47 protein-coding genes and 2 tRNA genes (1 of these 49 running past the window's edge) are annotated in these 57,671 nt (G+C 33.2%); 31 read left to right on the forward strand and 18 right to left on the reverse strand.

Features of this window, described 5'->3' with window-relative positions:
• The first annotated feature begins 77 nt into the window (after nucleotides 1–77).
• On the forward strand, nucleotides 78–2,513 hold the full coding sequence (locus ACRHNM_RS10170; protein WP_431136227.1) for a helix-turn-helix domain-containing protein: 2,436 nt from the start codon (nucleotides 78–80) through the stop codon (nucleotides 2,511–2,513).
• Between the two features lie 50 nt (nucleotides 2,514–2,563).
• Here the strand turns inward: ACRHNM_RS10170 and ACRHNM_RS10175 are convergent, their stop codons facing one another.
• Nucleotides 2,564–3,706, reverse strand: coding sequence for an acyl-CoA dehydrogenase (locus ACRHNM_RS10175; RefSeq protein ID WP_431136229.1), 1,143 nt, complete (start codon nucleotides 3,704–3,706; stop codon nucleotides 2,564–2,566).
• A 92-nt stretch (nucleotides 3,707–3,798) separates the two neighbouring features.
• Here ACRHNM_RS10175 and ACRHNM_RS10180 point away from each other — a divergent pair, with 92 nt between their 5' ends.
• The 11 genes from ACRHNM_RS10180 (at nucleotide 3,799) to ACRHNM_RS10230 (ending at nucleotide 13,351) form a co-directional block, all read left to right on the forward strand.
• Nucleotides 3,799–4,863 (forward strand): anhydro-N-acetylmuramic acid kinase, encoded by a 1,065-nt coding sequence (locus tag ACRHNM_RS10180; RefSeq protein ID WP_431136231.1) that lies wholly within the window; start codon nucleotides 3,799–3,801, stop codon nucleotides 4,861–4,863.
• An 85-nt stretch (nucleotides 4,864–4,948) separates the two neighbouring features.
• Nucleotides 4,949–5,596 carry a hypothetical protein gene (locus ACRHNM_RS10185; protein WP_431136233.1) on the forward strand — a complete coding sequence of 216 codons (648 nt, stop codon included), beginning with the start codon at nucleotides 4,949–4,951 and terminating at the stop codon, nucleotides 5,594–5,596.
• Between the two features lies 1 nt (nucleotide 5,597).
• Nucleotides 5,598–7,103, forward strand: coding sequence for a hypothetical protein (locus ACRHNM_RS10190; protein ID WP_431136235.1), 1,506 nt, complete (start codon nucleotides 5,598–5,600; stop codon nucleotides 7,101–7,103).
• Between the two features lie 91 nt (nucleotides 7,104–7,194).
• A complete protein-coding gene (locus ACRHNM_RS10195; RefSeq protein ID WP_431136237.1) occupies nucleotides 7,195–8,421 on the forward strand; it encodes a Glu/Leu/Phe/Val dehydrogenase dimerization domain-containing protein in 1,227 nt (408 codons plus the stop codon).
• A gap of 5 nt (nucleotides 8,422–8,426) precedes the next feature.
• On the forward strand, nucleotides 8,427–9,821 hold the full coding sequence (nhaD, locus tag ACRHNM_RS10200; RefSeq protein ID WP_431136239.1) for a sodium:proton antiporter NhaD: 1,395 nt from the start codon (nucleotides 8,427–8,429) through the stop codon (nucleotides 9,819–9,821).
• A 66-nt stretch (nucleotides 9,822–9,887) separates the two neighbouring features.
• Complete coding sequence (locus tag ACRHNM_RS10205) at nucleotides 9,888–10,586, forward strand: MotA/TolQ/ExbB proton channel family protein (RefSeq protein WP_431136242.1); 699 nt, start codon at nucleotides 9,888–9,890, stop codon at nucleotides 10,584–10,586.
• Nucleotides 10,586–10,981 (forward strand): ExbD/TolR family protein, encoded by a 396-nt coding sequence (locus ACRHNM_RS10210; RefSeq protein ID WP_431136244.1) that lies wholly within the window; start codon nucleotides 10,586–10,588, stop codon nucleotides 10,979–10,981. The genes ACRHNM_RS10205 and ACRHNM_RS10210 overlap by 1 nt, the downstream gene beginning before the upstream one ends.
• Before the next feature lie 32 nt (nucleotides 10,982–11,013).
• Entirely contained in the window at nucleotides 11,014–11,868 is an 855-nt protein-coding gene (locus ACRHNM_RS10215; protein ID WP_431136246.1) for an energy transducer TonB, read from the forward strand.
• Entirely contained in the window at nucleotides 11,868–13,088 is a 1,221-nt protein-coding gene (locus tag ACRHNM_RS10220) for a bifunctional folylpolyglutamate synthase/dihydrofolate synthase (protein WP_431136248.1), read from the forward strand. The genes ACRHNM_RS10215 and ACRHNM_RS10220 overlap by 1 nt, the downstream gene beginning before the upstream one ends.
• 62 nt (nucleotides 13,089–13,150) lie before the next feature.
• Nucleotides 13,151–13,225: transfer RNA gene (locus tag ACRHNM_RS10225), tRNA-Val, on the forward strand.
• Between the two features lie 51 nt (nucleotides 13,226–13,276).
• A tRNA-Val gene (locus tag ACRHNM_RS10230) sits at nucleotides 13,277–13,351 on the forward strand.
• A gap of 94 nt (nucleotides 13,352–13,445) precedes the next feature.
• On the opposite strand, the gene ACRHNM_RS10235 is transcribed toward ACRHNM_RS10230, so the two are convergent.
• Both ACRHNM_RS10235 and gldJ read right to left on the reverse strand, forming a co-directional pair.
• A complete protein-coding gene (locus tag ACRHNM_RS10235; RefSeq protein ID WP_431136250.1) occupies nucleotides 13,446–14,711 on the reverse strand; it encodes a UDP-N-acetylmuramoyl-tripeptide--D-alanyl-D-alanine ligase in 1,266 nt (421 codons plus the stop codon).
• A gap of 70 nt (nucleotides 14,712–14,781) precedes the next feature.
• Nucleotides 14,782–16,467, reverse strand: coding sequence for a gliding motility lipoprotein GldJ (gene gldJ, locus ACRHNM_RS10240; protein WP_431136569.1), 1,686 nt, complete (start codon nucleotides 16,465–16,467; stop codon nucleotides 14,782–14,784).
• A 252-nt stretch (nucleotides 16,468–16,719) separates the two neighbouring features.
• Between gldJ and porU the strand changes: the two genes are divergently transcribed.
• The 11 genes from porU to ACRHNM_RS10295 all read left to right on the forward strand — a co-directional run bounded on the left by porU (nucleotide 16,720) and on the right by ACRHNM_RS10295 (nucleotide 31,119).
• Nucleotides 16,720–20,568: a type IX secretion system sortase PorU gene (gene porU / locus ACRHNM_RS10245; RefSeq protein WP_431136252.1), complete on the forward strand. Its 3,849-nt coding sequence runs from the start codon at nucleotides 16,720–16,722 to the stop codon at nucleotides 20,566–20,568.
• 65 nt (nucleotides 20,569–20,633) lie between these two features.
• On the forward strand, nucleotides 20,634–21,887 hold the full coding sequence (gene porV, locus ACRHNM_RS10250) for a type IX secretion system outer membrane channel protein PorV (protein ID WP_431136254.1): 1,254 nt from the start codon (nucleotides 20,634–20,636) through the stop codon (nucleotides 21,885–21,887).
• 75 nt (nucleotides 21,888–21,962) lie between these two features.
• Nucleotides 21,963–22,445 (forward strand): cytidine deaminase, encoded by a 483-nt coding sequence (gene cdd, locus ACRHNM_RS10255; RefSeq protein WP_431136256.1) that lies wholly within the window; start codon nucleotides 21,963–21,965, stop codon nucleotides 22,443–22,445.
• A 158-nt stretch (nucleotides 22,446–22,603) separates the two neighbouring features.
• Complete coding sequence (gene pdhA / locus ACRHNM_RS10260; protein ID WP_431136258.1) at nucleotides 22,604–23,602, forward strand: pyruvate dehydrogenase (acetyl-transferring) E1 component subunit alpha; 999 nt, start codon at nucleotides 22,604–22,606, stop codon at nucleotides 23,600–23,602.
• A gap of 3 nt (nucleotides 23,603–23,605) precedes the next feature.
• Nucleotides 23,606–25,261: a pyruvate dehydrogenase complex dihydrolipoamide acetyltransferase gene (locus ACRHNM_RS10265; protein ID WP_431136260.1), complete on the forward strand. Its 1,656-nt coding sequence runs from the start codon at nucleotides 23,606–23,608 to the stop codon at nucleotides 25,259–25,261.
• A gap of 159 nt (nucleotides 25,262–25,420) precedes the next feature.
• On the forward strand, nucleotides 25,421–26,398 hold the full coding sequence (locus ACRHNM_RS10270) for a M28 family peptidase (RefSeq protein WP_431136262.1): 978 nt from the start codon (nucleotides 25,421–25,423) through the stop codon (nucleotides 26,396–26,398).
• Nucleotides 26,385–27,074: an SDR family NAD(P)-dependent oxidoreductase gene (locus tag ACRHNM_RS10275; RefSeq protein ID WP_431136264.1), complete on the forward strand. Its 690-nt coding sequence runs from the start codon at nucleotides 26,385–26,387 to the stop codon at nucleotides 27,072–27,074. The genes ACRHNM_RS10270 and ACRHNM_RS10275 overlap by 14 nt, the downstream gene beginning before the upstream one ends.
• 1 nt (nucleotide 27,075) lies before the next feature.
• Nucleotides 27,076–27,720 (forward strand): HAD family hydrolase, encoded by a 645-nt coding sequence (locus ACRHNM_RS10280; protein ID WP_431136266.1) that lies wholly within the window; start codon nucleotides 27,076–27,078, stop codon nucleotides 27,718–27,720.
• Between the two features lie 46 nt (nucleotides 27,721–27,766).
• A complete protein-coding gene (locus ACRHNM_RS10285) occupies nucleotides 27,767–28,366 on the forward strand; it encodes a SprT-like domain-containing protein (RefSeq protein WP_431136571.1) in 600 nt (199 codons plus the stop codon).
• 96 nt (nucleotides 28,367–28,462) lie between these two features.
• Nucleotides 28,463–29,542, forward strand: a complete 1,080-nt coding sequence (locus ACRHNM_RS10290) for a mannose-1-phosphate guanylyltransferase (RefSeq protein ID WP_431136268.1) — start codon at nucleotides 28,463–28,465, stop codon at nucleotides 29,540–29,542.
• An 89-nt stretch (nucleotides 29,543–29,631) separates the two neighbouring features.
• Nucleotides 29,632–31,119, forward strand: coding sequence for a DUF389 domain-containing protein (locus ACRHNM_RS10295; RefSeq protein WP_431136270.1), 1,488 nt, complete (start codon nucleotides 29,632–29,634; stop codon nucleotides 31,117–31,119).
• Between the two features lie 3 nt (nucleotides 31,120–31,122).
• On the opposite strand, the gene ACRHNM_RS10300 is transcribed toward ACRHNM_RS10295, so the two are convergent.
• Both ACRHNM_RS10300 and ACRHNM_RS10305 read right to left on the reverse strand, forming a co-directional pair.
• Nucleotides 31,123–31,890: an ABC transporter ATP-binding protein gene (locus ACRHNM_RS10300; protein ID WP_431136272.1), complete on the reverse strand. Its 768-nt coding sequence runs from the start codon at nucleotides 31,888–31,890 to the stop codon at nucleotides 31,123–31,125.
• Entirely contained in the window at nucleotides 31,890–32,627 is a 738-nt protein-coding gene (locus tag ACRHNM_RS10305; RefSeq protein WP_431136274.1) for an MlaE family ABC transporter permease, read from the reverse strand. The genes ACRHNM_RS10300 and ACRHNM_RS10305 overlap by 1 nt, the downstream gene beginning before the upstream one ends.
• Nucleotides 32,628–32,735: 108 nt before the next feature.
• Here ACRHNM_RS10305 and pafA point away from each other — a divergent pair, with 108 nt between their 5' ends.
• A complete protein-coding gene (pafA, locus tag ACRHNM_RS10310; protein WP_431136276.1) occupies nucleotides 32,736–34,376 on the forward strand; it encodes an alkaline phosphatase PafA in 1,641 nt (546 codons plus the stop codon).
• Nucleotides 34,377–34,378: 2 nt separating this feature from the next.
• Nucleotides 34,379–35,185: a DNA/RNA non-specific endonuclease gene (locus tag ACRHNM_RS10315; protein ID WP_431136278.1), complete on the forward strand. Its 807-nt coding sequence runs from the start codon at nucleotides 34,379–34,381 to the stop codon at nucleotides 35,183–35,185.
• A gap of 71 nt (nucleotides 35,186–35,256) precedes the next feature.
• Here the strand turns inward: ACRHNM_RS10315 and ACRHNM_RS10320 are convergent, their stop codons facing one another.
• From ACRHNM_RS10320 to gcvP, 4 genes are all read right to left on the reverse strand, one after another.
• Nucleotides 35,257–36,105 carry a glycosyltransferase family 2 protein gene (locus ACRHNM_RS10320; protein WP_431136280.1) on the reverse strand — a complete coding sequence of 283 codons (849 nt, stop codon included), beginning with the start codon at nucleotides 36,103–36,105 and terminating at the stop codon, nucleotides 35,257–35,259.
• A gap of 60 nt (nucleotides 36,106–36,165) precedes the next feature.
• Nucleotides 36,166–36,702 (reverse strand): methyltransferase, encoded by a 537-nt coding sequence (locus ACRHNM_RS10325; protein WP_431136282.1) that lies wholly within the window; start codon nucleotides 36,700–36,702, stop codon nucleotides 36,166–36,168.
• 72 nt (nucleotides 36,703–36,774) lie between these two features.
• Nucleotides 36,775–37,833, reverse strand: a complete 1,059-nt coding sequence (locus tag ACRHNM_RS10330; RefSeq protein ID WP_431136284.1) for a 3-oxoacyl-ACP synthase III family protein — start codon at nucleotides 37,831–37,833, stop codon at nucleotides 36,775–36,777.
• Between the two features lie 174 nt (nucleotides 37,834–38,007).
• Nucleotides 38,008–40,857, reverse strand: coding sequence for an aminomethyl-transferring glycine dehydrogenase (gene gcvP, locus ACRHNM_RS10335; protein ID WP_431136286.1), 2,850 nt, complete (start codon nucleotides 40,855–40,857; stop codon nucleotides 38,008–38,010).
• 124 nt (nucleotides 40,858–40,981) lie between these two features.
• Between gcvP and ACRHNM_RS10340 the strand changes: the two genes are divergently transcribed.
• Nucleotides 40,982–41,815, forward strand: coding sequence for a hypothetical protein (locus ACRHNM_RS10340; RefSeq protein ID WP_431136288.1), 834 nt, complete (start codon nucleotides 40,982–40,984; stop codon nucleotides 41,813–41,815).
• On the opposite strand, the gene ACRHNM_RS10345 is transcribed toward ACRHNM_RS10340, so the two are convergent.
• From ACRHNM_RS10345 to ACRHNM_RS10380, 8 genes are all read right to left on the reverse strand, one after another.
• Nucleotides 41,795–42,049, reverse strand: a complete 255-nt coding sequence (locus ACRHNM_RS10345) for a hypothetical protein (RefSeq protein WP_431136290.1) — start codon at nucleotides 42,047–42,049, stop codon at nucleotides 41,795–41,797. The genes ACRHNM_RS10340 and ACRHNM_RS10345 overlap by 21 nt on opposite strands.
• 2 nt (nucleotides 42,050–42,051) lie before the next feature.
• A complete protein-coding gene (locus ACRHNM_RS10350; RefSeq protein WP_431136292.1) occupies nucleotides 42,052–42,603 on the reverse strand; it encodes a sigma-70 family RNA polymerase sigma factor in 552 nt (183 codons plus the stop codon).
• Between the two features lie 80 nt (nucleotides 42,604–42,683).
• Complete coding sequence (locus ACRHNM_RS10355; protein WP_431136294.1) at nucleotides 42,684–43,559, reverse strand: SAM-dependent methyltransferase; 876 nt, start codon at nucleotides 43,557–43,559, stop codon at nucleotides 42,684–42,686.
• A 25-nt stretch (nucleotides 43,560–43,584) separates the two neighbouring features.
• Nucleotides 43,585–44,010: a hypothetical protein gene (locus ACRHNM_RS10360; RefSeq protein WP_431136296.1), complete on the reverse strand. Its 426-nt coding sequence runs from the start codon at nucleotides 44,008–44,010 to the stop codon at nucleotides 43,585–43,587.
• A gap of 54 nt (nucleotides 44,011–44,064) precedes the next feature.
• Nucleotides 44,065–44,568, reverse strand: coding sequence for a GbsR/MarR family transcriptional regulator (locus ACRHNM_RS10365; protein WP_431136298.1), 504 nt, complete (start codon nucleotides 44,566–44,568; stop codon nucleotides 44,065–44,067).
• Nucleotides 44,569–44,662: 94 nt separating this feature from the next.
• Complete coding sequence (locus ACRHNM_RS10370) at nucleotides 44,663–46,696, reverse strand: M3 family metallopeptidase (protein ID WP_431136300.1); 2,034 nt, start codon at nucleotides 46,694–46,696, stop codon at nucleotides 44,663–44,665.
• Nucleotides 46,697–46,912: 216 nt separating this feature from the next.
• Nucleotides 46,913–47,395, reverse strand: a complete 483-nt coding sequence (purE, locus tag ACRHNM_RS10375) for a 5-(carboxyamino)imidazole ribonucleotide mutase (RefSeq protein ID WP_431136302.1) — start codon at nucleotides 47,393–47,395, stop codon at nucleotides 46,913–46,915.
• A 77-nt stretch (nucleotides 47,396–47,472) separates the two neighbouring features.
• The gene (locus ACRHNM_RS10380; RefSeq protein WP_431136304.1) at nucleotides 47,473–48,627 is read right to left on the reverse strand and encodes a 5-(carboxyamino)imidazole ribonucleotide synthase; all 1,155 of its coding nucleotides are present in this window, start codon (nucleotides 48,625–48,627) and stop codon (nucleotides 47,473–47,475) included.
• A gap of 143 nt (nucleotides 48,628–48,770) precedes the next feature.
• Between ACRHNM_RS10380 and ACRHNM_RS10385 the strand changes: the two genes are divergently transcribed.
• The 5 genes from ACRHNM_RS10385 to ACRHNM_RS10405 all read left to right on the forward strand — a co-directional run bounded on the left by ACRHNM_RS10385 (nucleotide 48,771) and on the right by ACRHNM_RS10405 (nucleotide 53,211).
• Nucleotides 48,771–49,880, forward strand: a complete 1,110-nt coding sequence (locus tag ACRHNM_RS10385; RefSeq protein WP_431136305.1) for an adenylate kinase — start codon at nucleotides 48,771–48,773, stop codon at nucleotides 49,878–49,880.
• 87 nt (nucleotides 49,881–49,967) lie between these two features.
• A complete protein-coding gene (obgE, locus tag ACRHNM_RS10390; protein WP_431136307.1) occupies nucleotides 49,968–50,966 on the forward strand; it encodes a GTPase ObgE in 999 nt (332 codons plus the stop codon).
• A 180-nt stretch (nucleotides 50,967–51,146) separates the two neighbouring features.
• The gene (locus ACRHNM_RS10395; protein WP_431136309.1) at nucleotides 51,147–51,857 is read left to right on the forward strand and encodes an ion transporter; all 711 of its coding nucleotides are present in this window, start codon (nucleotides 51,147–51,149) and stop codon (nucleotides 51,855–51,857) included.
• A 25-nt stretch (nucleotides 51,858–51,882) separates the two neighbouring features.
• Nucleotides 51,883–52,410, forward strand: coding sequence for a DUF4136 domain-containing protein (locus ACRHNM_RS10400; RefSeq protein ID WP_431136311.1), 528 nt, complete (start codon nucleotides 51,883–51,885; stop codon nucleotides 52,408–52,410).
• A 78-nt stretch (nucleotides 52,411–52,488) separates the two neighbouring features.
• Nucleotides 52,489–53,211, forward strand: coding sequence for an SDR family oxidoreductase (locus ACRHNM_RS10405; RefSeq protein WP_431136313.1), 723 nt, complete (start codon nucleotides 52,489–52,491; stop codon nucleotides 53,209–53,211).
• 18 nt (nucleotides 53,212–53,229) lie between these two features.
• On the opposite strand, the gene ACRHNM_RS10410 is transcribed toward ACRHNM_RS10405, so the two are convergent.
• Nucleotides 53,230–57,671, reverse strand: partial view of an MG2 domain-containing protein gene (locus tag ACRHNM_RS10410; protein WP_431136314.1) — the 3' portion only. Its footprint extends 1,795 nt past the window's final position; 4,442 of the gene's 6,237 nt are visible here — the last part of the coding sequence; the start codon falls outside the window, past its right edge — the gene reads right to left on this strand; the stop codon is at nucleotides 53,230–53,232.

Genomic DNA, 57,671 nt, shown 5'->3' on the forward strand with positions numbered 1-57,671 from the left:
ATAGATTATAAAAATATTTATAGAAAATATTCTAATATTAATAGTGTTTTATATATTTATGAATATTTAGATATTTAATGATAAAAAATAGTGAATTAAATTTAGTTTGGAGCTTTGTCAATAAAACTAACAGAAATATATTCTTAACAGGTAAAGCAGGAACAGGTAAGACTACCTTTTTACATAAACTGAAAAAGCAATCGTTTAAAAGACTGATAATTGTTGCACCAACAGGAGTGGCAGCAATTAATGCCAAAGGTGTGACTATTCATTCTTTTTTTCAAATGCCTTTTGGACCTATTTTGCCAAATGCTAAATTCGATTTATCTAATAATTTTAATAGAAACTTTAGTAAAACAAAAATTAATATTATTAAATCTTTAGATCTTTTGATTATTGACGAAATTAGTATGGTTCGAGCAGATTTACTAGATGCTTTAGATAAAACCTTAAGAAAGTATAAGCATAGAAATGAAGTTTTTGGTGGAGTACAATTGCTTATGATTGGTGATTTACATCAACTTTCACCAGTAGTGAAGGAATATGAATGGCGTTTATTAAGTCCTTTTTATAAGAATGTTTTTTTCTTTAGTAGCAAAGCTTATCAACAATGTGATGCTGTTACAATAGAATTAAAACATATTTACAGACAAGATAATCCTATTTTCATAAATATACTTAATGAAGTTAGGAATAATAAATTAAGCCAAGCTTCTGCTGATGTATTAAACAAACGTTTTAAACCTCTTTTTAGTCCTAAAGAAAATGATGGTTATATTTCATTGACTACTCATAACAATAAAGCTAATCAAACAAATAATAAAGAACTCGAAATACTCAAAGGAAAGGCGCTAACATATAAAGCAGTTGTAAAAGGTAATTTTCCAGAACATTCATTTCCAAATGAGAAAGTATTAAGGCTAAAAGTTGGTGCTCAAGTGATGTTTGTAAAAAACGATAGCTCACCAGAAAAGCTTTACTTTAATGGCAAGATTGGTAAAGTTATTTCATTGGAAGAATGTGAAGTTGTTGTTAGGTGTCCAGATGACGATTATAATATTATCACTAAACCCGAAATATGGGAGAATATAAAATACACAGTTGATTCTGAAACTAAGGCCATTACTGAAGATAAAATTGGAAGCTACTCACAAATACCATTGCGTTTAGCTTGGTCAATTACAATTCACAAAAGCCAAGGATTAACTTTTGAAAAAGCTATAATAGATGTTGAAGGAGCTTTTGCACATGGACAAACGTATGTTGCTCTTAGTCGTTGCAAATCATTAGAAGGTTTAATCTTAAGTAGTAAAATCACTCCTAATCATATTATAAGCGATAATGATATTACTGCTTTTAATAAAAAAGCCGAAGTAAATCAACCTAATGATAAAATTTTACAACAGTCTAAAAGAAAGTTTCAATTAGATTTAATTTCAGAAGTTTTTAATTTCTATGACTTTCTAAATCCTATACATAAAATATTAGATGTTTTTTATAAAAACAGAAATAGCATTAAAGGTAATATAGAAAAGCCTTTAAACACTATAAAGAATACTATAACTAATATACTAAAAGTAAGTACATCTTTCAATTCTCAATTATTATCAATTGGTAGTCTTGAAGACATTCCTGAGGCAAATGCAACACTACAAGACAGATTTGTAAAGGCCATTTCTTATTTCAATGATTTAGCAAAATCTATAATAGAACCTTCGTTAGAAAAATTTAGTTTTACCACAGATAATAAAGCTATCGATAAAGATATAAATAAAAAGTATGATCAAATAGCGGAATTGCTAAAGACTAAATTATTGTATTTCGAGGGATTAAAAAAAGGTTTTAGCACACAACATTTTTTAGAGTTAAGAGCTAAATCTATCTTTCTGGTAAAAGAAACTCCCAAAAAACAACGTAAAATTGTAATTGATGGAACTGAAAACATTGAACTTTTCGAATCACTTAGAGAGCTCAGAAATGAAATAGCAAAAAGAGAAGATTTAGCTCATTTTCAAATATTCACCCAAAAATCATTATATGCCATGTGTGAAATGTTACCAACATCAACATTAGAACTGAAACATATATATGGTATGGGAAAAACGCGTATTACTAAATATGGTTCAGAAATAGTAGAATTGATAAGCAACTATTGTGAAGAACATAATATTGAACCTTCGCATTCAATATCATCTTTTGAAGAATTAAAACCAAAGAGACAAAAGGGAGATACCAGGAAGTTATCTTTAAAACAATTTAAAGCTGGAAAATCAATTGATCAAATAGCTCAAGATCGAGAGTTAAACACCAATACTATATTTGGACATTTGGCTAGTTTTATTACATCAGGTGAAGTTAAAATTACCGATTTAATATCTCAATCAAATTATTCAGAATTAAAGTCAATCATTCCTACTAAAACTTTCGAAAGCCTTTCAGATTTAAAGCATCAACTAGATGATAAATATTCATATGGTGAAATTCGTCTGGTGCTTGATGAATTTTCAAAATAAAAAGGCTTCAAAATAAATTCTGAAGCCTTAATAATATCTTTTAAGATAGATTATCCTTTTATAACACCTCTAGAAATTACAATTTTTTGAATCTCTGAAGTACCTTCATAAATTTGAGTAATTTTTGCATCGCGCATTAAACGTTCTACATGGTATTCTTTAACAAAACCATTGCCTCCATGTATCTGAACAGCTTCAACTGTTTGTTCCATAGCAACTTTACTCGCATATAATTTTGCCATAGCGCTAGACATATCATAGTTGTTACCTTGATCTTTATCCCAAGCAGCTTTCATGACTAACATACGAGCAGCTTCAACTTCAGTATACATATCTGCTAATTTAAAAGCGATGGCTTGGTGATTGCAAATTTCTGTACCAAACGCTTTACGTTCTTTAGAGTATTTCAGCGCTAATTCATAAGCTCCAGAAGCAATTCCTAAAGCTTGAGCAGCAATACCAATTCTTCCACCAGATAGGGTTTTCATAGCAAATTTAAAACCAAATCCATCTTCACCAATTCTATTTTCTTTAGGGACTTTTACATCGTTAAATTGTAAGGTATGAGTATCACTACCTCTAATTCCTAATTTATCTTCTTTTGGTCCAATATCAAATCCTTCCATTCCTTTTTCAACAATAAAAGCATTAATACCTCTGTGACCCTTATCTCGATCTGTTTGAGCAATAACTAAATAGACATCACTACGACCTCCATTTGTAATCCAGTTTTTTGTACCATTAATTACGTAGTGGTCACCTTTATCAATGGCTGTAGTAGTTTGGGAAGTTGCATCACTACCAGCTTCAGGCTCACTTAAGCAAAATGCACCTAGATATTCACCAGTAGCTAATTTTGTTAAGTATTTTTGTTTTTGCTCTTCAGTTCCATACGACTCTAAACCATAGCATACTAATGAATTATTTACAGAAACCATAACAGAGGCTGAAGCATCAATTTTAGACAATTCTTCCATTATTAGAACATATGAAATAGCATCCATTCCACTTCCACCATATTTAGGGTCAACCATAATTCCCATAAACCCAAGTTCACCCATTTTTCGGACAAGTTCTTGAGGGAAAGTCTGTGTATTATCTCGTTCTATAACGCCTGGAAGTAATTCGTTTTGTGCAAAATCGCGAGCTGCGTCGCGAATCATAGTATGTTCTTCGGTTAAACTAAAATCCATAGTAAAGTATAATTATTGATTTGATAAAAAATGATGTCAAAGATAACTTTTTATTAGCAGATTTTCAATGAAGATTACTATTTTTACTAGATATGATAAAATCTAATTATAGCGTCATTGGTGTAATGTCTGGAACCTCCTTAGACGGAATTGATCTTGCACACATTGATTTTGAATTTGATAACCTCTGGACCTTCAAAATTAATAATGCAGAAACGATTCCATACACCAATTTTTGGTACACAAAACTTTCAAATCTTATCAATCAAGATTTGAATAGTTTAAAAGTTATCGATAAGGATTATACAATTTATCTGTCTAAGGTTATTAATAATTTTATTAAAAAATTTCAACTCACTCATATTCATGCTATTTGTTCTCATGGTCATACGGCATTGCATCAGCCAGACAAAGGATTGACCTATCAAATTGGGAACCTAAAACAAATAGCAGATTTAACACAACAAAACGTCGTATGTGATTTTAGAGTTCAGGATGTCGAACTTGGCGGACAAGGAGCTCCTTTAGTGCCAATTGGTGATCAGGTATTGTTTTCAGAATATAATTTTTGCATAAACTTAGGAGGATTTGCTAATATTTCATTTGAAAGTCATAACAATCGTATCGCTTTTGATATTTGTCCTGTAAATATTGTACTAAACTATTACAGTAAAAAAATAGGTTTAGATTTCGATGCTAACGGAAACATCGCTTCAGAAGGTCAGGTAAATCTATCCTTATTACACGATTTAAATACTTTAGATTTTTATAAACTAGAACCTCCAAAATCTTTAGGTTTAGAATGGGTTAATTCAAACGTAATACCATTAATAGACCGTTATCAATTACAGGTTAAAGACATTTTAAGAACAGTTGTTGAACACATCGCAATTCAAATTAATTCTATTTTAAAGCAGAAACCAAAGACCTCAGTTTTAGTGACAGGAGGCGGTGTTTATAATACGTTCTTAATGAATCGTTTGAAAGAAGTAAGTCAAAATGAAATTAAAATTCCTTCCAAAGAAATAATAGAATATAAAGAGGCTCTTATTTTCGGACTTTTAGGTGTTCTTAAATTACGAAATGATATAAATTGTTTGGCAAGTGTTACTGGTGCAAGACGCAATCATTCTTCAGGTAAAATATATTTGTTTTAACATGTTCGCAGAAACTAATTAGTTACATTTGCGCACTTCGGCTCAAATTTTCAATAGCCAGGTATGAACCATAAAAACACATGTAATGAAACATTTAGTATTAGTATTAGCAATTTTGATGTCAGGCTTAGGGTATTCACAAATTGATGACAATTGGGAAGACGTATCTGAAAAATTACCAGGTTACGTTATCACAAATAAAGGTGAAAAAATTGAAGGTTATTTAAAACGATTTCTTAAAATTAAAAGTCAGCGTAAAGTGAAATTCTTTAAAACTTTAGACGATAAGCCAGTGGTGTATGAGCCAGAAGATTTAAAAGCATACAAAATTGAAAACGATTATTACGAAACTCATCCTTATGAAGGCTTAAGCGGAAAAACTAAAGTGTTTTTATTGAGAACTGTTGAAGGAAAAATAAGTCTTTTTGATTACTATATTAGAGTTGAAGATGATAAAGGCGCAGAAATGACACTCTCAAAAAAAGGAAATACTGAAGTTTCTTTAGATTTTGATGGGACAAAAATTCAAACTGAAATTTTAGCAGTTAAAGATGGTGATGATTATCTAAAGTTTGCATCTTCTAAAGTTATATTCAGCTTTAAAAATATTATGAGTAAATACGTTTCTGACTATCCTGAGTTAGCAAAGAAAATTAAGGATAAGGAAAATGGATATAAAATCTTGTCTATTCTGAACATTGTAAATGAATATAATCAACACTTTACTCACTAATATGAAGTTCTTATTTTTTAGTGTCTGTACGTTTATTTTTGCATTTACACTACAAGCTCAAGAAGAAATAGCTGGTTTTGAATGGTCTGAACACTCGAATAGTACTGTTTCAGGCTCGCTAAATCCTGTTTTAGCATTTCCATCACAATCTGGATTTACAACGTATAGTATTGAAGAAATAGGTTCTCAATTCTATGCTCCTAAAATTATTTTCATTACTAAATTTGATGCTACAGGTAAGTCTGTGTCTGCAATAGATTTTAAATTACCAATCCGTTCTCAAAAAGATGCAACACTGTTAGACGTTATTGAAGGAGATAACAAATTGTATTTCTTTTCATATGTAGCAGTTAAAAAAGATGGTAAAAATATCTTGTATGCTCAAATTTATGATAATGATACAAATCAGGTTTCTAATACGATTGAGTTGTACACACTTCCTATTGAGAAAGTAAATAATTCTGGTTTTTTTGAAATTGCGATGTCTTTTGATAAAAACAGTTTCGCAGTTTTGGTAAATAAACCATTTGAGAAGAAAACAACAGAAGCTGTTGAGATTCTTACCTTTAATAAAAATTTAGAGCAGCTTTCAAAGGTAGCTCATACATTACCGTTTGATAGTGAACGTGCTTACAACGAAACTTTATACATAGAAAATGATAGAACGGTTACTCTTGTTAAGAAAACAGATACATCAAAAAAACATCCAATCACCACTATTTTAACCTTTAAAGATGATAATATAAAGGAACAACAGGCTTCATCCGAAGGATTTTATATTTCAGATTCTAAAGTTATAACATTCAATGATTCTCAATACCTTATAGGTTTTGCGACAGACAATGCGAAGCCTGCAATTTCTGTTGGTGGAGCAAAAGATAATGGGTTTTTTATCTATAACATTTCCGAGGAAAAACTTGTCAAAAATCAAGAATGGGCAAAAGAGACTATAAAATGTGTTTTAGGTAAAGGTTATATTGATTTAAAGGTGAAAGATATTTTAATCGACAACAAGAATATTTACCTTATTGGAGATTGTTATTCGAAAGATAGCAAAGCTATTGAAGGTAAGAATTTTGAGTATAATTATACCCATCGATTTGGACCTGGAATTGTAATTAAACTAGATATTAATGGAAATGTTGCTTACGAGACGCCCTTAAATTATGGCCAAGAATATCTGAATAGAATGGAAATATTAGGCTCGTTTTATCCGTTTTTAAATAATGGTAAATTATGTGTTTTAGCCAATGAAAAAGAATCCATCTTAAAGGATAAAAAAATAGTTATGGGATATGATAATATCAATGCAAAAGCAATTGTTTTAAAAACGTTTGATGCTGAAGGTAATATCAAAACAATACCATTTTGGAATAGTAATACAGGAGGAGCAAAAGAATATACCACTTATGCGCCAACCCAAACTTTACAGATTTCTAACAATACTTTTTATATTTATGCCTTAGGAAAAGAAATGCATAAATTCGGAAAAATGACCTTGAAATAAAATTTGACATTTTTTGCAATAATATAATGGCTTTACGTTTTAAAGCGATTTTTTGTTTTTTATATTTGCTGAAATTTAACGAACTAACTTGATGAAAGACTTACTTCAAAAGTACGAAGACAAAGACCCTGAAATTATTTTTAATTGGAAAGATCCCGAAACAGAAGCCGAAGGCTGGACAGTAATTAATTCTCTAAGAGGAGGAGCTGCAGGTGGAGGTACAAGGATGCGTAAAGGTTTAGACATGAATGAAGTACTGTCTTTGGCTAAGACCATGGAAGTAAAGTTTACAGTGTCTGGTCCTGCAATTGGTGGTGCAAAATCTGGTATTAATTTTGACCCTCAAGACCCAAGAAAAAAAGGCGTTTTAGAACGATGGTATAATGCGGTTTCACCTTTGCTGAAAAGTTATTATGGTACTGGAGGAGATTTAAATGTGGACGAAATTCATGAAGTTATTCCCATTACAGAAGAAAGTGGTGTTTGGCATCCTCAAGAAGGTGTTTTTGAAGGTCATTTTAAACCAACACAAGCTGACAAGATAAATAGAATCGGACAGTTAAGACACGGAGTTATTAAAGTTATAGAAAATCCTAAATATTCACCTAGCGTTTCTAGAAAATATACAGTTGCCGATATGATTACTGGTTTTGGAGTCGCCGAAGCAGCAAAGCACTTTTATAGTGTTCATGGCGATTCAATTGTGGGTAAACGAGCTGTAGTACAGGGTTTTGGAAATGTTGGAGCAGCAGCAGCTTTTTATTTAGCACAAATGGGAGCTAAGGTTGTCGGAATTATTGATAGAGTTGGAGGTTTAATTAATGAAGAAGGGTTTTCTTTTGAAGAGATCACAGAGCTTTATCTCAATAAAAACGGAAACATTTTAGTGAGCGATAATTTAATTCCTTTTGAAGAGATCAATCATAAAATATGGTCTTTACAAACTGAAATTTTTGCACCTTGTGCAGCTTCAAGATTAATTACCCAAGAACAAATTGATAGTATGATAAAAACTGGTTTAGAAGTGATTTCCTGTGGTGCAAATGTACCATTTGCAGATAAAGAAATCTTCTTTGGACCAATTATGGAACATACAGACCATAAAGTAAGTCTTATACCAGATTTCATCTCAAATTGTGGTATGGCTAGAGTGTTTGCCTACTTTATGGAGCGCAAAGTACAAATGACAGATGAAGCCATTTTTAATGATACGTCTGAAACTATTAACAAAGCAATTAAGAAGGTTTACCAAAAAAACCAGACAAAAACAGGTGTTAGTGCTACGGCATTTGAAATTGCATTAACACAACTTATTTAAAAACTATGGAAACAATCATAATTTTAGTTTTTGCACTAGGCTACTTAGCCATAACAATTGAACATAGTATTAAAATTGATAAGTTAATTCCAGCTTTAGTTATGATGGCTATTAGTTGGGCGCTTATCTCTTTAGGAATTGATTCGTTCTCGCAATGGTTTGATTCTGCAAATCATGGTTTAGTCGATGGATTTGCTTCTTTAGGTCACGAAAGTAAGATGCACATTATGGAAGAAACCTTATTGCATCATTTAGGTAAAACTGCTGAAATTTTAGTCTTTTTATTAGGAGCGATGACTATTGTGGAAATCATTGATTATTTTGATGGATTTTCAACGATAAAAGGTTTTATTAAAACAAATAGTAAACGTAAGGTACTTTGGATATTTGCTACACTAGCATTTATTTTATCTGCAATTATAGACAACCTAACAGCTACTATTGTATTAATCTCCATCCTTCAGAAAATTGTGAAGGAAAGAGAGGTTCGTATCTGGTATGCAGGATTAATAATTATAGCAGCCAATGCTGGTGGCGCATGGTCTCCAATTGGAGATGTGACGACAACCATGTTATGGATTGGTAAAAAGGTAACTACTGGTCATCTATTTGTCTATTTATTCATTCCTTCTTTATTATGTATGTTGGTGCCAACCTTTATTGCATCTTTTTTACCTGCATTTAAAGGGAATTTAGAAAAAGTTGAAGAAGATTTAGATAAGCCTAAAAGCAAGTTTAGCTCAACAATGCTTTATCTTGGTCTAGGAGGAATTATTTCTGTGCCAATTTTTAAAACAATTACACATTTACCGCCTTATGTAGGTATGATGTTAGCCTTAGGTGTTGTGGCAATTTTTGCAGAGATTTATAGTAATTCAAAATTTGCCATTTCAGGAATTAGTTCAGAAGAGCATAGCGATCATGCAAGCCATAGTCCTGTGCATCATTCTTTATCAAAAATTGAATTGCCAAGTATTTTGTTTTTCCTCGGAATTTTAATGGCAGTGGCTGCCTTAGAATCTTTAGGTATTCTATTTGGTTTCGCTGCAACATTACAAGAAACAATGCCTATGCTAGGCACTGAACTTCACCATGAAGGTGTTTCTGATTTAGTGGTACTTCTTTTAGGAGTTGGTTCAGCAGTAATAGATAATGTTCCTTTAGTTGCTGCTAGTTTAGGAATGTTTACTGAACCAATAGATAACGAATTATGGCATTTTATAGCCTACTCTGCAGGAACAGGAGGAAGTATGCTTATCATAGGTTCTGCTGCAGGTGTTGTTGCTATGGGAATGGAAAAAATAGATTTTTTCTGGTACATAAAAAAGATATCTTGGCTTGCTCTAGTAGGATTTATAGTAGGAGCAATTGCATTTATGTTTACCAGAACATTATTTTAGTTCATATACTTTTGACCCAAAATATGCGTTATTACACTAATAAAATTAATTTCAATACTATATTATATGATATTACTAAGTAATATTCAAGATGGAACTGCTGAATTAGTTACTAATTCAGAATCTGTCGAAAAAACACTCTCTATCATTGAGTTGATCAGTAGTGGAGGAGTTGCAGGTCAAGTTATAATTGCCTTATTGTTCATTTTGTTAATTGCTGTTATTTATATTTATTTTGAACGATTATTTGCTATAAAAGCAGCTTCTAATGTCGATTCTAATTTTATGAATCAAATAAAAGATCATGTCAGTAATGGCAAGATTGATTCAGCACAAATGCTTTGTGCACAGGTAAACACTCCAGTGTCTAGACTTATAAATAAAGGAATTACACGTATTGGTAAACCTCTTGAAGATATAAATACAGCTATTGAAAATGCAGGCCGATTAGAATTATATGGTTTAGAAAAAAATGTAAGTGTTCTAGCAACGATATCGAGTATCGCTCCAATGATTGGATTTCTCGGAACGGTTATTGGAATGATATTATCCATTTTTGAAATTGCTAATTCTGGAGGACAAATTGATATCAAGCAACTGTCTGATGGATTGTATACTGCCATGACCACCACTGTTGCCGGATTGATTGTAGGTATTGTGGCCTATACTGCTTATAACCATTTAGTGGTTAGAACCGATAAAGTGGTATATCAAATGGAATCAAATTCGTTAGAATTCTTAGATCATTTAAACGAACCAATTTAATGAACATAAGAGGTAGAAATAAAGTCAAACCAGAATTCAACATGTCATCAATGACAGATATTGTATTCTTGTTATTGATATTCTTTATGCTTGCTTCTACTTTGGTAACAACCAACGCTATTGATATTTTGTTACCTCAAGCTAGTGGCAAAACAGAAAATAAACAATCAGTTGCTGTAAGTATAACTAAAGATCTCAATTATTATATCGATCAAAAATTAGTTGGTGGAAGTATGCTTGAAACGGAGTTAATAGCTATGCTCGCAAATCAAGAACAACCTACTATTGTCCTACGTGCTGAAAAATCAGTTCCTGTAGAAAACGTCGTAACAGTTATGGATATCGCAAACCGAAATAAGTTTAAAGTTATTCTGGCTGTAAAACCAAATAACTAATTTTCTGGAATAACGTTTGCAGATGCCACACTATGAAATACCTAAAAACAAAACACGAACGTAATTCAGCAAAAATCACAACACTTATAGTTGTCATTCTTGTATTACTATTGTTTGTGGTTGGTCCACCTTATATGGATCCACCTGAAGAATATGGTGTTGCGGTTAATTTTGGGAATTCACCAGTTGGTTCTGGTAATATTCAGCCTACTGAACCTACCAAATCTAAACCTGTAGAAAACGCTGTAAAGGAAGAAACACAAGCAGATAAAGCACAACCAGAAGAAACAGTGAAAGCCAATAGTCAGTCTGAAGATCTGTTAACTAATGAATCTGCAGAAGCTATTGCCATAAAAAAAGCTAAAGAAGCTGAAGCCAAAGCCAAAGCTGAGACTGAACGTCTGGAACAACTCAAAAAAGAAGAAGAAGAGCGAAAAGCCAAGGAGGAACAAGACAAAAAAGATAAACTTGATGCACTTATAGGTGGTGTAAAAAATTCGGAAGGACCAATAAAAGATGGGGAAGGTCCTGGTGATGGTCCAGGAGACAAAGGTGATTTAGATGGAAGTCCATATGCGCCTTACAAAGGAACTCCAGGTTCTGGAAATGGAGGAGTTGGTTATGGATTAAATGGAAGAGGAACACCAGATTACACAATTTACGATGGCTGTGAAAATGAATATGGTTTAATTGTCGTTGACATTGTTGTAAATCAAAGTGGAAAAGTGATAGAAGCCACTCCAGGTGTAAAAGGAAGTAATAACGCAACAACGTGTTTAAAAGCGCAAGCTAAAAAAATAGCCATGTCTTATAAATGGCCTGCAGATTCTAAAGCTCCTGCTCGACAATTTGGTAAAGTAAGTGTCAACTTTTCACCTACTGATTAATGAACTATCAAGAGACTGTTAATTGGATGTTCCAGCAGTTGCCTATGTATCAAAATCAAGGTAAATCTGCATATAAGGTGGACTTATCAAATACGCTTCTTTTAGCAGAACACTTAAATCATCCTGAACGACATTTTAAAAGTATTCATGTTGCTGGAACCAATGGGAAGGGCTCTACAAGTCATATGCTGGCTTCCGTTCTTCAGGAAGCAGGATATAAAGTTGGATTATATACGTCTCCACATTTAAAAGACTTTAGAGAGCGTATTAAAATTAATGGAAAGGAAATCAGTAAGCAGTTTGTCATAGGATTTATCAAGCGAAACGTATCTTTTTTTGAAGAAAACCAGTTGTCCTTTTTTGAAATGACTGTTGGAATGGCTTTTGACTACTTTAAAAAGCAAGAGGTTGATATTGCAATAATCGAAGTCGGATTAGGTGGTCGCTTAGATTCTACAAATATTATAATTCCTGAAATTTCAGTCATTACAAATATAGGTTTTGATCACACACAATTTTTAGGGCCTACCTATCAAAGTATAGCTTCCGAAAAAGCAGGTATCATTAAAACAAAAGTACCAGTAGTCATCGGTGAGACAAATGAAGAAACACAAAGTGTATTTATTAAAACAGCTAAAAATAATACATCTGATATATATTTTGCAGATCAATTGATAACGCAACATTTTGAAAGCGACTTAAAAGGAAATTATCAAAAGCACAATATAAAAACGGTTGTACAAATAGTCAACGTACTCAATGCTCAAAAAGGATTTGTAGTTTCTAATGAGCAATTACGTGAAGGTTTAAAAAATGTGGTTAAGAATACAGGTTTAAAAGGTCGTTGGCAACTGCTACAAGAACAACCAAAAGTTATTTGTGATACTGCTCATAATAAAGAAGGATTGTCATATGCAATGCAGCAATTAGAAGATGAAGAATATAATAAGCTTCATATGGTATTTGGTGTCGTAAATGATAAAGACTTAGATTCAATTTTACACATCTTACCTAAGCACGCAGTTTATTATTTCTGTAAACCTAAAATTCCCAGAGGTATGAATGTAAATCAGCTTAAAGATAAATTCTTGAGGAATGGATTTCGAGGTGATGGTTATGATACAGTAAATGAAGCATTTAATTCTGCTTTGCATAAGGCCAAATCAAACGATTTGGTATATGTTGGTGGAAGTACATTCGTTGTTGCTGAAATAATTTAATTTTTTTTATAAAAAGCTTTTGCTAATTAAAAATCTAGACTATATTTGCAGTCCAATAATTAGGGCGCGTAGCTCAGTTGGTTCAGAGCACTTGGTTTACACCCAAGGGGTCAGGGGTTCGAATCCCTTCGCGCCCACAACTATTTAAAAGTTCGCATCTAATGCGAACTTTTTGCTTTTAATAGATTGGGTCATTAACTCAGTTGGTTCAGAGTGTTACCTTGACAGGGTAGAAGTCACTGGTTCGAATCCAGTATGACCCACACCAAATAAAACCCTACACAGTTATTGTGTAGGTTTTTTTGTTTGTAAAGGAAGTTTGTTCCGTGACAATACCGTTAATCAATCTTAAAAGAACTATAATACATCTAAAACTCTTTCTAAAGCCATTCCTCTTGACCCTTTAATCAATAAGTACTTGTTTCTCAATGGTGAATTGGTTAATTCAAGTTTTAAGTCTTCAAAAGACAGAAAACTTGATACATTAGGCGCATTACTTTTTGATTTATAAAAGTTTTCTCCTACCAAATAAATATGTTCAATCTCAAACTTTTGAGAATAATCAGTAATTGCCTGATGTTCAAATGCAGCAGCTTCTCCTAATTCAAACATATCTCCAAGAATAGCCACTTTATGAGCTTCTTTTAAACTTCCAAAGTTATCTAAAGCAGCTATCATACTTGTTGGATTTGCATTGTAAGCGTCCAATATGATTTGATTTGAGTTTTTCTCAATAATCTGAGAGCGATTATTAGCAGGAATATAGTTTTCAATGGCCTTAGAAATAAAATCGTCATCAACTTTAAAATGAATTCCTACTGCAATAGCTGCAGCGATGTTGTTATAATTATACGCTCCAGTTAAATGGGTATGAACCATGGTGTTATTAAACTCTAAGTTGATAAAAGGCTGAGCACTTATCATAGATATATTTGAACCAAACAGAATGGTGTTTTTATACGTTCCGATTTGTTCAATTTGCTTTAAATCATTTTCATTAACAAAAACTGTTTTGTTATGAGATTTTAGATGGTTGTATAATTCTGATTTGCCTTTTATAACACCTTCAACACCACCAAAACCTTCTAAATGAGCTTTGCCAAAGTTGGTAATCAACCCGTAATCTGGAAGCGCAATATTAGATAAGAATTCTATTTCTTTTTGGTGATTTGCTCCCATTTCAACAATACCAATTTGAGTATCATTAGTAAACTCTAATAAGGTTAATGGAACTCCAATATGATTATTAAGATTTCCTTTAGTAGCACTTGTAATATAAGTTGTAGATAAGACTGCATTGATCAGTTCTTTAGTGGTTGTTTTGCCATTACTTCCTGTGAGAGCAATAACTGGAATGTTTAAAACTTTTCGGTGATGTGTTGCTAAAGCTTGTAAAGCTTCCAAGACGTTATCTACTAAAATACAATCATCATGCTCATCATACTTTTCTTCATCGATAACAACAAATCGGGCGCCTTTTTTTAAAGCTTCCAAAGCAAAAGAGTTTCCATTAAAATTATCTCCCTTTAGAGCAAAAAACAGGCATCTAGAATTGATTTTTCGGGTATCTGTAGATATGGAATTACACTTTAAATACGCCTCGTATAATGTTTCTATTTTCATGAAATAAATTTAAATAAAAAAAGTCCTAACGTTTAATGTTAGGACCTTTTAATTTTATTAAAAATAAATTCTAATTTCTTTTTTTTCCACCTTGAGATTTTGAACCAACTCTAGACATAGCACATCTAAATCCTATATAATCTGTTGCCATATCTTGAGGGAAATATCTGCGTTGAGCGGGATCAATCCAGTATGCTCTATCTCTCCAAGAACCTCCTTTGTAAACTCTTACATCGTCATTGATAAGCGAAGTTCTTTGGTTTGAGGTATCATACTCTTTAATAACTTGACCTGTAGAATCTCTTTGTATGTTATGTTTAGGTGAATTATACATTTTTCTCGTCATAGCAGCTTCAGCATCGTCACCTTCTTCTTCATCAAAAGCGGTTGCATAACTTCTAGAAGATCTTGTGTCACCATCTCTAAAGTTTCTGTTATCACTTCTATCGAAGTTTGTTCTTAAATAAGTCTCGTCTTCGTCAACTGGTACTTGAAGAATTTCTCCTGGTAAATTTCTTGCAACCACTTGTCCGTTACTTAACGTGTCATACACAATTTCATCTGGAGTTACAACTTTAACAGTTCCATCTTCATTGATTGCATTTTTAGTGTATACGTTTCCTCTATAGTAGTTGAAGTCGCTAAATTCATCATCAACAATTGGACGATAAACATCTGCTACCCACTCAGCAACATTTCCAGCCATGTCATATAAACCATAATCATTAGGCTCATAACTCATAACTTGTGCTGTAATATCAGCACCATCGTCAGACCAACCAGCAATTCCACCATAATCACCTTTACCTTGTTTAAAGTTTGCTAACTGATCACCTCTTGTTTTACGCTTTCCTGAACGAGTGTATTGTCCATCCCATGGGTATTTTTTACGACCTCTATACACATTAAAGCTTCTTAATTCACTCATGCCTAAAGCAGCATACTCCCATTCTGCTTCAGTTGGAAGCCTGTAATCTGGAGAAATAATACCAGATTCTCTTCTTGCATAATTATTAATGGTATCACCTGCCGCAGTTACTTGAACTCTTTTTCTTGATTTTGCAGGATTTATAATACTATCGTTTCCTCCATAAGTTAAAGTAGGAGCATTGATATAAGTGTCTGTACTAAAATTACTTTCAGCAGAAGATGTTAAATGAGAATCTCTTTCCAAGTAACCTGCATTTTGTAAGTCCATTTCAGCGACTCTGTCTGTTCTCCAGTTTGCAAATTCTACAGCTTGAATCCAGCTTACACCAACAACAGGATATTCTCCATAACCTGGATGACGTAAATAATTTTCTGTCATCATTTCTGCATAACCTAAGCGGTTTCTCCATACTAATGTATCAGGTAATGCTCCTTGATAAATTAATCTGTAATTTTCTTCTTCTGGTGGATATGTTCTTTTAATCCAATCAAGATATTCAGTGTACATCTTGTTAGTAACTTCTGTTTCATCCATATAGAATGACTGAACATGTTGCTGGTTTGGAGTATTATTCCAATCATGCATAACATCATCCTGTACTTTCCCCATAGTAAATGTTCCGCCTTCGACAAAGACTAAACCAGGACTTGTTTCTTGTTCTTGAAATTTGTCATTGTATTGAAAACCACCGTTTTTATCGTTGATTTTCCATCCTGTGGCTCTTGAACTATTCTTATCTGAAGAATTTCTGCTACAACCAACAATTGTTAAAGATATCATTAGGGCTAATAGTATCCTTAGGTTTAAGACGTTTTTCATATCCATACTTTTAAGTAAGCTAATTAAATTTTTAGACACGCAATATAGTAATTAAAGGTAAATTAACAACATTTTTTAGCAAATAGATTGAAAAAAAGTTGCATTTCATCCTGTTTTTTATGCAATATAACGGACTTTTACTCAGTTAATCGATGTATTTTGACTTTAATAACGGTTGCTTAAATCAAATATTGTTGTAATTTTGAATAAAAAATTGAAACGCTATAATAACATAAGCTTATAGACGTTATTTGTACTATGAAAAAACTGTTACTCATATCTTTTATTGTATGCACTATTTTTGGTTTTGCTCAACAAAAACAGTTTACAATCCAATGGGATGGTACAACAACTTTAGAAACTTCTTCTTTCCAGGTTGAGTTGCCTGCTTTTAATAAAAAAAACTACAGCTATAGTGATTCAGAAGGGTTGTTTTATATTTCTCAATGGGAAATAAGTTCATTGTTAAATGAAAAGTCACTTACGCTTTCTAATGTTTCTTATGCAACTATATCAGTTAATGAATTAAAAGGATTGTCTAAAGAGTTAATACCTAACTCGCCAAACGCTAAATTGTCTAATTCTGTTGATAGAGATAAAATTAATGCCTTTCTTAAAATTAGTCCTATTATCAATGATGATGGGATTTTAAAAAAAATCACATCGTTTACTATTAATTACTCATCTGGTTCTTCTAATAGAAATGCATTTAACTCTCAGGAGATTGTTAATTCTGTTTTAAATTCTGGTAGTTGGAGACGTTTTTATGTTGAAAATTCAGGAGTATTTAAAATAACCAAAAGATTTTTAGAAGATATTGGAGTTAATACAGATGTCGATCCTAGAACCATCAAAATTTATGGTAATGGAGGTGCAATGTTGCCCATGCCTAACGATGAATTTTACCCAATTGATCTCACAGAAAATGCCATCAAGTTTATTGGTGAAAATGATGGTGTATTCAATGATGGTGATTATATCTTGTTTTATGCAGAAGGTCCTAAAGGTAATGTAGAAGAAAATCGTATTAACACCAATATTAATCCTTACACCAATATCTCTAATTATTATGTCAATTTTGGCGGTTCTTTTGGTAAGCGTATCGAAACCGCAGTGCAACCTGATGAAAATCCGGATTTCACTATAGATACATTTCAGGACTATCAATTTTATGAGGTCGACGAATTTAATATTGCTAAACTCGGAAGACGTTGGTTTGGAGATCGTTTTGATGTAGAGAATGAAAAGACTGTCACATTCAATTTTCCAAATTTAGTCACAACTGAGCCAGCTAAATTAAAAGTTTATGTTGCAGCTGTATCTGATGTTCAGACATTTATGGATATTAAAGTTAACTCAGTCGATGTGGCAACCATTTCTGCTAGTGGGCTTACTGATGGGATTTTAGCCACAGGAGCTTCTTATGCTGGTGACATTCAATTAGCTACTTCTGAAGTAAGTGTGAATTTAGAATATAATAACAATGGAAATCCGTCATCTCTGGGTTATTTAGATTACGTTTCTATAGAAGCCATTAGAGATTTAATTTATAATGGAGGGCAATTGCGATTTAAAAATGACATTGTCGAAACAACAAATGGTATTGCTGAGTATGTTATTTCTAACGCTTCCAACGTTAATGAAGTTTGGGATATAACAGATAAGTATAATGTGACGAGTATTCCTAATTCTAATCAAGATTCAAGTTTTAATTTTAAAGCAGTTTCTGGAAATCTTAGACATTACATAGCTCTTAATAATCAAAACTTTTTTGAACCTTCAAGAGATGGAGATTCCTATGTCAGCAATCAAAATTTAAAAGGCACTATTTTTCTAAATAGTCAAGGGGTATTTCAAGATGTAGATTACATTATAGTTACACCTAGCAATATGCTTTCTCAAGCCGAGAGATTGGCAGATATTAATAGACAGCAGTATGATTTAAGTGTTAAAGTTGTTACATTAGATCAAATCTATAAAGAATTTAGTTCTGGAAATCAGGATATTGGAGGTATTAGAAACTTTGTAAGGTATGTTTATCATAATGCCAGTGCTCCAGATAAGAGATTGAAGTATTTGTGCCTTTTTGGAGATGCATCGTTTGATTATAAAAACAGAATATCCAATAATACCAATATAGTGCCTACCTGGTTCTCATATAATAGTTTTAGTTTGACTACGTCTTTTGTGTCTGATGATTTTTATGCCATGATGGATGATAATGAAGGTAACATGGAGGTTTCAAACAAAGCTGATATTGCAGTAGGAAGAATTTTAGCTAATACACCACAACAAGCCACAGAATTGGTTGATAAAATTCAAGAGTATTATTCAGAACTTTCATTTGGCAGCTGGAGAAATAATATATTAATGATTTCTGATGATGTAGATGTAGGAAGTTTTGAGGGAGAATTACAGCAAACTACAGATAATATTGCTAACATCGTTACTCAGGAAAAACCGTTTTTAAATGCCGTTAAGATTCATTCCGATGCATTTCTACAGGAATCCTCTTCTGCAGGTGAACGCTATCCTCAAGTAAATAAAGAAATAAGAGATGCTATAGATGTTGGTGCATTAGTGGTTAATTATTTTGGTCATGGAGGTGAAGATGGTTTAGCTTCCGAGCGTATTTTTGATAAAAATGATTCTCAGGAAGTCGCAAATGCTTGTAAATATAACTTATTTATTACTGTAACCTGTGAGTATACTAAGTTTGACGATCCATTAAGACAAACAGCTGGTGAATTTACATATTGGAATGCTAAAGGTGGAGCCATAGGCTTAATTACAACGACGAGACAAATTTTCGTCAGTCTTGGTCAGGCTTTTAATGTAATTATTGAGCCTTATCTATTTGCATTTGGCTCTAATGAATATCCATCTGTAGCTGAAGCATTACGACTGTCTAAAAATGATCCAGGTATTAGTGGTAATATTCAAAAGCCTTTAGTTTGGTTTATTGGAGACCCAGCAATGAAACTGGCTTTTGCTAAACCAGATGTAAGATTGACCAAAATTAATGATATTCCAATTGGTGGAAATACAGATGTATTACAGGCTTTAGGTAAAGTTAAGTTGTCTGGAGAGGTTGTTAATGAATCAGGTAATGTCTTGTCTGATTATAATGGTATATTAACAGCAACTGTATTTGATAAGGAAATAGACAGACAGACATTGAATAACGATAATCAAACTAATAATGGACAACCTGTAATTATGGACTTCAAAACTTTGGGAGAAATCATTTTTAAAGGTCAGGCAACAGTTGCCAATGGACAGTTTGAATTTGAATTTGTCGTTCCGAGAGATATAGGGATTCCTGTTGGTCCAGGAAAAGTTAGTTTCTATACGATGAGAAAACTTCCTTTAGAAAACAGAGCAGGTTCTAGCTTTGATATCCAAGTAGGAGGTATAAACGAAAATGCTGCAGAAGATAATACAGGACCTGTTATAAATCTTTTTATGAATGATGAAAACTTTGTTTCAGGAGGTATCACTAATGAACAACCTTCTCTTTTAGCAAAATTACAAGATGAAAACGGAATTAATACAGCCAGTGGAATAGGTCATGATATTGTTGCAATCATTGATGGTGATGAAACGAATCCTTTTGTATTAAATGACTATTACCAAGCTAATATTGACGATTATCAAAACGGAAAGGTAAGTTATCCTTTTAGAGACTTAGAGCCTGGGTTACATACCTTGAGCCTTAAAGCCTGGGATGTTTACAATAATTCTTCAACTGCAGAAATACAATTTGTAGTTTACGATAAAGACCAGGAATTAGTGATAGATAACGTTTTAAACTATCCAAATCCATTTATTGATTATACCGAATTTTGGTTCAATCACAATAGTCCTGATGTTTTAGACGTTTCAGTACAGATATTTACGGTTTCAGGTAAACTGGTCAGAACTCTCAACGGTCAGACTAATGCAGGAAGTAAGGTGACAAGTTCATTATCAAAAGATATAGTTTGGGATGGTAGAGATGACTTTGGCGATAAAATTGGTAAAGGTGTCTATATTTACAAACTAAAAGTGAGATCTAATCGTTTAAATAAACAAGTTGAAAAAATTGAAAAACTTGTAATACTATAATAAAGATTTATATTTGCCTAATTGTTAGGCTACTTAAAATTGCTTAAAAAGACAATAAATTACAGATGAAAAAATACATTTTAGCCCTTATTACAGTTTCATTATTTAATATAACTAATGCTCAAGAAACTGTCGTCATTCCAAATAGTGTTGATTCCAGAGTAATAACAACAGGAGTACCATTCTTGTTAATTGCTTCAGATGCACGTGCTGCAGGTATGGGAGATATTGGTGTGGCAACCTCAGCCGATGCAAACTCTCAACAATGGAATCCAGCAAAATATTCATTCTCTTTAGCTAAATCTGGTATCGGAATTAATTACACACCTTATCTAAGCAAATTAGTTAATGATATTTTTCTTGGTAACGTAACTTATTTTAATAGATTAAACGAACGTAGTGCATTTGCAGTGAGTTTTAAATATTTTAGTCTTGGAGAAATAGAAATCGTTCAGGATGAATTTTCAGAAGCTTTAATCGAACAACCTAATGAACTTACCTTAGATGCATCCTATTCATTACGTTTGGCAGATCAATTTTCCATGGCTGTAGCCTTACGTTATTTACGATCAGATTTAAGAATTCAAGCTGTTGATGCTAATGCTGCTGCTGCAAGTTCCATTGGTGTTGATATTGCTGGTTATTACCAAAGTGAAGAGGAAGCTTACGATAGTTTTAATGGTCGTTGGAGAGCAGGTTTTGCTATTCAAAATTTAGGACCTAAAATTAAATATGATGATGGCGGAAGAGAAAACTTCTTACCTACAACCCTAAGATTAGGTGGTGGTTTTGACTTTATCTTTGATGACTATAATAAGTTAGCTGTTACTGCTGAAGTTACGAAACTACTAGTACCAACACCTCCAATATTAGGTAGAGAATTTGAATACGTTGACAATAATGCTAATGGTCAATATGATGCTGAAGAAGATGACTTAGTTGGTTTTCCTAACAGTCCGGTTAATGATAATGTAATTATTGAAGGTCAGGATAACAATGTAGGTTTTGGAAAAGGAATTTTTCAATCGTTTGGTGATGCACCAGGAGGTTTTAGTGAAGAGTTAAGAGAGTTTACATGGTCTTTAGGAGCAGAATATACTTATCAGGATTCCTTTGCGTTTAGAGCAGGATATTTTAATGAAGCCGAAGATAAAGGTGCGCGTAAGTTTTTTGCTTTAGGTGCCGGATTTAAATACACCACAATAAATATTGATTTATCATACTTATTCTCAGCTTCAAAAATTCAAAGTCCGTTAGAAAATACATTGCGTTTTTCTTTAGTGTTTAACTTTGGAGATAATGAATATGATGAATACTAGAATGCAGTATTAATCTCAAATAAAAAAACTATTGTTTCATTAAAGCAATAGTTTTTTTGTCTAATACAAGATCACATGAAGGATATAAAAATAGAATCTACCCTAACCGTTTACGATGACTTTAGTGAGTTGCCTTCAGACATTGCGTCTCTAATGGAAAAAGCAATCGAAGCACGTAAAAATGCTTATGCACCTTATTCAAAATTTAGTGTAGGTGCAGCGATTTTATTAGATAATAATGAAATTGTTACGGGTAACAACCAGGAAAATGCATCGTATCCTTCAGGTTTGTGTGCAGAACGAACCGCTATTTATTATGCAGGTGCACAATATCCTGATGCAAAAATCTTGAAAATGGCATTAACTGCTGGCTCTAGAATTAATCAAACCATTACACCCATTCCTCCTTGTGGAGCCTGTAGGCAAGCTATTGCTGAATACGAGGTAAAACAAGAATCACCTATTGAAATCTATTTTATGGGTGAAACAGGGAAAGTTGTTAAATCTAATTCTTTAGCAAATTTATTACCACTAGGATTCGATAGAAGTTTTCTATAACGATTTCGTAAAAAAATAACGTTTTTCGGTTTTTTCATTACTATCTAAAGTGTTATTTTTGTTATTCGCTTGTCCTAATGTTTTTACATTAGGATGTCATATGAGAAACTTGAGATTATTAATCTGAAGTATTAGTTTTATATCAATACTAAAAATAAATGCAAAAAGTAACAAAAGAAGTGTACCTAAAATGGTATGAAGATATGTTGTTCTGGAGAAAGTTTGAAGACAAACTAGCTGCAGTTTATATTCAGCAAAAAGTAAGAGGTTTTCTGCACTTATACAATGGTCAGGAAGCGGTTTTAGCAGGAGCACTTCATGCAATGGATCTCACCAAAGATAAAATGATCACTGCATACAGAAATCACGTTCAACCAATTGGAATGGGAGTCGATCCTAAACGTGTTATGGCAGAGTTATATGGTAAAGCTACAGGAACATCACAAGGTCTTGGTGGTTCAATGCATATCTTTTCAAAAGAACACCGTTTTTATGGTGGTCATGGTATTGTAGGTGGACAAATTCCTTTAGGTGCAGGAATTGCTTTTGGAGATAAATATCACAATGTTGATGCTGTTACCTTATGTTGCTTTGGTGATGGAGCTGCTCGTCAAGGTTCACTTCATGAAACATTTAACTTAGCGATGCTTTGGAAATTACCCGTAGTTTTCGTCTGTGAAAATAACGGATATGCTATGGGAACATCAGTAGAACGTACTGCAAATCATACAGAAATCTGGAAGTTAGGTTTAGGTTACGAAATGCCATGTGGACCAGTTGATGGTATGAATCCTGTAAAAGTAGCTGAAGCTTTTGATGAAGCTATTTCAAGGGCCAGACGTGGTGATGGACCCACATTTTTAGAATTAAAAACATATAGATATAGAGGGCATTCAATGTCTGATGCGCAGCATTACAGAACTAAAGATGAAGTGGCAGAATATAAAAAAATAGATCCTATCACTCAGGTTAAAGATATTATCTTAGAAAAGAAATATGCAACTGAGAACGATATTAAAACTATTGATAAACGCGTAAAGAAACTTGTAAGTGAATGTGAGAAGTTCGCAGAAGAATCACCTTACCCAGAAAAAAGTGTGATGTATGACGCTGTTTATGAACAAGAAGATTACCCATTTATACAACACAAAATATAAGCTATGGCAGAAGTAATTAACATGCCTCGTTTGAGTGACACCATGGAAGAAGGAACTGTCGCTACTTGGTTGAAAAAAGTAGGAGATGAGGTTGAAGAAGGTGATATTTTAGCTGAAATTGAAACAGATAAAGCAACAATGGAGTTTGAGTCTTTCAATGAAGGAATCCTGCTTCATATTGGCATCCAAGAAGGTGAAACAGCTAAAGTTGATACTTTATTAGCCATTATTGGAGAAGAGGGTGAAGATATTTCTGAGTATTTAAACAATGCCAATGATAAAGTATCTGTCACGTCAAGCGAAGACGATACATCTGATTCTGATAAATCAGAAGACAATGCCTCTCCCGATAATAATGAAGCATCTGATGATTCTTCTGAAAATCAAGAATTACCAGAAGGAGTAACAGTTGTAACCATGCCTCGCTTAAGTGACACCATGGAGGAAGGAACTGTAGCAACCTGGTTGAAAAAAGTAGGAGATGAGGTTGAAGAAGGTGATATATTAGCTGAAATAGAAACAGATAAAGCCACGATGGAATTTGAATCATTCCAATCTGGAACCTTATTACATATTGGTTTACGGGAAGGTGAATCCGCAAAAGTAGATTCATTATTAGCAATTATAGGTCCTAAAGGAACAGACGTTGCTAATATTGCTAAAAACTTCAAAGTTAAAGGCTCAGCTTCACCAAAAAAAGAAGAAACACCAAAACAAGATAAAAAAGCGACAGACATTCCTAAGCAAGTTGAAACTCAACAAAAAGAAAATAAAAAACCACCTAAGGCTCAGGCTTCAACCTCAACGGGAAGAGTATTTGTGTCTCCTTTGGCAAAGAAAATGGCTGAAGAAAAAGGAATCAATTTATCTCAGGTTGATGGTTCTGGTGAAAACGGAAGAATCGTAAAACGCGATATAGAGAACTTTTCACCTGCTTCTCAATCGGCTTCTGTTGGCAAATTTGTTCCTACAGGTCAGGAAGATTTCGATGAGGTTCCAAATTCTAATATGCGTAAGGCTATTGCCAAAAACTTAGCTAAATCTAAATTTACTGCACCACATTATTATTTAAATGTGGAGTTTGATATGGAGAATGCCATAGCATTTAGAACGCAATATAATTCATTACCTGATACTAAAATTTCCTATAACGATATGATAGTTAAAGCTTGTGCTTTAGCATTAAAACAGCATCCACAAGTTAATTCTCAATGGTTTGATGACAGAATGCAATTGAATAATCATGTGCATATTGGAGTTGCTGTAGCAGTACCTGACGGATTGTTAGTTCCTGTGGTTCGTTTTGCTAATGAGCAAAGCTTGCCTCAAATAGGAGCAGCTGTTAAAGAGTTTGCTGGAAAAGCAAGAAATAAAAAATTGGCTTTAGAAGAAATGGAAGGCAGTACCTTTACAATTTCTAATTTAGGAATGTTTGGTATAGAAAGCTTTACATCAATTATCAATCAACCAAATTCAGCAATCTTATCAGTTGGAACCATTGTTGAAAAGCCAGTTGTTAAAAACGGGCAAATTATTCCTGGAAATACAATGAAATTAACATTGGCTTGTGATCACAGAACCGTAGATGGTGCTACTGGAGCTCAATTCCTTCAAACGTTAAAAGGGTATATTGAAAACCCAGTAACGATGTTAGTCTAATTCTTTCAGATTCGTTATTCTGAATTTGTTTAATTCTAAATATCTGCTTGGAATCAAAACATTCACAAATTTTGATTTCACAATTTCATCATAATATCATCCTGATTTGAGTTTTTCAAGTCAGGTTTTTTTATCTTTAAATCCTAATTTAATTCTACAATGAAGCATATTTTATCCTTATCTTTTTTACTGCTGATTCTAAGCTGTAAAACCAGTACAAAGTCAGAATCGATTACCATAACAAATACCGAAGTTAAAGAAACGGTGAGCTATTTAGCATCAGATGGTTTACAGGGTCGTCACGCTGGAAGTGAAGGCGTTGAAAAAGCAGCGAGTTATATTGAGTCTAAATTTAAGGCTTATGGAATAAAACCGTACTATGACACTTATAGAGATACGTTTAAAATTGATAGTTTAGATGCTTTTAATGTTATTGGTTTTATTGAAGGAACTGATGAAAATTTAAAAAATGAAATCATTGTTTTAGGAGCACATTATGATCATATAGGCTCTGGAGGAGATGCTAAACGTAAAAGCAGAAAAGGTAATATTACAGAAACAGATTCTATTGCAAATGGAGCCAATGATAATGCTTCTGGTACAAGTGCTGTTATAGCTATGGCAAGATATTTTGCCGCAAAGAAAACTAATAAACGCAGTATTATGTTTGCTTTGTTTTCTGCTGAAGAATTAGGACTATTAGGATCTAAGCATTTAGCTAAACGCTTAAAATCTGAAAACATTAACCTTTACACCATGGTTAATTTTGAAATGATAGGTGTGCCATTTAAAGATCGCAATTATCAAGCATTTATAACTGGTTATGATTTGTCTAATATGGCTAACAAAATAAATGAATATGTAGGCAGTAATTTTATTGGCTTGTCTGAGGTTGCTAAACAATACAACTTATTCAAACAGTCTGATAATTTTGCGTTTTATAAAGCATTTAATTTGCCAAGCCAAACCATCTCCTCATGTGATTTGTCAAATTACGATTATTACCATCACGCAGAAGACGAAACTCATGAATTGAATTATGACTTTATGGCAACCCTTATTAATAATTCAATTTTAGCCATTGAAAAAATGAGTAACACACCAACTAAAGAAATTGTTATGTATGAGTCAGAGTAAAAACATAATCATCACAGGAACAAGTAGAGGTATTGGTCTTGAACTCACGCGTTTGTTTGCAAATCAAGGACACAATGTATTGGCATTATCCAGAAATGCGACACCAGTAAGGAATCTTAATTTAGATAATATATCTTCTTTTGCTTTTGATTTATGTAAAGAAGATGATTACAAAATGGTAGAACAGTTTATACAAACCGAATGGAATCATGTTGATATTCTAATCCATAATGCTGGTTTATTACTCAATAAACCATTTGCTGAAACAACGTTTAAAGATTTTGTCAAAATATATGAAACCAATGTGTTTGGCGTTTCAGAGCTAACGCGAGTCGTTTTGCCTTTTATGAAGTCTAATGGACATGTCGTAACGATTAGTTCTATGGGAGGCATTCAAGGCAGTATGAAGTTTCCTGGATTGGCAGCTTATAGCTCTAGCAAAGGAGCAGTGATTACACTTTCTGAATTATTAGCCGAAGAATACAAAGACACAGGTCCTCAATTTAATGTTCTGGCTTTGGGAGCTGTACAAACCGAAATGCTTAAAGAAGCGTTTCCAGATTATCAGGCGCCAACCACAGCTAAAGAAATGGCTGAATACATTCAGGAGTTTTCACTTAACGGAAACAAATATTATAACGGTAAAGTATTACAAGTTTCAAATTCTACACCTTAATATGCTAAAATATAAGTGTGTTATCTTTGATTGTGATGGTGTCTTGGTAGATAGCGAGCCTATCGGGAATCAAGTTTTGGTCGATATGGCAAATGCATTAGGAGCCAATATCAATTTAGATTATGCATACAAACATTTTAAAGGAGAAAAAATGCAGTCCTGTGTTGATATCATTGAAACATTGATTAGTCAACCAATTCCTAAAGATTTTATAGCCAGTTATCGTCAAAAAAGTTTTGAAGCTTTTAAAACTAATATCAAACCAGTTGATGGTGTTGTAGAACTGATTCAAAGTCTCAAAATTCCGTATGGTGTAGCTTCAAACGGACCAGAAAATAAAATCCGACTTAATTTAGAAGTAACTGGATTATTACCCTATTTCAAAAATAAAATTTTCAGTTGTTATGCAATTCAAAAATGGAAGCCTAGTCCTGCAGTGTTTATTTGGGCAGCCGAAACCTTAGGCTTTAAGCCAGAAGACTGTTTAGTTATAGAAGATAGCCTAACGGGAGTCATAGCAGCTAAAAATGGAGGTTTTGATGTAATAGGTTATACTGCTCATGATTATAATAATGAATTAAAATCTGAAGCAACCTATATTTTTGACAGCATGACAGACATAAAAGAAAATTTAGTAAGTTTTTAATGCACAACTCAATACAATTAAGTAACATTTAGTCTATTTTTGAATGATGCAAGACACGCTTCAAACTTATATTCCCAATAAGGCAATTCCTCAGGTTTTAGAGTTGCTCAAGCATGATCATCTTGTCGTAAAAGTAAAGCAGGAACGAAAAACAAGACATGGTGATTATAAACGTTTACCTAATGGAAGACATCAAATAACCGTTAATTCTAATCTAAATACTTACAGGTTTTTAATTACATTACTTCATGAAATCGCACATTTTGAAGCCTACAAAAGATTTGGTAAAACGATTAAACCTCATGGTATTGAATGGAAAAAAACATTTCAACACTTAATGCTGCCGTTTTTAAATCCCGAAATATTTCCAGTTGAAATTTTACCTCTATTGGCAAAACATTTTAGAAGTCCAAAAGCATCCAGTGATACAGATATCCAGCTTGCCTATGCTTTAAAGCAATTTGATGCTCCAAACGATAAAACCTTTATATTTGAATTACCTTTACATAGCACATTTAAATTATACAATGGTCGTGTGTTTAAAAAAGGTAAAAAACGACGAACCAGATACGAATGCGTAGAGATAAAAACAGGACGATTGTATGTGTTTAATCCAAATGCAGAAGTTGAATTATTAGATGAATAAAAATGTCACTTTGAACGCAGTCGAAAGGTCTTTTTTAAAAAGGTTTTTTAACTCTGGTAATTATCGGAGTGTTCAGAATGATAAAATAAACATTTTATGAATAAAAATTATTATGCCATCCTAATGGCTGGAGGGGTTGGGTCAAGATTTTGGCCTGTAAGTACACAAGATTTTCCTAAGCAATTTCACGATATGCTAGGAACAGGTGATACACTCATTCAGAAAACCTTTAATCGATTAGCAAATGTAATTCCGAAAGAAAATATTTTTATTTTAACCAATGAACGTTATAATGATTTGGTATTTGAACAATTACCTGAAGTTACAAAACGACAAGTGGTTTTAGAGCCAGCAATGCGAAATACAGCACCTTGTATTTTGTATGCAGCCTTAAAAATTCAGAAAGAAAATAAAGATGCAGTGATGATTGTTGCACCAAGTGATCACTGGATTGAAGATGAAACAGCTTTTACTAATAATGTTCAGCAAGCTTTCAATTTCTGTACTGAGAATGATGCACTTATGACGTTAGGCATACAGCCAACCTTTCCAAACACTGGTTATGGATATATTGAATTTAATCAATCAAATGCTTCTGATATAAAACCTGTAAATCAGTTCAGAGAGAAACCAGATTATGAAACCGCAAAGCAGTTTATTGCTAAAGGTAATTTTTTGTGGAATGCAGGTATTTTTATGTGGAGTGTGTCTAGTGTTGTAAATGCTTACAAGAAAAACCAATCTAATTTGTATCAACTTTTCGCAAAAGGAATTGAGATGTATAATACCGATTTAGAAGATGAATTTATAAGAGATAATTATAGTAAAGCTGAAAATATCTCTGTGGATTACGCTATTATGGAATCTTCTAAAAACGTTTTCGTATTACCAGCTACTTTTGACTGGAACGACCTTGGAACTTGGGGAAGTCTTTACGATAAACTAGATAAAGATGAAAATAATAACGCCGTGGTTCATGCGAAAACATTAACTGAAGATGCTTCAGGGAATATGATTAGAACTAAAAATGATAAGGTTGTAGTCGTTGATGGTTTACAAGATTATATTATTGTCGATAAAGACGAAGTTTTACTTATCTTTCCGAAGGCAAAAGAACAAGATATTAAAAAAGTGCTCCAGAATGTCAAAGCTAAATATGGAGAGGAATATGGGTAGAATGCTCAGACGTTCGCCCAAGGTAATGTAATAAATAATTTTTTTATTTCTGAATTTGGAATTCTAAATTCAAAACTTTTTTAAAAACTATGAGTGACGATAACAAATTTAACTTTTCTGAGGAAGAGCAGCAGCAAATCACCAATGAGATGAATAAGGAAGCTGCTGTTAAAGAAAAGAAAGATGCAGTTAGAAAAGATGCTAAAGGCTTATTTGCAAGTATAAAAAACTTTATGAGTGAACTCCTGGATTTTAGGGAAGACACAGATAGAGATGCAACAATTACTGCAATAAAAGCTGATATTCCTTTTAAAGGAGCAACAGCATGGATTTTAGTATGCTCGATATTTGTAGCATCAATTGGGTTAAATGCAAACTCAACTGCAGTGGTTATTGGAGCCATGCTTATTTCTCCATTAATGGGTCCGATTTTAGGCGTAGGTTTATCTATCGCTATTAATGATATTGATACCCTTAAACGGTCTCTAATAAACTTAGCCATTATGATTGTTTTGAGTTTATTAACCGCTTTTTTGTTTTTTAGATTCTTTCCATTGAGTGAAGATACTTCTGAACTTTTAGGACGTGTTAAACCAGATATTCGAGATGTTTTAATAGCTTTCTTTGGTGGTTTGGCCTTGATTATCGCCAGAACTAAAAAAGGAACGATTGCTTCTGTTATATTTGGAGTTGCCATTGCTACAGCATTAATGCCACCACTGTGTACTGCTGGTTATGGTTTAGCGAAAGCTAACTGGGAATATTTTGGACAAGCAATGTATTTGTTTACCATAAATACAATTTTTATTGCTTTAGCGACATTTTTAGTATTAAAGATTTTACGTTTTCCGATGCTCAAATATGCTAATTCTGCTAAGCGAAAACGGATTGCCAGATTAGCATCTTTAGTAGCAATTGTAGTGATGGTTCCTGCAGCATTTACATTTGTAGATGTTTTAAAAGAAAGTCGTTTTGAGATTGATGCTAAAGCATTTGTTGAAAATGAACTTAAAGCGTTACCAAATTCGGGATACATTAAAAAAAATGTAAGTATTAATTATGACCCTCAAGGAGATTCCTTTATTGAATTGATCCCGTTTGGGAATGATGAAATTTCTGAAGAAACACGAGGCTTGTTAGAAGCTCGTTTTAGTGATTATTCAGCACTTAAAAATGCAAAACTATACGTCAATCAAGTCAAAAATAGAGCTATCAATAATTTAGAATATATGGAAGAATTGCGTACTCGTGATTCAATTGATTTACTATCTCAAAGTCAAAAGATTTCTTATTTAGAAAACAGAGTAGCTCATTTATCATTTTTAGAACGTGAACAAATTCCATTTAATGAATTAATAAAAGAGATTAAAATAAATTACGATGGTTTAGAGCAAATTTCTTATTCTAATGAGATCAGATCAAATTTCAAAACACTGGATACGATGAAAGTCTTTAGTGTTAAATGGGTTGACTCTTTGGTAACCACTGAATCTAAAGCAAGAGATAGTCAAAAATTAAAAGCCTTTATAAAAGAGAGATTGGATTTAGATACGCTTGTAATAAGAAGTGTGAATTGATGTTTATTCGTTCTCTTCAATGTACATTTTTCTTACTTTTTTGAATAATTCTGATGAATATACAAAGTCAGTTACGACTTCATTGTCTGTTTTAAAGATGGTGTCTTTTGAGCCTTCCCAAGCTTTATGACCATCTTTTAAAAAGACGATTTTTTCTCCAATTTCCATTACAGAATTCATGTCATGGGAGTTGATTATTGTAGTAATATTGTATTCATCGGTAATCTCTTGAATAAGATTATCAATAACAATAGCTGTTTTAGGATCTAATCCAGAGTTTGGTTCGTCGCAAAAGAGGTATTTTGGTTTGTTTACAATAGCTCTGGCAATAGCAACACGCTTTTGCATGCCTCCCGAAGCTTCACTTGGCATTTTAAGATGTGCATCAGGAAGATTTACTCTTTTCAACACAAAATTAACACGGTCTTCCATTTCGCTTTTGCTTTGCTTAGTAAACATACGCAACGGAAACATGACATTTTCAGCTATGGTCATTGAATCAAAAAGAGCACTACCTTGAAAGACCATGCCCATTTTAGCTCGTAAATTTCGTTTTTCATCATCACTTAGTTCAGAATAGATATTTCCATCGTAAGATATAGTTCCAGATTCTGGTGTAAATAAACCAAGTAAGCATTTTAAAAACACGGTTTTTCCCGAACCACTTTGTCCAATGACTAAACTGGTTTTTCCTTTTTCAAAAGTAGTACTAATCCCTTTCAAAATATGAGCATCTCCAAACGACTTTTCTATATTATTTACTTCTATCATTAGCTTAAAAGCATTTGAGTTAATATATAGTTTAATAAAATAATCATGACACTCGTCCAAACAAATGAAGTTGTACTGGCTTTACCAACTTCCAAAGCACCACCTTTCATATAATAACCGTAGTATGATGGAATTGTGGCTAATAGAAAAGCAAATACAATTGTTTTTATAAACGCATAAATAATATGAAAAGGAATAAAATCGGTTTGCACACCAGTAATGTAATCTTCTAAAGTGCTAAATCCGCCATAAACACAAGCTGCCATTCCTCCTAAAACCCCTAAAAACATGGCAATTGAAATCACAAAAGGATAGAGCATTAATGCAATAAATTTTGGAAATACCAAATAATTAAGCGCATTGATTCCCATTACTTCTAAAGCATCAATCTGTTCTGTTACACGCATCGTACCAATACTTGACGTAATGAAGGAGCCTACTTTTCCAGCCATAATAATTGAAATAAATGTTGGTGCAAACTCTAGTATTACAGATTGTCGTGTGGCGAAACCAACTAAATATTTTGGAATAAGAGGATTGCTGATGTTTAAAGCGGTTTGAATAGTAACAACACCACCAACAAAAAATGAGATGAATGCAACAATACCCAAAGAGCCAATAATAAGGTCATCAATATCTTTCAAGATGAGTGTTCGCATAACCGACCATTTGGTAGGTTTGCGAAACATTTCAGCAATCATTAAAAAGTAGGTACCAATATTATGAAGGTTTTGCATAGTGTAATTTGATTATGCTAAAGTAAAAAAACTAATCTTATTTAACCTTAAATTTAAACTATGATGTTCTAAAATCTGTATTTTTGAAGCTCGAAATGCGCTAGATATATGCTAAAATATTTTTTTTTACTTGGAAGTCTTTTTTTTATAACTGTATCTCAATCTCAAAATGATAATCCTAAACTAATCGTAGGAATTGTAGTAGATCAAATGCGATATGATTACCTCACAAGGTTTTATAATAATTATGGAGAAGGCGGATTTAAACGAATCATGAATGAAGGATTCAATTGCAAAAACAACCATTTTAACTACATACCAACAAAAACAGGACCTGGTCATGCGTCTATTTTTACTGGTACAACTCCGAAGCATCATGGGATTATAGGTAATAATTGGTTTGATAAAGAATTAAAAAGAGATGTCAACTGTGTTGAAGACAATTCTGTTACACCTTTAGGCACGTTAAGTGACGATGGCAAAAAATCACCAGTAAAAATGTTGGTGTCAACCTTTGCTGATGAAAATCGGCTTTTCACTCAAATGAAAGGAATAACAATTGGAATTTCTGTTAAACGTAGAGGTGCTATTTTGCCAGCTGGTCATACAGCAAATGCTGCGTATTGGTGGGATTACGATCATAATGGAACAGGTCATTGGATATCGAGTACATTTTATATGGAGGAATTACCAGAATGGGTAACCGATTTTAATAACTCAAAAATTGCAGAGAGTTATTTTAAAACTTGGAATACTTTATACGATATCAATTCTTATGAAGACAGCGGAACAGATTCCAATACGTACGAACGAATTTTTAAGGGTGAAAAACAATCGGGTTTTCCACATGATTTGCCTAAGTTAAAAGACAAAAATGATGGTTTTAAAATTATTGCAAATTCTCCTTTTGGAAATAATTTAACCACAGATTTTGTTTTGAGAGCCATCAAAGAAGAGGCATTAGGAAAAGATAATGTTACAGATGTTTTAACCATTAGTTATTCCAGTACAGATAAGGTTGGACATGATTACGGACCAAACTCTAAAGAAGTTGAAGATACTTATTTACGCTTAGACCTCGAGCTAGAACGTTTGTTTAAGGCTCTAGATAATATGGTTGGTAAAGGAGAATATACCGTGTTTTTAACCTCAGATCATGGAGCTCCTCATGTGCCTTCTTATTTAGAAGATAACAAAATACCTTCGGGATTATTTGATTTGAATGCGATGCTCAACGATGTCAACAACCTGTTGTATGAACAGTATAAGGTTTCAGATTTAGCATTGAGTCGAATTAATAACCAAATATATTTAGACCATCAAAAAATAAGGGAACACAATATTGATGTACAGGAATTGAAAACGATTGTCTCTCGTAAATTATTAGCGTATAAATTGATAAGTAACGTTTATATGACTTCCGCAATAAATCAATTTCCAGAATCATCAGGATATCAAGAAAGGATGTTGTTTAATGGACATAATCAAAAACGATCTGGAGATATTCTATTTACATTTAATCCAGAGGTTTTTAAAGATGCTCCATGGAACAGAACAGGCACAGATCATCATTCGGGATATAATTATGACACACATGTGCCTCTTTTGTTTTTTGGAAAAGGTATCAAGCATGGAGAAACATTAACGCGAACACATATTATTGATATTGCACCTACCATATCTGCACTTTTAGGAATTAGTTTTCCTAATGCTAGTATCGGACAGCCTTTAGAATTTGTAATAGATTAATTTTGAAAAAAACTAGATTATATTCAATCATAGCCATTTTACTTCTTGTAGCTATTTTTAGTTATGAATTTGTCTTAGAAGATAATGAAATTTTAAAAATCGTTGAAGAAGGTGAGGTCTTTAAAACGAGTACTAACGACTATTTTTTACCGTCAAGTACAACAGGTCAAATTGTGCACCATGAACATTATTCTTTGTCATATAGTGAACCTCATGAGCAGGCACAATGGGTTGCTTACGAATTAAAAAAATCGCATTTGTCCAATACCAATTTTAAAAGACCTTACTTTGAAATTGATGAGGCGGTAAAAACAGGAGCAGCACATTGGCGTAATTATAAAAAATCAGGTTACGACAAAGGTCATCTATGTCCTGCTGGTGATAGACGATTTAGTAAACAAGCGCATGATGAAACCTTTCTGACGAGTAATATCAGTCCGCAAAATCATGAATTCAATTCTGGAATCTGGAATACGCTTGAACAAAAAGTAAGATATTGGGCAGAAAAATATGATGGTGTTTTTGTGGTTACAGGAGGTGTTTTAAAAGGAAATATGAACACAATAGGAGATGAAGATGTGAGTGTTCCAAATCAATTTTACAAAGTATTGATTGATGTTAATACATCAGATATAAAAATGATAGCTTTCTTAATGCCACATCAAGATTCAAATCAGCCGTTGTACAAATTTGTAGTCTCTGTTGATGAGGTTGAAGAATTAACTGGAATAGATTTTTTTGCTCAGCTTGATGACAGTATAGAAAACAAACTAGAAGCCTCAATTAGTTACAAAGGCTGGAGTTTTTAGTTTTGTTAGTTGGTATCTTTGTCATGCTGAGCAAAGTCGAAGCATCTCACTCACTCAATCATAACTGCTTTCTATTTCAACTTTGTAAGAATTCCATTCCATCTCAGGTTTCTAATAAATTTACCTTCATCCATAGTAACGATGAATGTTGTATTAGAGTTTTTTGCTTTATAATACCCTTTCATATAATTGATGAGTACTCTTAAATTTCGTTTTTTAAGTGCCATTTTTAAAGCTGTAATTAGAGTAATCATAAATCCGTATCGCATTTTGTATAAGGCTTCGCCCTGGAGATATTTTGAAGAAGTGTTATAATTAATTCCGGTTGGCTTTAAATGGTTGACTTTTAAAGAATCGTCAATTAAAATATCCCAATCATAATATTTAGCGAGAAGCTCGTCAACAGTATCCCAACCCATCGAAAGTTTGAGTAGCCCAATATCTAAAAAGCATTGTTTTCTATAAGCTTTCAATGCACCACGAATATGATCTTTACGAGTTAAATTTTCTAATATCCAGGCTTCATTTTTTTTAATATAGCACAAGCCAGCAGCCATTCCGATATTTTTATTCTTATTAAAGTGAAAAGCCAGCTGCTCAAGGTAATTCTTGGGAAAAATTAAATCTGCATCATACTTACAAATAACATCATATTGGTCGTCTAGAGTTTCAAAACCTTTATAAAAGGCATTGACAATTTTTGCTCCTGGTAAATGCTTGTTAGACGAAGTCGTATGCACTAATGAAATGAATTTATAAGTCTCGGTAAATTTTTGAACAATATGTTCTGTGTTGTCTGTAGAGTTATCATTCACAACCACAATGCGTTTCGGTAAATGTGACTGACTAACCAAAGACTCTAAAGTTAAAGCGATAGAATCTTCTTCGTTATGTGCAGGAATGATGATGTAGAAATTCATTTAAGCATTAAAACATGAATACATATTCCAAAGCTAAAGAAACGAATTGGAATTTGGAATTTAACATTCGGAATTTGTGGCTTTTTCAGCATAAATAATATAATATCTTGGAGTAAATAGACGAAGCAGCGGTCTGATACCCAACTTTTTTGTTGGATTCGTCCATTTTTCTGAAGCTATAATTTTCCATCCTGATTTTTCCAGCAACCAATCGAACTGCCAATCCTCAAATTCATGATAATGTCGGTCTCGCATATCTGTTTTGCTTCTATATGCAGAAGCAAACCATAATTTAAGAGGAATACTTACTAAAAGTTTATTGGCTTTTATTGATTTTAATACTGTAAATGGAGAAAGAAGGTGTTCGAAAATTTCAAATGCAGTTACCACATCTGCTTTAGAGTTTTCTATTTCAGAGGTGTCTAAATCTAAGTCTAAGCCAGAAGTGTTTTTAACCGTATACCCATTGCTTTTTAAGATGTCTGATAATGGGTTTTCAACACCTAAGTCCAAAATAGTTTCAGAAGTCTTTACATATTGTTTTAAAAATTGAACCGTATGTTTAAAGCGTTTATTTGGAAAACTGTTTTCGTACATTAATCTGGAATATTATCAAAAAGAAGTATTCTGGAACTGTCAACGTTTAGCATTTTAATTTTTTTATTCATTTTAATGCTTGTAAACAATGGCATTAATATTCATGCCAGCACCAACACTAGCAAACATAATGACATCACCTTTATGTATGTTATGATTTTTAAGCTGACCTTTTAAAATCATATCATATAATGTAGGAACCGTTGCAACACTGGAATTTCCAAGTGTATTAATACTCATTGGCATAATTCCTTCAGGCATTTTCATGTTATGAAGCTTATAAAAACGTTTAACAATAGCTTCATCCATTTTTTCATTAGCTTGATGAATCAATATTTTTTTGATATCTGTTATTGCATACCCACTTTTTTCCAAACATGATTTTAAAGCTAAGGGCACATTAGTTAAAGCAAATTCATAAATCTTGCGACCATACATTTTAATGTATCTGCGTTGATCTGTAATTTCTAGATGATTGGTTTTGCCAAAGTAGATAAAATGTGCTTCATCATATGTAAATGTAGCAGTTTCATGAGCGATAATTCCGCCATCTTCATCAGATTCTTCAACAATAACAGCACCTGCGCCATCACTATAAATCATGGAGTCACGATCGTGTTTATCAATAACACGAGACAATGTTTCGGTACCAATAATGAGACAGCGTTTTGCTAAACCTGAAGTAATAAATGCTTTGGCTTGAATGATGCCTTCGATCCATCCTGGACATCCAAACAGTAAATCGTAGCCAATACATTTTGGGTTTTTAATTTGTAGTAAATGTTTTATTCGGGAAGCAATACTAGGTACAGTATCACTTTGTTCTGTATTGTGTTTTACATCACCATAATTATGAGCAACAATGATATAGTCTAAAGTTTCTTTATCTATTTTTGCATCAGCGATAGCTTTTTCGGCAGCAAAAAAACCAATATCAGAGTTTAATAGGTCAGATTTTACATAACGCCTTTCTTGAATTCCCGTAATCGCTTTAAATTTATCAACTATAATTTCATTTGGACTATTTATCGTAGTGCCATCTGCATTTAAAAACTCATGATTATAGAAATCCTCATTCTTTTCAATACGACTAGGAATAAAACTTCCAGTTCCTGTTATTCTTATCGACATGTTTAATCTTTTTGATATTCCAATGTACTAAAGTAGCAATTATTAATGTTTTAAGTCTAAACTGAAACTAATAAGTTATCATTTTTACCAAATTCATATAAAAACAAGCTGTAAATTATATACAATTTAAAAAGCACCACTCTTTTATGCGATTTTAGAACCACACAAATGAATTTAAGCTTCCATATATTCTTCAATAGGAGCACAGGTACAAATTAAATTTCTGTCTCCATAGGCATCATCAACACGACGAACACTAGGCCAGAACTTATTATCTCTAACGTAATCCAGTGGAAAAGCTGCTTGCTGACGAGTATAAGGAAGTAACCATTCGTCATCAGTTATCATACTCATAGTATGAGGAGCATTTTTTAGTACGTTGTTAGTGTCATCTTTAGACACGTTATCAATTTCATGTCGTATAGAAATCATAGCGTCGCAAAAACGATCCATTTCTTGTTTGCTTTCACTTTCTGTAGGTTCAATCATCATAGTTCCTGTAACAGGGAATGATACGGTTGGAGCATGAAATCCATAGTCCATCAAACGTTTTGCAATATCAACAACTTCGATACCATTTGCTTTAAAAGGTCTACAGTCGATAATCATTTCATGCGCAGCACGTCCAAGTTCTCCAGAATACAAGGTTTCATAAGCACCTTTCAAACGTTTTTTAATATAATTGGCATTGAGAATTGCAATTTCTGTGGAACGTTTCAATCCAGATGCACCTAACATTTTGATATATCCATAAGATATTAAACAAGCTAAAGAAGATCCGAAAGGAGCTGCTGAAATTGCAGAGATAGCTTGTTCTCCTCCAGTTTTAATCAGTGGATTACTAGGTAAAAATGGAACTAACTGTTTCGCAACGCAAATAGGTCCAACACCTGGTCCACCACCACCATGAGGAATGGCAAATGTTTTATGTAAATTAAGGTGACAAACATCTGCGCCAATATTTCCAGGATTTGTTAATCCTACTTGTGCATTCATGTTTGCTCCATCCATATAAACCTGACCACCATTATCGTGAATAATTTTAGTGATATCTCTTATTGAAGCTTCATAAACACCATGTGTTGAAGGGTAAGTTACCATTAGAGCTGCAAGATTATCTTTGTGTAATTCTGCTTTTTCTCTTAAATCATCAACATCAATATTTCCTTTTTCGGTAGATTTAGTAACAATTACTTTCATTCCTGCCATAACAGCACTTGCTGGATTTGTTCCGTGAGCAGACGATGGAATGATACAAATATTTCTGTGATGATCACCTCTGGATTCGTGATAAGCACGTATCACCATTAATCCAGCAAACTCACCTTGTGCTCCAGAATTAGGTTGTAACGAAGTGCCTGCAAAACCTGTAATTTCTGTAAGTTGATCTTCTAACGCCTTTAAAACAATCTGATAACCTTTAGCTTGCTCTAGAGGTACAAATGGGTGTATTTTTCCCCATTTAAACCAGCTTAAAGGTAACATTTCAGATGCAGCATTAAGTTTCATAGTGCATGAACCTAATGAAATCATCGAATGATTTAATGCTAAATCCTTGCGCTCTAAATATTTGATATAACGCATTAATTCAGTTTCAGAATGATAGGAATTAAAGACAGGCTCTTCTAAAAATGTAGATTGACGTTTAAGTTGACTGTTGATTTTATTTTCTTCAGAAACTTCAGTTATTTCAATAGTTTCTTTGGTTGCTGCTTTAGCAAAAACAGAAACTATTGTATTGAGTTGTTGAAGCGTTGTAGGTTCATTTATTGATATAACAACTTCTTTATCACTAGGATAGTAGAAGTTCATTTTTTTACTTTCAGCTTCAGTTTTAATGAGTTTAGCATCAGCTTTGATGTGAAGTGTATCAAAAAAAGAAGTGTTAGTTTGATCAAATCCTAATTTTTGAATTGCATTTGATAATGCGACTGTCTTATTATGAATGTTATTTGCAATAAATTCTAAACCTTTTGGTCCATGATAAACACTGTACATACCAGCCATTACAGCCAGTAGTACCTGGGCAGTACAAATGTTAGATGTTGCTTTGTCACGTTTGATGTGTTGCTCACGCGTTTGTAAAGCCATGCGTAGAGCTCTGTTTCCGTTTGCATCTTTGGTGACACCAATAATACGACCAGGAATATCTCTTTTATAAGCATCTTTTGTGGCAAAATAAGCAGCATGTGGTCCACCATAACCCATAGGAATTCCAAAACGTTGTGTTGTACCAACCACAACATCTGCACCAAATTTACCTGGAGCTTCAAGTTTAATTAAACTCATGATATCTGCTGCAACAGCTACTTTTATATGAGAAGCGTTTGCTTTTTCAATAAAAGATTTGATATCAGTGACCTGGCCATATTTTCCTGGATATTGTAAAATAGCAGCGAAAAAATCTTCAGAAAAATCAAATTCTTCTTCTTTTCCAACAACCAGTTCAATACCAATAGGAGTAGCTCTTGTTTGTAGTAATGATAGGGTCTGAGGAAGAACATCTTCAGAAACAAAAAATTTATTTATACCAGCTTTCTTCTGATCTCTTTCTCTTACAGCAAACAGCAAACTCATAGCTTCAGCTGCTGCAGTACTTTCATCTAAAAGAGATGCATTTGCTAATTCCATTCCAGTTAAATCAGTAACCATGGTTTGGAAATTCAGTAAAGCCTCTAAACGACCTTGTGCAATTTCAGCCTGATAAGGTGTGTAAGCTGTATACCAACCTGGATTTTCTAAAATATTACGTTGAATAACAGCAGGCATGATGGTTGGATGATATCCTATACCAATATAAGTGTTGAATACTTTATTTTTCTTTGAAAGATTATAAATATGAAGCAAATATTCTTGCTCGCTCATTGGTTCGTCTAAATCTAAATCTGATTTTAAACGAATACCATCAGGAATGGTTTCATGGATTAATTGCTCCAAAGAGTCTACACCAATCGTTTGTAGCATCTGTTTTTGATCCGCTTCTCTTGGACCAATGTGACGAAGTGAAAAATCTGCTGTATTCATTTACTGTTTAAATTGAATTAAATTTTTTTGCAAAATTAAGCAATTATTGACCTTTAATCGTTAACGAAAATGAAACTTTTCAACCATTTGATTCGGTTATTAACAGTTTAGCTATTTTTGTGTTATGCGTGCATTAAAAACAGTGTTTGATTTTTATATCAATAGTAGTATTCATGTGGCTTTGGCTGTAGTAGCACTCACATGTATTACCTGTCTGGAATTTGATGTTTCCATAGATTTAAATTTATTGGGATTTATCTGGTTTGCTTCTGTAACTGGGTATAATTTTGTCAAGTATTTTGGATTGGCAAAATTTCATCATAGAAGTTTGTCAAGTAAGCTAAAATTTATTCAGGTGTTTTCGTTAATTTGCTTTGTATGTATGTGTGTTTTTGCCTTACGATTAAACACGAGTTCTCTAATTGCAATTTCCGTTTTTGGAATGGTGACGTTTTTATATGCGATTCCTTTATTGCCTAGTCGCTTTTTTATAGATCAAAAGAAAAAATTGCGAAGTATTAGCGGACTAAAAATATACATTATTGCATTTGTTTGGTCTGGAGTTACAGTGTTTTTACCTTTAATCAATAATGAGCTTGAAATACATGACGACATTATTATTAGTGGAACTCAGCGTTTTATTTTTGTTGTGGTATTGATGTTGCCATTCGAAATTAGAGATTTAAATTATGACAGTTTAAAATTATCAACAATTCCACAACGCATAGGAGTGAGGCAAACAAAAGTCGCTGGATTATTCCTGTCACTATTGTTATTGATTTTAGAATATTTTAAGGATAACATCAATTTAAGTCACGTCCTATCTTTGACAGGAATTGTGTTTGTAACACTAATGTTTTTAAAATATTCAAGTCAGCAACAAGGAAAATACTATAGTGCATTTTGGGTAGAAAGTTTGCCAGTCTGGTGGCTAATGTTAATGTTGGTGTTTAGCTAATTCTTGTTCAAAAGCAGATTTTAAGCTTGCTTTTGCTTTGACATCCATAACCACAGGTTCTTTAGTTACCAATTTTGTGAGTTTTGAATTATTCTTTGTGTATTTTCTGCAAGCAATGCAATAAATTAAATGAATGTTTAATTTTATTTTTTCCCAAAGGCTAGCTTCCTTGTATTGTGTTTTATCACAAACATGATTTGCTTCATTACAAGGAATTATAATTTTATAACTCATAGTTAAAACCAATTTTTTTCAAGACAGCTTGCCATAGCTACTCTGGCTCTATGGATAATTACCCATAGGTTAGACGCAGTAATATTTAATTCATTACAAATGGCTTCTGTTTCGTAGTTTAAAATTGTTTTCATTTCGAAAACTTGGGCTTGTTTTTCGGGTAGTTTCCCTAAGCAGTTTTCAATAGCTCTACCTAATTCGGTGTTTTCAATAGTGTCTTCAGCAGTTTTATCAAAAGGATCTGCTACACGTTCTTCAAGCCAGTCTCCTTCACTATCATCAGAATGATAACTCATTCTAACTTCAGCTTTACCTTTTTTGGAATTAATCTTACGATAGTAATCAATTATTTTTCGTTTCAAAATAGAAATCAGCCAGGTGCGTTCACTCGCTTCACCTTTAAAGTTCTTCATAGATTTTAAACCAGCAACAAACGTGTCCTGAATTAAATCTTTAGCAATTTCCCTATCATTTACACGTGAAATGGTATAATTAAAGAGATAATCGGAATAAAGATTTATCCACTGATTGGGATCTATAACATGTTTAGGCATATCTTTTTCTGAAGTTTTTATTTCAAAAATAAGCTAAAATTGCGACATATTTGAATGCTTCTTAAATTCTGTAAGGATGGTTATTTCGTAGCGGTAATAATATAATAGCCAAAACTTTTCATATGTAATCCTGAAAGTAGAGCATAAAATGATCCTTTAAGGTTATGCAAACTCTCTCTTTTTAAAGAAGTATTTCTCCATAATGTCTTTAATGCAAATCCGATTATGGCAAATGGAACATGAAATACAGATGGTGCAACTCTAAATGAGATGTTTTCTGTTTTTACGTTCGAAAATCCAGTTTGTAGTAGTTTCTGCTTGTAGTGGTCTATGTGTTCTAGTTTATCTAAACTCCAATGGTTGCATAGTCTTTTGTAGGCAAAATGACTTCCTGGACATAACTGAGAAACTTCTTTTTTTAGGAATGCATCTGCAATGACTAATTTGCCTTTAGGTTTTAAAATTCTAAACGCTTCCTGTATTGATTTTATATCATGACCAGAATGGCAAAAGCTTTCAATAGCTACAGCACTATCAAATGAATCAGAGGTAAACGAAGTTTCGTTATAATTCTCTTTTACGATTATACCATTTTTTCCTTTCAGTAATTCGTTACCTTGTTTGAGCTGAAATTCAGAAACAGTCACTCCGTAGGCAATTAGGTGTTTAAATTCGTTTAGGGCATAACGCATTGTTGCTCCCATGCCACAACCTAAATCTATTAATCGGTGTTTTTTTGAATTAATTTTTAAACGCTTCATGACTTGATTATTCATTTCATTAAGCATTGAATCTCTTTTAAAGAGATTGGTCTTAAACAGCCTGAAATATCCAAAATGCATGTTGTAATCTTTACTCCAGAACTTGTAGTCTTCTGTAGCTTCATTATAGAAATCAATCATTTCTATGTTGTTGAAGTCTTGTTGATTTAAATGTGATATGTTAATTGATTTCATAATTATAATTTTATAATGTTTCGTTTTAAAAAGTATTATTGATGAATACTAAAGTGTATACGACAGCAAACAAAACAAAAAGAGTATTCATGCCATAGCTACCTATTTTGAATATTTTCTTTTTTGGAATGTCATACATAGGATAATATGCAATTTGAGTAGCAACTTTTCCAACCCAATACGCAGCAATCAATCCTGTTATTGCAATTGCTAAATGTGATTCGTTTTTTAAATCGTTTGGTAACACAATAGAGATTAATCCAAATGAAAAGTTTAAACCTTGAATGTATCTGCCATAGGTTTTGGCAATTTCCTGATTTAAAGGTTTTAATTGTTTTACGTCATGATACCAATCAAATACTTGATGTCTGATATATGGATAAATAAGAGCGGTGAAAATTTGGCCGCATCCTCCTATAATGATTAGCCAGTTTGGAATTTGAATATTCATAATTTTATAAGTTTTAAACTTTCAGAAAAAATTGAAAGTATGATTTAAATTTTTTTATTTGATGAGTTTGATTAAAGATTTTGTAATCCAGTTTTGTTTTTGACTGACTAATTTGTTAATCATTGTATCTGCATTTAATGTTAAATCATGCAATGCCTTAGTTTGTTTTATGAGTTCTTTCGTTTTTTCGGTACCATCATCTTTAATTGATGATACATCGTTTAATACCTTTATGACTGGTTGAATTTCTCTTCTGCTGCGTTCTTTTGCGATAATTCTTGTGAGTTCTTGTACATCTTTTTCAGTTGTAAAATAGTCTTTGCGTTCACCAGGAATTAATTCTTTGGTTACAATTCCCCAATCCATTAGCTGACGCAAATTCATGCTAGTATTTCCGCGAGATATTTGAAGTTCTGCCATAATATCTTCCATAGATAATGGTTGTGTAGAAATAAAAAGCAAAGCTTGAATCTGAGCCATAGCCTTATTTATTCCCCAAAGCGAACCCAAACTTCCCCAGGTACTTACAAATTTTATTTTAGCGTCTTCGTAATTCATAAGACAAATATATATAAAACATTTTAAACTTTCAATAATTATTGAAAGTTTATTTTGTACGTTATAAGTTTAGAAGATTAGATTCCGTCTACATTTATTTCTTTATCAATCCAGCACGTTTTAGCAAAGCGTCAGGACGAGGTTCTTTTCCTCTGAAACGTTTGTATAAAATCATTGGATCTTCAATGCCTCCTTGAGACAATACATGATCTTTAAACTTCTTAGCTACGTCTTTATTAAAGACACCTTTCTCTAAAAAGTATTCGAAAGCATCTGCGTCTAAAACTTCGGCCCATTTATAACTGTAATATCCAGAACTGTAACCGCCTTGAAAAATATGAGAAAATGATGTACTCATGCAATTTTCAGTAACATCAGGATAAAGTTTGGTGTTTTCAAAAGCTTCGTTTTCATGCTGTTTTACAGACGTAATCGAACTTGGATCTTGTCCATGCCATGCCATGTCTAATAATCCGAAACTAATTTGTCTCAATGTTTGCATTCCTTCTTGGAAGGTTGCTGAAGCTTTTATTTTTTCAATTAATTCCATAGGAAGAACTTCTCCAGTTTCATAATGCGTAGCAAATAATTCTAAGGCTTCTTTTTCATAACACCAGTTCTCTAATACCTGGCTTGGCAATTCTACAAAATCCCAAAATACACTTGTGCCTGATAAACTTGGATAGGTTGTATTGGCAAGCATACCATGAAGTGCATGTCCAAATTCATGAAACAATGTTGTTACTTCATTAAAAGTAAGCAGCGAAGGTTTACTTTTTGTTGGCTTCGTAAAATTACAAACAATAGAAATATGAGGTCTGCTATTTTCGTTATTCTTAATGTATTGTGGTTTATAGACGGTCATCCATGCACCATTTCGTTTTCCTGGTCTCGGAAAAAAATCAGCATAAAAAATAGATATTAAATTTCCTTTTGTGTCTGTGACTTTATAGGTTAAAACGTCCTGATGATACTTGTCAATCGTGTTAATTTCTTCAAATTTTAAATCATACAAACGTTCGGCAATTGTAAATGCACCATCAATTACATGTTCTAATTTGAAATAAGGTTTTAATTGTTCGTCATCTAAACTGAATAATTTTTGCTTTAATTTTTCAGAATAATATGAACCATCCCATTTCTGAAGAATATCAATGCCATCTATATCTTTAGCAAACGCGTCTAAATTTTTAAATTCACGTTCAGCAGCAGGTTTTGCTTTTTCTAAAAGTTCATTCAAAAAATGTTCGACTTTTTCTGGTGTTTTAGCCATTCGCTCTTCCAATACAAAATGGGCATGTGTTTTATAACCTAAAAGATTAGCACGTTCATGTCTTAAATTGGCAATTTGTAAAACATTCTTTTGGTTGTCATAAGTGTCACCTTTAAAAGCTTTAGCTCCTGAAGCAATTGCTAATTGTTTTCTGAGTTCACGATTGTCGGCATAAGTCATAAATGGAATATAACTCGGATAATCCAAAGTGATTAGCCAACCGTCTTTACCTTTAGCTTCGGCTAATTGTTGAGCCGCTTCTTTTGCGCCTTCAGGCAATCCAGCTAAATCATCTTCATTAGTTGTATGAAGTTCGTAAGCATTCGTTTCAGCTAGTACATTTTCACCAAACTTGAGTTTTAGCTGACTTAATTTTTTGTCAATTTCACGAAGACGTGATTTTTTATCTTCGGGCAGGTTTGCTCCATTTCTGGAAAATCCTTTGTATTTTTTATCGAGAAGTGTCTTTTGTTCAGTGTTTAAATCTAAATTCTCTTTACTGTCATATATCGCTTTGACACGTTTAAAAAGGGTTTCGTTTAAAGTAATATCATTACTAAACTCTGAGAGAAGTGGAGAGACTTCTTGAGCAATCTTTTGAATGGTGTCATTTGTTTCTGCACTGTTGAGATTAAAAAAAATACTAGAAATCCGATCTAATTGTTCACCAGAAAAATCTAAAGCTTCAATGGTATTTTCAAAAGTTGGTGGTTCAGAGTTATTGGTGATGGAGTCAATTTCTGCTTTAGCTTCTTTAATTGCATGTAAAAAAGCAGGTAAATAATCTTCATCTTTAATTTTTGAAAAAGGAGCAGTTTGGTATAAGGTGTCAAAAGAAGTGTTTAAAATTGTCATTTAGTTTGGTGAATTTTTAGAATAAATACTTAATTAGTGGTAATTATCTTACGAAAATGCAAATTGTGAATTACTTTGTTTATTAATTATCATAACTTTATGAAAATATGATAAAATATATTTTAGTTTTGTCTTTATTATTTTAAAAGGAGTTAACCAACTCTATACAAATAATTGATTAATAGCTCTAAAACCTCGTTTATACACGAGGTTTTTTTATGATAAATCTTTAGAAGATGCAATCACTTTTGTTTTTAAACTTTCTTTGTAATCTATTATTGTATTTAGAACTGTTTTGTCTGAAGCTCCAATAATTTGAGCTGCAAGTATACCAGCGTTTTTTGCGCCATTTAAAGCAACTGTTGCAACAGGAACTCCTCCAGGCATCTGTAAAATAGATAGAACCGAATCCCAGCCATCTATAGAGTTACTGCTTTTAACAGGAACACCAATAACTGGTAAAGGCGATAATGAAGCCACCATTCCTGGTAAATGTGCAGCACCTCCAGCACCAGCAATGATAACATTAATTCCTCTTTTATGTGCGTTTTTGCTGAAATCGAATAGTTTTTCTGGAGTTCTATGTGCAGAAACGATATCAACTTCCACCTCTATTTTGAATTCTTTTAAAATATCAATAGCATCTTGCATAACCGGAAGATCACTTTTGCTTCCCATAATAATTGCTACTTTTTGCATAAACTTAATTTTTTTGCCTCGAGAACAGTCGAGAGATTATTTTATATTAATAAGTACCGAATTCGCTCAAACTGACATTATTTACTTATAACTTTTATAGTATTTTTTACAACTTCAGCAGTCTGTCTTGCTTTATTTAAATCTTTATTAACAATGGTTACATGTCCCATTTTACGAAAAGGTCTCGTTTGCTTTTTTCCATAAATGTGAGGTGTCACACCATCCAGTTTCATGATATCTTCTAAGTGTTCGTAAACCACATCTCCAGTATAACCTTCAGCGCCAACAAGGTTGACCATGATGCCTCCAACTTTACTTTGGGTTTGACCTAACGGTAAATTTAAAATGGCACGAATATGCTGTTCAAATTGAGATGTGTAACTGGCTTCAATAGTTTGATGACCTGAGTTATGTGGTCTTGGAGCAACTTCATTAACTAAAATTTTATCATCTTGTGTTTGAAACATTTCAACAGCTAATAATCCAACATGATTAAATGCTTGTGAAACCTTTAAAGCAATATCTGTCGCTTTATTTGCTACAGTATCATCTATTCGAGCCGGACAAATCACGTATTCTACCTGATTCGCTTCTGGATGAAATTCCATTTCAACAACAGGATAGGTTTTAATGTCACCAGTTTCATTCCTTGCGACGATAACCGCTAACTCATGTTTAAAAGGGATTAAATCTTCAGCAATACATTCTCCTTTTGGTAAATTATCTAAATCAGAAAGTTGTCTCACTACTTTTACACCATTACCATCATAGCCAAATTGAGCTGCTTTCCATACAAACGGAAATTCTAATCCACCATTATCAACAGCATCCTCTATTTCAGACAGGTAAGCAAATCTTGTAAATTCTGAAGTTGGAATTTGATGATCTCTGTAAAATAATTTTTGAGTTGCTTTATTCTGAATGGTTCGTAATGTTTTTGATGATGGATATACTTTTTTACCTTTTTTTTCTAGAGCTTCAAGTGCATCAACGTTTACATTTTCAATTTCAAAAGTTAAAACATCGACTTGTTTTCCAAAGTTATAGACATCATCATAATTCATTAAATCACCCTTAATAAATGTATCACAAGCAATTTTACAAGGCGCATCAGCACTAGCATCCATTACATAAGTCGTAATGTCAAATTTTCTTGTCGTGTAAAGCATCATTTTACCTAACTGACCACCACCAAGAATACCGAGTTTAAAATTTGAAGAAAAATAGTTCATAATTAATTTAAGTAAAAACGTAAATTTCAATTTTGAATTACAAAAATACATTATAAAATAGAAAGCTATTGCAAAAATGGAATTCAAAAAATCGGTAATCGACAATCTATTGATTATCTTTGTTTTTTTTAAAACCAAAACAAGTGATTAAGCTCAACGATTTATATTTTAAACCTTTTATTTCTGAAGAAAAAATAGATGCTGCAGTACAGAAAATGGTTGATAAAATTGCTCATGATCTTCAAGATGTAGTACCTGTGTTTGTTGGCATTTTAAATGGTTCATTCATGTTTGTGAGTGATTTTGTGAAAAAATATCCAAAACCATGCGAAGTGACCTTTATCAAGTTGGCATCTTATGAAGGTATAAAATCTTCTGAAGATATCCAGAGACTAATCGGCTTAACTCAAGACTTGTCTGGGAGAAAAGTTGTCATCCTTGAAGATATTATAGATTCTGGAAACACATTGGAAGAAGTGCATCGTATCTTTAAAAATGAAAATGTAGATGAACTCAAAATTGCGACATTGTTTTATAAACCTGAAGCTTATAAAAAAGATTTTAAATTACATTATGTAGGTCTCGAAATACCAAATAAATTCATAGTAGGTTATGGATTGGATTATAATGGCTTAGGACGAGATCTGCCCGAAATATATCAATTAAAAACAACACAACACATGACCAATTTAGTGCTATTTGGACCTCCAGGTGCAGGTAAAGGAACACAAGCAGAATTTTTAAAAGAGAAATACAATTTAGTTCACATTTCTACAGGAGATGTGTTTCGATTTAATATAAAAAATGAAACGGCTTTAGGAATGCTTGCTAAGTCTTTTATGGATAAAGGAGAACTGGTTCCAGATCAAGTCACTATTGATATGCTAAACGCTGAAGTAGAAAAAAATGCTGATGCAAAAGGCTTTATTTTTGACGGTTTTCCCAGAACAAATGCACAAGCCGAAGCACTCGATAACTTAATGGATTCTAAAGACTCTCAGATTAATGCGATGATTGCTTTAGAAGTTGATGATGAAGTTTTAGTCGGACGATTACTAGAACGAGGAAAAACAAGTGGCAGAAAAGACGATGCTAACGAAACTGTCATCAGAAACAGAATTACAGAATACTATAAAAAAACAGCTGTTCTAAAAGACTATTACTCAGCACAAGATAAATATTTCGGTGTGGATGGCGTCGGAAGTATCAGTGAAATCACTGAGCGGCTAAACAAGGTAATCGATAATCTATAGTTAAGGCGTTTATTCGTTTGTTGTTTAGGTTGTAATGAATCTTCATCAACTAAAACAACTCCATAACTTAACAAATTAACAAACAACATGACTGAAGGAAATTTTGTCGATTACGTGAAAATGCACGTGTCTTCTGGTAAAGGCGGACAAGGTTCTGCGCATTTGCATCGCGAAAAATATATTGAAAAAGGTGGTCCAGATGGTGGAGATGGTGGACGAGGAGGTCATATTATTATTCGTGGTAATGAAAACCTTTGGACCCTGTTACACCTTAAATTTAAACGACACGCCAGAGCTGGTCATGGTGAACATGGAAGCAAAAGTAGAAGTACAGGAGCTGATGGCGAAGATGTCTATCTCGATGTGCCCTTAGGAACGGTTGTAAAAGATACTGAAACCGATGACGTCCTTTTTGAAATCACAGATAATAACGAAGAACAGATTGTAGCTAAAGGAGGACGTGGCGGACTGGGAAACTGGCATTTTAAAAGTTCTACCAATCAAACACCACGTTATGCACAACCAGGAGAACCTCTGGAAGAAAAACATATAACTCTTGAACTTAAAGTTTTAGCTGATGTTGGTCTGGTTGGATTTCCAAATGCTGGAAAATCGACCTTGCTATCTGTTGTGAGTGCTGCTAAACCTAAAATTGCAGATTATGAGTTTACAACGCTTAAGCCAAACTTAGGTATTGTAGAATATCGTGATTTTCAAACCTTTGTCATGGCAGATATTCCTGGAATTATTGAAGGTGCTGCCGAAGGAAAAGGGCTTGGTCACTACTTTTTACGTCATATCGAGCGCAATTCTATTTTACTGTTTTTAATTCCTGCAGATGCTAAAGATATCAGGAAACAATACGATATTTTATTAGATGAGCTTAAACGTTACAATCCTGAAATGCTGGATAAGGAACGCATGATTGCCATTTCAAAAAGTGACATGCTCGATGAAGAACTTCAAGCAGAAATGAAGGTGGAATTAGATAAAACTTTGCCTATCGAATATATGTTTATCTCTTCTGTAGCACAAAAGGGCATTACGCAGTTAAAAGATAAACTCTGGAAAATGCTTAATGATTAATTTTTGGGCGTTACCCTAAAGGGTCAGGCTTTTCGTTGCAATCTTTTTTTGCAAAAAAGGATTTTCTCTGCAATCCTTAACGCAAAAATCGATAAAACTTTTATAATTATAGAACTGGTTTTTGAAGTATTGGTTTTTTTAATTCTAAAGTGTAAATTTGATTCCACAAGAACGGTTTTAATGAAAGAAAAAATTAAAAGCATCGTAGAAATTAACGATAATCCAACTAGTCGCTATTTCGCTTTTTTTATTCAGGCTTTAATTTTAGTGTCTATTGTTACATTTTCAGTAGAAACCATTCCCAATCTTAAACCATCAACAAAAACCATACTTTACGTTGTGGAAGTATTCTGTGTAATTGTATTTACAATTGAATATGTGCTCAGAATTTATGTAGCTGATAGCAAACCTAAATTCATATTTAGTTTTTTTGGAATCATCGATTTCTTAGCTATTCTACCATTTTATTTATCCTTCGGAATAGATTTACGTTCTTTAAGAGCGTTACGTTTTTTAAGATTATTCAGAATCTTAAAATTGGTGCGCTACAACAAAGCCATGAGCCATTTTACACGTGCTATAAAATCGGCTAAAGAAGAGATTCTGCTCTTTGTGTTTATCACACTTATTCTTATTTATTTTTCTGCAGTTGGGATTTATTATTTTGAAAATGAAGCACAACCAGAGCATTTTACCTCAATTTTTGATAGCCTTTGGTGGGCAATTATTACCTTGACAACAGTGGGTTATGGTGATGTCTATCCAATTACAGTTGGCGGAAAAGTCTTCACCTTTTTTATTTTGATGATTGGTTTGGGAATTGTTGCTATTCCAACTGGAATTATTTCTTCAGCCTTAACAAAGTCGGTTGATAAGAAAGAAACAGAATAATTTTATTACCTTTAAAATAAAAAGCATGAAATACGTCACATTTTTAGTAATGTTTGTAATCATCTTCTCTTGTGCACCAGTTCGTGTGAATTATGATTATGAGAAAACAACAGACTTCAAAGCATATAAGACTTACAATTATTATGCTAATTTGAATACAGGAATGAGTGAATTAGATACGAAACGATTGTTAGATGCTTTAGATGAAGTTTTAGAAGCTAAAGGTTATTTGCTATCAGAAACTCCAGATTTTTTTATAGATATACAAAGTAGCGAATACCAGGAAACACCTCGTAATAATGTTGGAGTTGGATTAGGTGGAACAGGAGGAAATATAGGAGGAGGTATCTCTCTCGGAATTCCAGTAGGTCAAAATAAATTAAACAGACAAATCGTATTTGAGTTTGTTGATGAAGATAAAAATGGATTATTCTGGCAGGCTGTTTCAGAATCTAGTTATAGTCCGAATGCCTCTCCTGAAAAACGTGAAGCTCTTTTTAAAACCGTGGTTACTAAAGTTATTCAAGGTTTTCCTCCTGAAGCTAAAAACTAACTTTATCATTTTTCTAACATTTTAAACTTCAACGTAGGTATATCGTTTTGTAATTTTGAGTAAATCAAAGAAACAATTATGGAAAGACTCAAAAATAAAGTAGCTCTCATTACTGGTGGTACGAGAGGTATAGGCTATGGTATTGCTGAAGCCTTATTAAATCAAGGATTAAAAGTTGTCATTACCAGTCGTAATGGGAAAACAGCAAACGAAGCCGCTGAAACATTAGGAACTAAAACCAATTCTGTTGGTCGTGTTGTTGGTGTCGCAGCAGATGTTCGCCAATTAGAAAGTCAAGAAAACGCAGTGAAACAAGCCATAGATTCATTTGGTCAATTAGATGTTGTGATTGCTAATGCTGGTTTAGGACATTTTGGAAGTATTGAAGACCTAACATCAACGCAATGGAACGATGTGATTGATACCAATCTTACTGGTGTATTCAATTCTATTAAGGCAAGTGTTAATGAGCTTAAAAAAACAAAAGGATACTACATTACAATTTCAAGTTTGGCAGGAGCTAATTTTTTTGCTGGAGGTTCTGCTTACAATGCTAGTAAATTTGGTGTTACAGGATTTACTCAGGCTGTGATGCTTGATTTAAGACAACACGACATTAAGGTAAGCACGATTATGCCAGGTTCAGTGTCTACACATTTTAATGGCAACGAACCAAGTGACAAAGGAGCATGGAAAATCCAGGCAGAAGATATTGGTAAATTGGTCGTTGACTTACTACAAATGAATCCGAGAACCTTGCCAAGTAAAATTGAAGTTCGACCTACAATGCCACCAAGTTAATAACGAGGTTATCAGAAATTAATTTTGTAAATCAACTGATATCCTGTCACCTTTACTATGACTGCTGAATTCTGGTGCATACATGCTTTGAATGGTTGTAATACCATTACTCATGTCACCAGCGTTATTAACTCGAAGATAATATTCAAATACATAAACGCCTTTTGGTAAATAATCAAAAAAGAAGTTGGTAGAGGCATCTTTTGTGCTTTCATAGTAACCTAATCCGTCTTGCCATTTGTATTGCGACATCACATTCAAAGGTTCCAGTCCTGAAGCTCTCATGTCTTTCATATGAATAAACTCCATGCTGCGATCACTTCTTAATTCTATTCGCACACGTACCAGATCACCAACATTTAGTTTCGTTTCAGATGTGATTTCAGTCATCTGTTCTCCAGTATCTGTATTAATCTTTTTAAAGAGTTTTTTCTTCAATTTCAAGGGTGTTTCAGCAGAAGTGATTTTATCTAAATCTTCAAAATACTGCCAGTATAAACTTCCCCAGGCAATACCTTTGCCTTTTTTATTGAGCTCAACAGTTGCCATCGAAGGATTGATCTCTTCAGCAGACCAGGAAGTTTTATAATAGCCAGTTCCTGCTTCAAGTTCAACATCTTTTAATTTAGCAGGTGTAATTACGTTTCCACCAATAACAACATCAACCATATCTGTCACACTTAACCAGTCACTGCCTTGCAATAACAATGTATAAACAGCTTCTGTTGTTGCTTTTGTTGTTTTCCATTGATTGGTTTGTTTGTGCTTTAACAACCAGATTTTTAAGTTGTCTACAGTTTCAGTATCATTTGGTTGAACTTCTGAAAACGCTTCAATTAATAGAGCTTGCGTTTCAACTGGTGACTGATACCAATACCAGGAACTTGTATTTTCTTTCCAATACATACCTAATTCATCTGAAGTAATGCTGTTTTCTTCCAGTGATTTTAAAATGTTACCAGCAGTTTTACGATCATTTTGTCTGTGCATAATTAAAGTCATCAATCCTTTTGAGTATAAGGATTTGTTTAACCAGTAGGTTTTAATCTGACCATAATAGTAATCCATAATCTCTGAAACTTCTTTTGGTTTTTCAGTGTCAGGTAGAAAACTTCTAAGATATAAATACTGAAGCTGTGTATTCGTTAAATGATCTTTCGATAAATCAGCGTTTGAGTTATATTTTCTGATGTCGTTGTACTCTTTGACGAATTCAGTATCTAAGTAAGCAATAGCTTTGTCTAACATATCGTTTACAGAGTGGTCTCCAACCTCTACTTTTAAATTTTCAAGATGAGCAAAACCAGTAATGATGTGTTGCGTGATGTAACGGTTTTCTGGTCCACCTTTAAACCAAGGCCAAGCACCATTAGGCATTTGATTGGTTTTAAGTTTGCGTTTTGCAGCCTCCAATTCGTAATTCATTTTGTTTAAATCAAATAATAATGCAATCCGTTTCTTTTGCTCTGTTTCGCTTTGCGCATCTCGTAGCCAAGGTGTTTCTTGGATTAAAATGGACTTTAATTCTTCATTTTTCTCTAAGTTTGAAATCAGCACATCTGCATTTTTCCACTGGTTAAAAACCGCTTGAATTTTAGGATTACTATTAGCTATATGACTGGCTAAAGCATTTGCATAATAGCGACTAAAGGTCTGTTCGTTACAGTCATAAGGGTATTCCATCAAATAAGGTAAGGCTTGCACAGCATACCATGCAGGATTTGATGTCATTTCTAAAGTTAATTTATGATGTTCTAATGTTGCTGAGGTCGTTGTTCTCAACTTATCTAATGTAAATGTTCTTGATTCGTTACTCTTAATCCACATGGGTAAGGTTTCAGTAACCAGCATTCTATTCGTTAGAACTGGAAGTAGATTTTGTTCGCCATCACTAAAATCTCCAGCCATTGCAAGAATTTTATATTCAACTGCTTGTAAGTCTTCAGGGATTTTTAAAGTCCAAGAGGTTTGAGTGTTGCCTTTAGCATCTACAGTAAAGGTCTCGACTGCGCTCGACCTGACAAGGTCTTCTGTGATGTCTTCTCCAGAAAAGGCATCTGTGAGTATTAATTTAGCCTGACCTGATAATTTTTGGTCTGTCAGATTTGCAATTTTAGTACGCATTGAAACCACATCGCCTTGACGTAAAAAACGAGGTGCATTTGGAATCACCATCAACTCTTTTTGCGTCACAGATTCTATAGTTGTTACAGCACTTTCCATGGTTTTGGTATGCGCTAATAATTGTAGCTTCCATTTGGTCAATGCTTCAGGTGTTGTAAACTTAAAACTCACATGACCTTCGCTGTCGGTTTGTAATTGTGGGAAGAAAAATGCCGTTTCCTGAAGGTTTTTACGAATTTGGATGGTTTCTAATTTTAAACTTCCGGATTTTGTAGTAATTATAATAACACCACCTGCGCCTTTATTACCATAAATTGCTATTGCTTCAGAACCCGATAATGTTGACATGCTTACGATATCATTTTCATCAATTGATCTAAATAAATCTTGAGTAGCAGGAACACCATCTATTATAAAAAGTGGTTCTACATCACCACTTAAAGAATTATTTCCTCTTATAATTATCGTTGAAGCATTTCCTGGTTGGCCAGAGCCAGTGCTAACATTTACTCCAGCTGCTTGACCTTCTAAAAGTTGATCTATAGAAGTCATTGGGACGTTCTGTACAGACTCATCTTCAACCATCTCAACATCTGAAGCAAAACTCTTGTATAGTCTGTTTCTATATCTATTCCCAAAATAAAATCCAAACCAGTTGAATTGGTCGTATTGTTGCTGGTAATAGTTTAGATAATTAGTGTGTTGGTTATGAACTCTAAATCCGCTAACACGAAAACTACGTCTTGCATTAAGTCCGTATCTTGGATAATACGTTGGTTTTTGAATTGGATTGAAACTCCATGCATGAGGTTGAAACTGATCAAGCGACATATCGTACATGCTGGCTAATAGCTCGGCTGTGACTTTTTCGCCTTTCGGACCTTTAATTTTGAAACTCCAGGTTTCGTCTGTTCCTGGTTGAAGCTTATCTCTAAAGGTTTTGGTTTCAATTTGTAAATCACTCTCCGGATAAGGCACATTAATGTGTATTGAGCTACCAAAAAAATGATTGCTGAAGGTATAACTGTAATGAATAGCAAAACCACCAACGTCTTCTTTATTCACAAGAATCTTCAGTGTTTTTTTGTCGTTATTTAAATGAACAATGTAGGTATTGACCATCTCTTTATTTTTTTCAATGCTTACAGTTACTGTAAGGTCTTCTGCGGCAGAAGCTAAAGTTAACTCTACCAAATCACCTACAGCATACTGATTTTTATGAGTTGAAATGTTAAATAGTTGTTGGTCTGCTGAAGCTTTATCAGCATTGCTAAATAAAGTGGTTCTCGTTTCATCTGTAACGGTTTGACCAAATTTATCTTTACTTTCTAAAAGAATTACATATTGACCAGAATCCCATTTTTTGATGTTTCCAAGAGCTAATTCCTTAGAGTGTTCTGTGTCAAATGTATCTTCAAAAACGAGTTCTCCTTTTTCCCAATAGATTGAATTTTGTTCGTCGGTATATGCTTCATGAGGAAACTTGGTTTTAAACTCTTCAGTAGGAATCACTTGGTAATCTGGAGCAGTCCAAGGTCGTGGTCTCAAGACTCGATTAGGCGCTTTGAGTTTAAAGATTTTGATAGTGCCTTCCGCAGGAACAAACTCACCATTTAGATTTTTAGTAGAAATAGCAAGCGTATGGTCTTTTTTAGTTTTGTCTAATTGTTGAGCAATCGAAATAGTTGCATCTAAGGCATGATAGCCAACATTAATAATGGTTGTTGCACTTCGTGTTTCGCCATTGAGGTCGGTCACATCAGCCGTGATTTCATAATTAAAAACAGGTAATGATGTTTTATCAACACTTTCATCTGGAAGGGCTTTAAATTTGATGTCAAATTCACCTTTATCATTTGTGGTGGTTTCTCCATGAGAAATTTCTTGTGGCTCACTGCTAAACCATGGTCTGTACCAATAATACCAACGCGGATATTGCACATTTCTTACCACGCGATACACAACCTTTGCATCAGTAATATTGCTTCCTGCATAAGCCATAGCAGTTCCTTTTGCTAAGATAGAATCATTTACTTTATAGGTGTCTGTAATAGGTTTAAAATTCGTTTCAAACTTTGGTCGTTTGTAGTCTTCTACCGAAAAATAGAAGTTCTGCCTGATACTGCCAGCCGTTGAATAAATTTCAATATAATGCTGACCGTTTAAACCTGAACTGGGTAAGATAAACTCACCAGTAACTGAGCCATAATCATTCGATTCAAAATCCAGTTCAGATAGTTTTTCTCCATTGACATTATGAAGTGTTGCAAATACGTTTTCTCCAGAAACCGGTTTAGAATTACCTTTTTTACGTTCCAGTAAAATAGCTTTAAAAT

The organism is Psychroserpens mesophilus (assembly GCF_050617655.1).
GTDB lineage: Bacteria > Bacteroidota > Bacteroidia > Flavobacteriales > Flavobacteriaceae > Psychroserpens > Psychroserpens mesophilus_A.

What these genes read in the sequence shown, in the direction of transcription:
- ACRHNM_RS10170 (WP_431136227.1), top strand. Translation starts at nt 78, where the DNA reads ATGATAAAAAATAGTGAATTAAATTTAGTTTGGAGCTTTGTCAATAAA.
- ACRHNM_RS10175 (WP_431136229.1), bottom strand. Translation starts at nt 3,706, where the DNA reads ATGGATTTTAGTTTAACCGAAGAACATACTATGATTCGCGACGCAGCT.
- ACRHNM_RS10180 (WP_431136231.1), top strand. Translation starts at nt 3,799, where the DNA reads ATGATAAAATCTAATTATAGCGTCATTGGTGTAATGTCTGGAACCTCC.
- ACRHNM_RS10185 (WP_431136233.1), top strand. Translation starts at nt 4,949, where the DNA reads ATGAAACATTTAGTATTAGTATTAGCAATTTTGATGTCAGGCTTAGGG.
- ACRHNM_RS10190 (WP_431136235.1), top strand. Translation starts at nt 5,598, where the DNA reads ATGAAGTTCTTATTTTTTAGTGTCTGTACGTTTATTTTTGCATTTACA.
- ACRHNM_RS10195 (WP_431136237.1), top strand. Translation starts at nt 7,195, where the DNA reads ATGAAAGACTTACTTCAAAAGTACGAAGACAAAGACCCTGAAATTATT.
- nhaD (WP_431136239.1), top strand. Translation starts at nt 8,427, where the DNA reads ATGGAAACAATCATAATTTTAGTTTTTGCACTAGGCTACTTAGCCATA.
- ACRHNM_RS10205 (WP_431136242.1), top strand. Translation starts at nt 9,888, where the DNA reads ATGATATTACTAAGTAATATTCAAGATGGAACTGCTGAATTAGTTACT.
- ACRHNM_RS10210 (WP_431136244.1), top strand. Translation starts at nt 10,586, where the DNA reads ATGAACATAAGAGGTAGAAATAAAGTCAAACCAGAATTCAACATGTCA.
- ACRHNM_RS10215 (WP_431136246.1), top strand. Translation starts at nt 11,014, where the DNA reads ATGAAATACCTAAAAACAAAACACGAACGTAATTCAGCAAAAATCACA.
- ACRHNM_RS10220 (WP_431136248.1), top strand. Translation starts at nt 11,868, where the DNA reads ATGAACTATCAAGAGACTGTTAATTGGATGTTCCAGCAGTTGCCTATG.
- ACRHNM_RS10235 (WP_431136250.1), bottom strand. Translation starts at nt 14,711, where the DNA reads ATGAAAATAGAAACATTATACGAGGCGTATTTAAAGTGTAATTCCATA.
- gldJ (WP_431136569.1), bottom strand. Translation starts at nt 16,467, where the DNA reads ATGGATATGAAAAACGTCTTAAACCTAAGGATACTATTAGCCCTAATG.
- porU (WP_431136252.1), top strand. Translation starts at nt 16,720, where the DNA reads ATGAAAAAACTGTTACTCATATCTTTTATTGTATGCACTATTTTTGGT.
- porV (WP_431136254.1), top strand. Translation starts at nt 20,634, where the DNA reads ATGAAAAAATACATTTTAGCCCTTATTACAGTTTCATTATTTAATATA.
- cdd (WP_431136256.1), top strand. Translation starts at nt 21,963, where the DNA reads ATGAAGGATATAAAAATAGAATCTACCCTAACCGTTTACGATGACTTT.
- pdhA (WP_431136258.1), top strand. Translation starts at nt 22,604, where the DNA reads ATGCAAAAAGTAACAAAAGAAGTGTACCTAAAATGGTATGAAGATATG.
- ACRHNM_RS10265 (WP_431136260.1), top strand. Translation starts at nt 23,606, where the DNA reads ATGGCAGAAGTAATTAACATGCCTCGTTTGAGTGACACCATGGAAGAA.
- ACRHNM_RS10270 (WP_431136262.1), top strand. Translation starts at nt 25,421, where the DNA reads ATGAAGCATATTTTATCCTTATCTTTTTTACTGCTGATTCTAAGCTGT.
- ACRHNM_RS10275 (WP_431136264.1), top strand. Translation starts at nt 26,385, where the DNA reads ATGAGTCAGAGTAAAAACATAATCATCACAGGAACAAGTAGAGGTATT.
- ACRHNM_RS10280 (WP_431136266.1), top strand. Translation starts at nt 27,076, where the DNA reads ATGCTAAAATATAAGTGTGTTATCTTTGATTGTGATGGTGTCTTGGTA.
- ACRHNM_RS10285 (WP_431136571.1), top strand. Translation starts at nt 27,767, where the DNA reads ATGCAAGACACGCTTCAAACTTATATTCCCAATAAGGCAATTCCTCAG.
- ACRHNM_RS10290 (WP_431136268.1), top strand. Translation starts at nt 28,463, where the DNA reads ATGAATAAAAATTATTATGCCATCCTAATGGCTGGAGGGGTTGGGTCA.
- ACRHNM_RS10295 (WP_431136270.1), top strand. Translation starts at nt 29,632, where the DNA reads ATGAGTGACGATAACAAATTTAACTTTTCTGAGGAAGAGCAGCAGCAA.
- ACRHNM_RS10300 (WP_431136272.1), bottom strand. Translation starts at nt 31,890, where the DNA reads ATGATAGAAGTAAATAATATAGAAAAGTCGTTTGGAGATGCTCATATT.
- ACRHNM_RS10305 (WP_431136274.1), bottom strand. Translation starts at nt 32,627, where the DNA reads ATGCAAAACCTTCATAATATTGGTACCTACTTTTTAATGATTGCTGAA.
- pafA (WP_431136276.1), top strand. Translation starts at nt 32,736, where the DNA reads ATGCTAAAATATTTTTTTTTACTTGGAAGTCTTTTTTTTATAACTGTA.
- ACRHNM_RS10320 (WP_431136280.1), bottom strand. Translation starts at nt 36,105, where the DNA reads ATGAATTTCTACATCATCATTCCTGCACATAACGAAGAAGATTCTATC.
- ACRHNM_RS10325 (WP_431136282.1), bottom strand. Translation starts at nt 36,702, where the DNA reads ATGTACGAAAACAGTTTTCCAAATAAACGCTTTAAACATACGGTTCAA.
- ACRHNM_RS10330 (WP_431136284.1), bottom strand. Translation starts at nt 37,833, where the DNA reads ATGTCGATAAGAATAACAGGAACTGGAAGTTTTATTCCTAGTCGTATT.
- gcvP (WP_431136286.1), bottom strand. Translation starts at nt 40,857, where the DNA reads ATGAATACAGCAGATTTTTCACTTCGTCACATTGGTCCAAGAGAAGCG.
- ACRHNM_RS10340 (WP_431136288.1), top strand. Translation starts at nt 40,982, where the DNA reads ATGCGTGCATTAAAAACAGTGTTTGATTTTTATATCAATAGTAGTATT.
- ACRHNM_RS10345 (WP_431136290.1), bottom strand. Translation starts at nt 42,049, where the DNA reads ATGAGTTATAAAATTATAATTCCTTGTAATGAAGCAAATCATGTTTGT.
- ACRHNM_RS10350 (WP_431136292.1), bottom strand. Translation starts at nt 42,603, where the DNA reads ATGCCTAAACATGTTATAGATCCCAATCAGTGGATAAATCTTTATTCC.
- ACRHNM_RS10355 (WP_431136294.1), bottom strand. Translation starts at nt 43,559, where the DNA reads ATGAAATCAATTAACATATCACATTTAAATCAACAAGACTTCAACAAC.
- ACRHNM_RS10360 (WP_431136296.1), bottom strand. Translation starts at nt 44,010, where the DNA reads ATGAATATTCAAATTCCAAACTGGCTAATCATTATAGGAGGATGCGGC.
- ACRHNM_RS10365 (WP_431136298.1), bottom strand. Translation starts at nt 44,568, where the DNA reads ATGAATTACGAAGACGCTAAAATAAAATTTGTAAGTACCTGGGGAAGT.
- ACRHNM_RS10370 (WP_431136300.1), bottom strand. Translation starts at nt 46,696, where the DNA reads ATGACAATTTTAAACACTTCTTTTGACACCTTATACCAAACTGCTCCT.
- purE (WP_431136302.1), bottom strand. Translation starts at nt 47,395, where the DNA reads ATGCAAAAAGTAGCAATTATTATGGGAAGCAAAAGTGATCTTCCGGTT.
- ACRHNM_RS10380 (WP_431136304.1), bottom strand. Translation starts at nt 48,627, where the DNA reads ATGAACTATTTTTCTTCAAATTTTAAACTCGGTATTCTTGGTGGTGGT.
- obgE (WP_431136307.1), top strand. Translation starts at nt 49,968, where the DNA reads ATGACTGAAGGAAATTTTGTCGATTACGTGAAAATGCACGTGTCTTCT.
- ACRHNM_RS10395 (WP_431136309.1), top strand. Translation starts at nt 51,147, where the DNA reads ATGAAAGAAAAAATTAAAAGCATCGTAGAAATTAACGATAATCCAACT.
- ACRHNM_RS10400 (WP_431136311.1), top strand. Translation starts at nt 51,883, where the DNA reads ATGAAATACGTCACATTTTTAGTAATGTTTGTAATCATCTTCTCTTGT.
- ACRHNM_RS10405 (WP_431136313.1), top strand. Translation starts at nt 52,489, where the DNA reads ATGGAAAGACTCAAAAATAAAGTAGCTCTCATTACTGGTGGTACGAGA.